The sequence below is a fragment of the Luteibacter pinisoli genome (genome assembly GCF_006385595.1).
In the GTDB taxonomy this organism is placed as follows: Bacteria; Pseudomonadota; Gammaproteobacteria; order Xanthomonadales; family Rhodanobacteraceae; genus Luteibacter; species Luteibacter pinisoli.
In genome coordinates this window covers 1311603-1367789 of record NZ_CP041046.1, presented here as the reverse complement: position 1 = coordinate 1367789, position 56187 = coordinate 1311603, and the positions used below count along the sequence as shown (strand labels likewise).

Here is a 56187-nt window from a genome sequence, read left to right as displayed (position 1 = left end):
GCAGGCCGGCGCGGATGCGCGGATCCGCCAGCACGTTCACCGGATGGAACACCGCACCCGCCGCTTCGAGCGCCTTGACGGCGCGATCGGAGAAGCCACAGGTGGGGAATTCGGGCGTGCCTTTCATGAAAAGCACGATCGGATGGGCCGCCACGATGGCCTTGATCTCGTCTACGACGTCCATAGGTCGGGTTTCATCATTAGAATGCTGGATGTTTCATAGTGTAGCAGCCACGCAGGCCGTGCCCTGCTCCAACCTCTTTCCCCCCAGCCACCGCTAAGGAGTCCAGACAATGGCGTTCGAACTTCCCCCGCTTCCGTATGAGAAGAATGCCCTGGAGCCGCACATCTCGGCCGAGACCCTCGAGTTCCACTACGGCAAGCACCACCAGACCTACGTCACCAACCTCAATAACCTGGTCAAGGGCACCGAGTTCGAGGGCAAGAGCCTCGAAGACATCGTGAAGTCCTCCTCGGGCGGCATCTTCAACAACGCCGCACAGGTGTGGAACCACACGTTCTACTGGCACTCGATGCGCCCGGCATCGCAGCAGGCCGAACCGCCGGCGAAGCTGGCCGATGCGCTGACCAAGGCCTTCGGTGGCGTCGACAAGTTCAAGGAAGAGTTCACCAAGCAGGCCACCGGCAACTTCGGCTCGGGCTGGACCTGGCTCGTGCAGCGCCCGGACGGTTCGCTGGCCATCGTGAACACCTCCAACGCCGCTACCCCGATCACCGGCAGCGACAAGCCGCTGTTCACGGCCGACGTGTGGGAGCACGCGTACTACATCGACTACCGCAACGCCCGCCCGAAGTACCTTGAGAACTTCTGGGCCATCGTGAACTGGGACTTCGCGGCCAAGAACCTGGCCTGAGTTTTCCACGACGCATGAAAAAAGGCCGGGCTTCGCAGCCCGGCCTTTTTTTGTGGTGCCAGCACGGGATCAGGCCAGCGTGTCGATCGCGGGCTGTACCTGCTCGTCGCGATGCAGGCCCTTGCCCACGGCGGCCAGCTTTTCGCGCAGGCTGCCGGCATCGGGGGCGCAGATCGTGGCGTGGCCCACCTTGCGGCCCGCGCGGGCTTCCTTCCCGTAATCGTGCCAGTGACCGTCGGCCGTGGTCAGCACCGGGGCCGGGTCGGGCATGTCGCCAATCCAGTTCAACATGGCGCTGGCACCGCGCACGCCCGTGTCGCCGAGCGGCAGGCCCAGCACGGCGCGTACGTGGTTCTCGAACTGGCTGGTGTGGGCCCCTTCGATGGTCCAGTGGCCGGAGTTATGCACGCGCGGGGCCATCTCGTTGCCGAGCAGCTTGCCGTTGCAGACGAACAGCTCAAGGGCGAACACGCCCACGTAGTCCAACGCTTCGGCCACCGTGCGCGCGTGCGCGTTGGCCGCCCGCTCCAGCTCGTCCGTCGCGCCCGGCGCCGGGGCCAGGCTCAGCGACAGCACGCCATCGACGTGCCAGTTGCGGGTGAGCGGCCAGCTGCGGAAGGTACCGTCGCGGCCACGCACGGCCACCACCGATACCTCGCGCTCGAACGGCACGAAGGCTTCGAGGATCAGGCCCACCTGCCCCGCGGCCTCACCCAGTGCGGCCCAGGCCGCATCGATGTCGTCCTGCGTCTTCAGGCGGAACTGGCCCTTGCCGTCGTAGCCCAGGCGGCGGGTCTTCAGCACGGCCGGCAGGCCAATCCGCTCCACCGCGCCTATCAGGTCCTCGCGCGTATCGACCGGGGCAAAGTCCGGCGTACCCAGCCCGCATTCGCGGAACAGGTTTTTCTCGGTGAGGCGGTCCTGGGCCATGGCCAGGGCGCGGGGGTTCGGGAACACCTCCACCCTGGCGGCCAGGCGCTCGGCCACGGCCGACGGGACGTTTTCGAAATCGAAGGTCACCACGTCCACGCGGTCGGCGAAGGCGTCCAGGGCGACCTCATCGGACCAGTCGGCCACGACCAGTTCGGTCACCTGGCCGGCGCAGGCGTCGGCGCTGCCATCCACCACCAGGGTGCGGATGCCCAGCGGGGAGGCTGCCAGGGCAAGCATGCGCGCCAGCTGCCCGCCACCAAGGATGCCGACGGTGGGGAGCTTGCGGGTCACGTGCGCGGGTCCGCGTTGTCGAGGACGGTGCGGGTCTGCTCGGCGCGGAAGGCGTCCAGCGCCTCGGCCACGGCCGGATCGTGCAGGGCCAGCACCGAGGCAGCCAGCAGGGCCGCATTGGTGGCACCGGCGCGACCGATGGCGAGTGTGCCCACGGGGATGCCCGCCGGCATCTGCGCGATGGAAAGCAGGGAATCCATGCCGTTCAGGGCCTTGGACTGCACCGGCACGCCAAACACCGGCAGCGCCGTCTTGGCGGCCAGCATGCCCGGCAGGTGGGCCGCGCCGCCAGCGCCGGCGATGATCACCTGGATACCGCGGCCACGGGCGCCATCGGCATAGTCGAAGAGCAGGTCCGGGGTGCGATGGGCGGAGACGACGCGCACCTCGTGCACGATGCCCAGGCGGGTCAGCGTGGTGGAGGCATGCTCCATCGTTTCCCAGTCCGAACGCGAACCCATTACCACGCCGATGCGCGGTGCGGAGGCTTCGCTACCCTTGTTGGAAGTCATGGCCGGAGCACCCAAAAGTCGTTATTGTACGGACATTCGTTTTAATAAGGTTGGCCCGCCAGGGCCGGTATCCATGGACAAGCGTCTCATCGACATCCTCTGCTGCCCGGTCAGCAAGCGCCCCCTGCGCCCCCTTACCGCCAGCGAACGCGACCAGCTTAATAGCGCCATCCGCGACGGCGCGATCGACACCGTCGCCGGCGAGAAAGTGACCGAAACCCTCTCCGAGGGCCTGGTCACCACGGACGGCCAGGTGGTCTACCGGGTGGAAGACGGCATCCCGGTCATGCTGCCCGAATCCGGCATCGGTACCACGCAGATGGCAGGGTTTGCGGCAGATACGAGTCGCGCGCACAATCCGTGACGCCAGTCACACTTTGAGACACTGGTTCCCGCACAATGGTTTCCTCAGGCGGGGGCCTCAGTTTTTCCAGGATGCGCGATGAGTAACGCGAGCGAACCGTCCAACGTGGTCGATCTTAGCCAGCGCCTGGACCCGCGCAGCGAGCGTGTGGGCGCCCTTCTGGCAACGGTTCGCGGCCTGGCCACCAAGCGCCTGCATGCGCTGGCCAGCAACATGTTCGAGAACATCGACGACGCCCTGTTCGACCTGGCCGAGAAGGCCGAGAACAACGCGGCGCAGACCCAGTTCTTCGATGGCATGCGCGAGGTGCGAAAAAAGCGCGCCATCGTCGAGCGCACCTTCCTCGGCCAGGTCGCCCGCGACCTGGCCGATTTTTCCGCGGGCCGCATGCGCGCCCCGGATACCGACACCCATACCCGCCCGCTCGCCAACATCGAGCTTAGCCTGGTCGGCGAGAACGAGCTGGAAGAGTCCCTGGCCGTCACCTCCATGGTCGGCAAGAACGAGCAGCGCCTCGCGCGCGCCCTCTTTGCCGTGAACCAGCGCCTGTCGGTGATCTGCGGCGGCAACAAGATGGACGATGCCAGCAACCCGGTCGGCCCGGCCTCGCTGGCGAACGCCTTCCGCCAGGCCCTGCGCGAGCTGCTGGTCGAGGTGCGTGTCAAGCTGATCATCTACAAGCTGTTCGACCGCTACGTGCTGGCGGGGATCGACGAGCTGTACGACGACATCAATAACGAACTGGCCGCCGCCGGCGTCCTGCCGCAGCTGCGCCACGAGATCGCGACCCGCCGTAGCGACGCGCCTGCGCCGACCGGCCCGGATTCCACGGCAACGCCGGTGGTGCACAACGCCGCCGCGCCGGTCACGGATGTGGCCGCCGCCGAGTTCATGCAGTCGCTGCACGCGCTGTTCTCGGCGCGCCGCGGCGCGATGCCCGTGGGTACGGCTGGCGAAGGACCCGTGCATGCGGGTGGCGTGCCGATGCCAACGGGCCCGTTGCCCAGCGCCGCTGAACTGCTTGGCGCACTGACCCTGCTGCAGAGCCAGATGTCGGTGCTGCCGGTGAGCGCCGCGCAGCTATCGAATCAGGCGGAAATCGCCCGTGACGTGGCCCAGCTGAAAGAACAGCTGCTGACCCAGATCGGCCAGCTGCGTGGGCAGCACACCGCGCACGTTTCCGGCGTGGATGAAGACACCATCGACCTGGTCGGCATGCTCTTCGAGTTCATCCTCGAAGACCGCAACCTCCCGGTTGAGATGCAGGTGCTGCTTGCGCGCCTGCAGATTCCCTACCTCAAGGTGGCCCTGCTCGACCGCCGGATGTTCGCGCACAAGACGCACCCGGCCCGTCAGCTGCTGGATGCCCTGGCGGACGCCGCGAAGGGCTGGTCGTCCGAGGGCGACCGCGATGGCCGCCTGTTCGAGAAGGTGAAGTCCATCGTCGAGCGCCTGCTCCATGAGTTCGACGACGACATCGCCATCTTCGACCGGCTCGCCGCCGAGCTGCAGGATTTCCTCGACGTGGTGCGCAAGCGCGCCGAGCTCGCCGAGCAGCGCGTCGCCGAGTCCACCCGTGGCCGCGAAAAACTCGAGCAGGCGCGTCGCCGCGCCGCGCAGGAAATCGTCAGCCGCGTGGGTGGCGCCAACCTGCCGCCTCTGATCTATGGCGTGCTGACCCGCGCCTGGGCCAACTACGTCGTGCTTACCCTGCTCCGCCAGGGTGAAGACTCCGCCGAGTTCACCGACTCGCTGCGCTTCATCGACCACTTCATTGCCAGCGCGTTGCCGGTGCACGACGTCAACAGCCGTCGCGACCTGCGCGCCCTGCTCCCGGGCATCGAGCGCTCGCTGCGCCGCGGCCTTACCTCCGTGGCGTTCCAGGAAGCCGATACCGAGCAGCTACTCGGCCAGTTGCACGCGTTCTATCGGCAGCAGCTCGGCGAAGTGGCGCCCGAGGGCGAAAGCGGCACGCTCGTGTCCAGCGTCATGCCTTTGCCGGAAGCCATCCAGGCCATCGAAGAGCCGGTGCTCGAGCCGGAGATCGACGAAGAGACCGAAGCCCTCGCCGACGAAGCCTTCGACGAACGCTACCTCTCGCAGGCGCGTGAGCTGAAGGTGGGCCAGTGGCTGGAGTTCACCGCCGACGATGGCACCACCGACCGCGCGAAGCTGTCGTGGGTCAGCCCGATCAGCGGCCGCTTCCTGTTCGTCAACCGCCGTGGCCTCAAGGTGGCCGACCATAGCCTCGCCGGCCTGGCCCAGGCGTTTGCGCAGGACACCGCGCGAGTGCTCGATTCCACGCTGCTGTTCGACCGCGCCATGGACGCCATCGTCGAGCGCCTGCGCACGCCGGAAAACCCCTGAGCCCCATGACCGACGCACACCTCGCCGACGCGTTGCCGCCGGCCAGCGAGATCCTTGCCGACATCGACCGCGCCTTCGCCGAAGACGTGGGCCCGGGCGATGCCACGGCCGACCTGCTCGACCCGGACGCCACCGCCACGGCGGTGCTCACCTGCCGCGAGGACGCCGTGCTCTGCGGTACCGCGTGGTTCGATGCCGCGTTCCGCAAGCTCGACCCGGCCGTGCAGATCGAGTGGCTGGCCAACGATGGCGACCGCATCCCGGCGGGTTCGGCCATCTGCCGCCTTGCCGGCAAGGCCCGCGCGCTCGTCACCGCGGAACGTTCCGCGCTGAATTTCCTGCAGCTGCTGTCCGCCACCGCGACGGTGACGGCGCGCTATGCCGACGCGATCGCCGATACGACGACCCGCGTGCTGGATACCCGCAAGACGATTCCCGGCCTGCGCCGTGCACAAAAATACGCGGTGCGTTGCGGCGGCGGCACCAACCATCGCATCGGCCTGTTCGACGCGATGATGCTGAAGGAAAACCACATCATCGCGGCCGGCGGGATCCCCGCCGCGGTACGCCAGGCCCGGGCCATCCACCCTTCCCTGCCGCTGATCGTGGAAGTGGAGACGCTGGACGAACTGGCCCAGGCGCTGGACGCTGGCGCGGATCGCGCGCTGCTGGATAACTTCACGCCGGCGATGCTTGCCGAGGCCGTCGCCTACACCGCCGGCCGCATGCCGCTGGAAGTGTCGGGCAACGTGGAAATCGACACGATCCGTGCCATCGCCGAGACCGGCGTGGACTTCATCTCCAGCGGCGCACTGACCAAGAACATCCGCGCGATCGACCTCTCGCTCCGTCTAAATCTGTAAACGGCAGAATCAAGGGACTTGTGGCCGCCGCCTGCCGGCCACACACTCAGCCCATGAACTCCTTTTCCGACCTTTTCTGGATGCTGGGCCTGGCGGCGCTGATCGCCAGCTGGTATCGGCTGACGCGCGCGCGTGAAGTGGCCGTACGCGCGGCCACGGCGCTGTCGCGCCGGCATGGGTTGCAGCTGCTTGACCAGTCGGTGGGGCTACGCGCCTTCCGCCTGCAGGGTGTCGATGGCGGGCGGCGCCTGGAGCGTTGCTACGCCTTTGAAGTCAGCGAAGACGGCCAGAGCCGCCAGCCGGCGAAAATCTGGATGGCCGGCGACGCCGTGGTGAGCTATGCCTTGCCGCATTCGGGCAATCCGGAACTGGAAACGGTAGTGGCCAGCGAAACCGACCTGCCCACGAATGTGATTTCACTATCGGACCGACGCCGGGCTCACTGACTGGCTGTAACGAAAAAGGCCGCCCGAGGGCGGCCTTTCTTATTTGACGACCCGCAGGTGCGGCGCACCGCGCTTGGGCCGGTCGTCATCACCGCCCGCAGCGGGCGCTTCCGACGTGGCGTCGTCCACGGCTTCCACCGGGGCGGCCATTTCGTCGTTTTCATCGGCCGGGAACATCATGCCCTGGCCGTTTTCCTGCGCGTAAAGCGCCAGCACGGCAGCGACGGGAATAACGATGTTCTGGCTGACGCCGGAGAAACGCGCCTGGAAGGCGATGCGATCGTTGCCGAGATCGAGGTTGGCGACGGCGCGCATGGCGAGGTTCAGCACCACCTGGCCGTTCTTCACGACGTGGGCAGGCACCTTCACGCCCGGCTGGCCGGCGTCCACCAGCACGTACGGGGTCAGGCCGTTATCGCTGATCCAGTCGTAGATGGCGCGCAGCAGGTAGGGGCGATTGGAAGTCATGCCCATGCTCTCGTTCGTATCCATAACAGCGTCCTCGTCGTACCCGCCGGTCGGTCGGGAATCACCAACGCCCCGGCAGGGCAAGGCCAGAAGAGAGTTTACGGGATACGGGCGCGGAGGGCTAACCGGCCGGGGCGAAGTCGAAATGGGGCCGCATGTCCCGCTCTTCCTGGGTGAGGCTGCGGGCGAAACCCTGGCTGTGGAACAGGCGTTCGCCGTAATCGACGATGGGCTTGCCCGCCGGGCCCAGGTCCACCCCGAGCGCGGGCAGGCGCCAGACGATGGGCGCCACGAGGCAGTCGATGAGACTCATCTCAGGGTTCAGGAAGAATCGCGAGGCCTTGAACAGCTCCACGGAGAACAGCAGGTGCTCGCGGAGCCGGCGCCGGGCCGCCGCGGCGCCCGAGCCACCCTCCTGGATCGCCTCGATTTCCGGCAGCCAGTCGTTCTCGATCCGCCACGTGGCCAGGCGCAGGCGCGCCCGGGAGAGCGGATCGATCGGCATCAGCGGGGGGTGCGGGTACCGCTCATCGAGGAATTCGACCACGATCAGCGTGTCGTAGACCGTCAGGTCGCGGTCTACCAGGGTCGGCAGGGTGCCGTAGGGATTGAGCTCGAGCAGGTCCGGCGTGGGCTGGTCCGCCCTCAGGATGATCCTGTCGTACGCCACGCCCTTGGCCGCCAGGACAAGGCGGGTGCGATGGCAATGGATGTCGTCAGCACTCGTATAGAGCGTGAGCGCCGTGCGCGAACGTGCGTTCTGGACCATGCTTTCGATCTCCCTCCCTGCTGCGCCGGAACGAAACGGGGCGACCCTGCGGCCGCCCCGGGGGACATCAATCAGTGATGCTCGTGGACGTCCTTCCAGTATTCATGCTTCAGAAGGTACAGCAGGAAGGTGAGACCGGCCAAGAACAGCAGCACCCAGATGCCCACGGACTGGCGTTCCAGCGCGGCCGGCTCGGCGGTGTACTCCAGGAAGGCGGTGAGGTCGCGGGTGGCGGCCTGGAACTGTTCCGGGGTCATCGAACCCGGGCTGTGCAGTTCAAGCTTCTCCACCGCGGCGTCCGCCCCGGCCTTGCCCTCGGCATGCACGGCCACCTGCAGGCCCTGCAACTCCCACAGGGGGTTGGGCATGGAGGCGTTCGGGAACACCGTGTTGTTCCAGCCCACCGGGCGGCTCGGGTCCAGGTAGAACGAGTTCAGGTAGTTGTAGATGAAGTCCGAACCCTTGGCCCGGGCTTCCAGGGTGAGATCCGGCGGCTCCTTGCCGAACCAGCCCTTGGCCTGCTCGGCCGGCATGTGCGAGATCACCGTTTCGCCGAACTTGGCGCCGGTGAAGTTGAGGTGGGTCATCACCTCTTCTTCGGACAGGCCCAGGTCGGTCGCCAGGCGCGAGTAGCGCACGTACTTCAGCGAGTGGCAGCCCACGCAATAGTTGAAGAACAGCTTGGCGCCGCGCTGCAGTGAGGCCTGGTCGTAGACGTTGGCGCCCGACGGCGGAAGGTCTTCACCTTCGGCCGCGAGGGCGGGCACGGCGACCACCGCAAGGCCCAGCGCGAGGGCGAGGGAGGAGAGATAGCGCTTAATCATGCGTCGTCACCCGTTCCGGAACCGGCTTGGTCTTCTCGAACCCAAAGTGCGTGTAGATAAAGAGGAACACGAAGAAGCCAAAGTAGCCCAGCACCATGAGGCGCCCGAACGCGTTCTCTACCGTGGTGACGTCCGCCCCCGGGAACCACACCGGGATGAGTTCGGCGGTAACACCGGCACCTACCAGGCCCAGGGCCAGGAAGGAGATGACCAGCACGGCCAGGCCAATGCGGAAGCCCAGGCCGCGGTAGCGCACCGAGCGCACTTCACCGCGATCGATCCACGGCAGCAGCCCCAGCAGCAGGATGGCGCCGAACATGCCAAGCACGCCCCACACCGCCGTGCCGAGGAAGGACGGGATCATGCGCAGGATCGCGTAGAACGGCGTGAAGTACCACGACGGCTTGATGTGCGTCGGGGTCACCAGGTTATTCGCCGGCGTGAAGTTGTCGTGCTCGAGGAACCATCCGCCAAACGTCGGGGCGAAGAAGATGATGAACGCCGCGATCATCAGGAAGAAGCCGACGCCGAACGAGTCCTTCACCGTGTAGTACGGGTGGAACGGAATCGCATCGGTGGGCTTGTCGGGCGACCAGCGGTTGCCCTTCGGGCCGTGCTTCACGTCCACGCCGTCGGGGTTGTTCGAACCCACCTCGTGCAGCGCCGCCAGGTGCAACACCACCAGCAACAGGAGCACCAGCGGCAGCGCGATGACATGCAGCGCGAAGAAGCGGTTGAGCGTGGAATCCGCCGGCAGGTAGTCACCCATGATCCACTGCACCAGCGTGTCGCCGATGAAGGGGATGGTGCCGAACAGCGAGATGATCACCTTCGCGCCCCAGAAGGACATGTTGCCCCAGGGCAGCACGTAGCCCATGAAGGCTTCCGCCATCAGCGCCAGGAAGATCAGCATGCCCAGCACCCACACCAGCTCGCGGGGCTTCTTGAACGAGCCGTACATGATGCCGCGGAACATGTGCAGGAACACCACGACGAAGAACAGCGAAGCGCCCGTGGAATGCATGTAGCGGATCAGCCAGCCCCACTCCACGTCACGCATGATGTACTCGACCGAGTTGAAGGCTTCCGCCGCACTCGTCTTGTAGTTCATGGTGAGGAAGATGCCGGTGATGATCTGGTTGACCAGCACCAACAGGGCGAGCGAGCCGAAGTAGTACCAAAGATTGAAGTTCTTCGGTGCGTAGTACTCGGTCATGTGCTTCCGGTACATCGGCATGAAGCCCGGGGCACGCTCGTTGAACCAGTTACCAAGACGCGACAGTGTGCTGGCCATCAGCTCTTCCCCTCCGGATCCACGCCGATCTGGATATGCGTGTCATCGATGAAGTGGTACGGCGGCACCGGAAGGTTCTTCGGGGCCGGCACGCCACTGAACACGCGACCGGAGAGGTCGTAGCGGGACTTGTGGCAAGGGCAGTAGAAGCCACCCTTCCAGTTCGCATCGAACGGCTCGGGCTTGATGTCCGGGACGAAATCGGGGACGCAGCCAAGGTGCGTGCACAGGCCGATGACGACCAGCCACTCGGGCTTGATGGAACGGGTTTCGTTCGTCGCGTACTTCGGCTGCTGGCCGGCGTCGGACGAGGTCGGGTCGAGCAGGCGCGGCGCGAGGCCCTTTAGCTGGGCCAGCTGGTCCGGCGTGCGGTTGACCACGAAAACGGGAAGGCTACGCCAGGCGAAGGTGACCTTCTGCCCTGCGTCGATAGCGCTGATGTCGACCGTGACCGGCGCCCCCGCCGCCTTGGCCCTCGCCGATGGTTCCCACGACTTGATGAAGGGCACGATCGCCGCGACCACTCCCACACCACCGACCACGACGGTCGTTGTGGTGAGAAAGCGACGGCGCCCGTGATCGACGACTTCTTCGTTCGCCATCAGGCTCTCCGGAACTTTGCCATTGAGAATTGCGGGCCCCATCGCCGCTTTCAGGAAATCGGCTTCCGCAAAATTACGTCAGTGTAACGTCAGCACTTGCCACGTACAATAAAGTGAACAAACGCCTGCCAGATGTAAAGCCATGGCAGCTAACTCCCCGCCAGGACGCGGAAAATTCGGCCACCCATGAACCAAGCTGCCCGCACGTTTGCCTTCGTCGCCCGCTTCGTGGTGCTTGGCCTTGCCCTTGCCTTCGTCATTGGCCTGCTCTGGCCAGGCAGTGGTGCACTCCTTCGGCAACGCCTGGCCGGGCATGCCGAAAGCCCCGCCGCGGCGGGCGCTTCGGCGTCGGAAGGCCCTGTGTCGTATGCCGATGCGGTGGCCAAGGCCGCGCCATCGGTCGTGAATATCTACGCCAACAAGCTGGTGACCGAGCAGCCGCGCCAGCTCTACTCCGACCCCGTACTGCAGCGCATCTTCAGCGTGCCGACCGGGCCGGTGCGTACCCGGCGCCAGCAAAACCTCGGTTCGGGCGTCATCGTCAGCGACGATGGTTATGTTTTGACCAACAACCACGTCATCGCCAATGCGGACGACATCCAGCTACTGCTGTACGACGGCCGCGTCGCCAGCGCCAAGGTCGTGGGCTCCGATGATGAAACCGACCTGGCCGTGCTCAAGGTGGACGCGGGCAACCTGCCGGCCATCAAGATGACCGATGCCGACACCCGACCCCGCGTGGGCGACGTGGTGCTGGCCATCGGCAACCCCTTCGGCATCGGGCAGACGGTGACCATGGGCATCGTCAGCGCCATCGGCCGCCAGCTCAACCTCTCCAGCCTGGAGAGCCTGATCCAGACCGACGCCGCCATCAACTTCGGCAACTCGGGCGGTGCGCTGGTCAATGCGCATGGCGAGCTGGTGGGCATCAATACCTCGCTCATCGGCCAGGCCGTGGGCGCCGAGGGCATTGGCTTCGCTATCCCCGTGCAGAGCGCGAAGGACGTGCTCGAGCAGATCATCAAGAGCGGGCACGTGGTCCGCGGCTGGATCGGTGCCGACTACGGCCCCGTGCCCGTGGCGGCCGAAAGCGGCCTTCCGTCGGCGGCGCGGGGCGTGGTGGTGAACGATGTCTCGCCGGGCGGCCCGGCCGCGCTGGCGGGCGTGGAGCAGCGCGACGTGCTGCTCAAGATCGGCAATGAGGACATTCTTGATGCCTCGGACCTGCGCCGGCACGAGGCCTCGTTGAAGCCCGGTACGGCGGTGACCCTGTCAGGCTTGCGTAACGGCCAGGCCTTCTCGCTGTCGATCGTCCCCGTGCAGCGGCCGCCCACCTCGCCGGTGCAGACGCAGAATCCCTGACCCGTCAGGAGCTCCCGTCAGGATCCACGCTCGGCCAGCGGCACGCCGGTGCCGGGCCGCTTCAGGCCCTCGGTGTAGCGCTTGCGCAGCACGCCCACGCGCTCGACGTACACGCGGGTTTCGTCATACGGCGGCACGCCATTGTAGCGTTGCACGGCCCCGGGGCCGGCGTTGTACGCCGCGGCCGCCAGGCGCTCGTTGCCGTTGAAGTTCTGCAGCAGCAGCGCGAGGTAGCGGGCGCCGCCACGGATGTTCTGCTCCGGGTTGAACACGTCCTGCACGCCCATGTCCCGCGCCGTGCTGGGAATGAGCTGCATCAGGCCCTGGGCGCCCGCGATCGAGAGGGCCCGCGGGTTGAACGCGCTCTCCGCATGGATCACGGCGCGCAGCAGCGCCTCGTCCACGTGGTACTCCAGGCTGGCTGAGCGGATCACGTCGCCAAACGAGGTGAGGTTCAGCGCCACGTTGTTGAAGTCGATCTTCGAATGCACGTCGCAGGCCACGCAGGTGGCGATATAGGTAAAGAGCATCTTCACGCTCCTGCCCTGCCCCTCGGCCTGCGGGATGTTGGTGTACTCCACGCCGCCATCGGCCCGGGTGATCCGGTAGACGGCGCCACGTAGCACGCGTGAGCCCTTGGGTGCTTCCGGTGCCGGGCCCGAGGCCACATCAGTGGAGGCCGATTCCTTGTAGTCCCATCTGCCCTTCGGCGCCGTGATCGGCGGCAAGGCGGCCTTGGCGGCTTCGGTCTTCGCCTCGGCCTCGGTGACGACGCCACCGGTGACGCCGACCAGCGAGGTCACGGGCTCATCCGCGCCGACGACACCGCCGGAAACGCCCTTGAACGACACCCGCGCCGGGGTCGCCACGGCGTCGGCCGGGACCGACGGCGTGGCCGAGGCCAGGGGCAGGTCCGAGCCTTTGGGGAGGGCCGCCGCCCGCGCCGGGCGTGCCGCCGGGGTGCTGCCGATGCGCTTGCAGTCCTTGTAACCCGAGGTGCTGCCGGAAAAAACGGTTTCGCCCGTGGTCCCGGTGCAGCGGTACAGGGCACCGGCAAAGGCCGGCCCGGCCAGCAGGCCGAGCAAAAGGACGCAGAGGGCCGCGGCCCTTTTCAGGGCCGTCCCCGGGATAAGGAAACGGCAGGCAGCATGGCCGGCGCTTTCCCCTGGCGTCGCGTCGAAAACCATGGGCGGGATTCTCCTCCACGCCACCCCCGCCAGCAAGCGCGAAATACGTGACGATCTTCACGCAAGTCATTGATCCACCGCCGCCATCTGGCGCCCGCCCCGGGCCCGGCGTAAACTGCGCGGTTCGGTAATAGGCCATGCGACACGGTACCCAAGCCCCATGAGCGGCAAGCTTTTCATCAAGACCCACGGTTGCCAGATGAACGAGTACGACTCGGCCAAGATGGCCGACGTGCTGCGCGCGTCCCACGGCCTGGAGCTGACCCTGGACGAGGCCGAGGCCGACGTCATCCTGGTCAACACCTGCTCCATCCGCGAAAAGGCCCAGGAAAAGGTCTTCAGCCAGCTCGGCAAGTGGAAGAAGCACAAGGACGGCAAGCCCGTGCTCATCGGCGTGGGCGGCTGCGTCGCCTCGCAGGAGGGCGATGCCATCCTCAAGCGCGCGCCCTACGTGGACCTGGTCTTCGGCCCACAGACCCTGCATCGCCTGCCCGAGATGATCGAAGCCAACCGCGCCAGCGGCAAGGCGCAGGTGGACATCAGCTTCCCGGAAATCGAGAAGTTCGACCGCCTGCCGGAGCCGCGCGCCGAGGGCCCCACCGCCTTCGTCTCCATCATGGAAGGCTGCTCGAAGTACTGCTCGTACTGCGTGGTCCCCTACACGCGTGGCGAAGAGATCAGCCGCCCGTTCGACGACGTCATCGTCGAAGTGGCGCAGCTTGCCGAACAGGGCGTGCGCGAGGTCAACCTGCTGGGCCAGAACGTCAACGCGTACCGTGGCCCGATGCACGATGGCACGGTGGCTGACCTTTCGGTGCTGATCCACGCCATCGCGCAGATCGACGGCATCGGCCGCATCCGCTTCACCACCTCGCATCCGCTGGAGTTCTCGGACTCGCTGATCGAGGCCTACGCCAACGTGCCGCAGCTGGCCAATTACCTGCACCTGCCCGTGCAGGCGGGTTCCGACCGGATCCTCTCGGCCATGAAGCGCGGCTACACCGCGCTGGAATTCAAGCAGAAGATCCGCAAGCTGCGCGCCGTGCGCCCGGACATCTGCGTCTCGTCGGATTTCATCGTCGGCTTCCCCGGCGAAACCGAAGACGATTTCCAGAAGACCATGAAGCTGATCGACGACATCGGCTTCGACCAGAGCTTCTCCTTCATCTTCTCCTCGCGCCCGGGCACCCCGGCCGCCAACCTCGCCGACGACACCAGCGCCGAGGAAAAGCACGCGCGCCTGATGCGCCTGCAGGCGGCCATCAACGAGAACGCGCGCAAGATCAACGAGGCCATGGTCGGCACCATGCAGCGCGTGCTCGTGGAAAAGCCCAGCCGCAAGAACCCCAACGAAATGACCGGCCGCACCGAAAACATGCGCTTCGTGAACTTCCCCGGCCATGCCCGCATGATCGGCCAGTTCGTCGATGTCGTGATCACGGAGGCCATGTCCAACTCCCTGCGCGGCCGCGTCCGCCTCGACGATGAGGTTGCCCTCGCTTCGTGAACACCATGAGCCAGCTGTCCCAGCGCGATTTCGTCCTCGACCCCGAAGACAACGCCCGCCTCGCCAACCTCTGCGGTCCGCTCGATGAGCACATCCGCCAGATTGAGCTGCGCCTGGGCATCGAGATCGACCACCGCGGCAACGTGTTCCGGGTGATTGGCGACGAGCCCTCGGCGAAAGCCGGCGAGCAGGTCATCCGCGCCCTCTACGACGCGACCGAGACCGAAGTGCTCAACGGCCAGGTGATCAACGTGCGCCTGGCCGAGTCCGGCGTGGACGCACTGAACGAGCAGGCTGCCGAGTCCGCCCAGGAAGTGGTCATCAAGGTGAAGCGCGGCGTGATCAAGGGTCGCGGCCCCAACCAGGCCCGCTACCTGCACGCGATCACCACCCACGACATCAACTTCGGCGTCGGCCCGGCCGGTACCGGCAAGACCTACCTCGCCGTGGCCAGCGCCGTGGAAGCCCTCGAGGCCAGCCGCGTGCAGCGCATCCTGCTGGTCCGCCCGGCGGTGGAAGCGGGCGAGAAGCTCGGCTTCCTGCCCGGCGACCTCAGCCAGAAGATCGACCCCTACCTGCGCCCGCTGTACGACGCGCTGTACGAGATGGTCGGCTTCGAGAAGGTGGCCAAGCTGATCGAGCGCAACGTCATCGAGATCGCCCCGCTCGCCTACATGCGCGGCCGCACGCTCAATGATTCCTACGTCATCCTTGACGAAGCCCAGAACACCACGGTCGAGCAGATGAAGATGTTCCTCACCCGCATCGGCTTCGGCTCGGTGGCGGTGATCACCGGCGATGTCTCCCAGGTGGACCTGCCCCGGCATATCCGCTCCGGCCTGCGCCACGCCGTGGAAGTGCTGCGCGGCGTGGATGGCATCAGCTTCACCTTCTTCACCTCGCGCGACGTGGTCCGCCATCCGCTGGTGGCGAAGATCGTGCGCGCCTACGAGGCCTTCGAGCACAAGCAGGACGAAGGCGAGTGAGCCAGGTCGATGTGGCGGTGGGCTATGCCACCGCGTCGCGTAAGGGTATTCCCGCATCGGCCAGCTTCCGTCGCTGGGTCGAGGCCGCCCTGAAGGGTGCCCGCCGCCGCAAGGCCACCGAGGTGTCCATCCGCATCGTCGATGCCGAGGAAGGCCAGGCCCTGAACCTGCAGTACCGGGGCCGCGACTATGCGACCAATGTGCTCTCGTTCCCGGTGGAACTCCCGCCCGGCGTGGTGTTGCCGCTGATCGGCGACCTGGTGATCTGCGCCCCCGTGGTGGCCCGCGAGGCCGCCGAACAGGGCAAGAAGCCGGCCGAGCACTGGGCCCACATGACCGTCCACGGCACCCTGCACCTGCTCGGCTACGACCACATCGTGGACGCCGAAGCCGAGGCGATGGAGGCCCTGGAGACCCGGATCCTGGCCGGCCTCGGGATCGCCGACCCCTACACCGTGCCCTGAACCGTCACGGAAATTCCAGTAGACTGACCCTTCCGCCCGGTCTGGGCTGCACATCAAAGAGTAATGAACGAGGACCCTGGTAGTACCAACGGCCCGGCTCACCGATCCTGGTGGGACCGACTGGGCCATCTGTTTTCCAGCGAACCGCGCAACCGCGGTGAACTGATCGAGGAGCTGCGCAACGCGCAGGTCAACGGCCTCCTCTCCAACGACACCCTGACCATGGTCGAGGGTGCGATCAAGGTGACCGAGCTCAGTGTCGACGATGTCATGGTGCCTCGCGCCCAGATTGTCAGCCTGCCGATCGACGCCCCCCTTCCCGATATCCTTGCCGCCGTCGTCGAGTCCGGCCATTCGCGCTTCCCGGTGCATGGCGAAGACAAGGACGAGGTGCTGGGCATCCTGCTCGCCAAGGATCTGCTGAAGTACTTCGGCAAGGCCGAGTGCAGCGATATCCGTGGCCTGCTCCGCCCCGCGGTGCTCATCCCTGAATCCATGCGCCTGAACGTGCTGCTGGCGGAGTTCCGCCTGACGCGCAACCACATGGCGCTGGTGGTCGATGAATACGGCGGCGTCGCCGGCCTCATCACCATCGAAGACGTCCTCGAGCAGATCGTCGGCGAAATCGACGACGAGCACGACGACGAGGAAGACCCGATCCTGATGCTGCCGCTGGACAACGGTGCCCTCACCGTCAGCGCGCTGGCACCCATCTCGGACTTCAACGACGAAACCGGCGCGCACTTCTCCGACGAGGAGTTCGACACCATCGGTGGCATGGTCACCTCCGAGTTCGGCCATCTGCCGACCGTGGGCGAAGAGATCACCGTGGGCGACTTCCTGTTCCGCGTGACCGAAGCGGACGACCGTCGCGTGCAGCAGTTCCACGTCAGCCGGGTGGGCTCCGAAGGCTGATGCGTTATCCGCTGCTTTTCCTGCTGGCCCTGTGCCTGTTCCCCGCGCTCGCCCGCGCGGGGATCGTGGATGCGCCGGCCTCGAACATCGAGATCTCGCTGCTGACCTACGGGCCGGGCGACATCTATTGGGAGCGCTTCGGTCACGACGCGCTCGAAGTGCGTGACACCGTCAGTGGCGAGGCCATCGCCTTCAATTACGGCGTGTTCGATTTCGACCAGGATGGTTTTATCCTGAATTTCGCGCGCGGCATCATGGCCTACCGCATGGACGCGGAGACCACCGCGTCCGACGTTGACTTCTACAAGGGCGAAGGGCGTTACGTGCACCGCCAGGTACTGGCGCTGGACGATGCGCAGAAGGAATCGCTGCGGCGGTTCCTGCTGTGGAACATCCGCCCCGAAAACGCCGGCTACAACTACGACTACTACGTGGACAACTGCACCACGCGCGTCCGCGATGCGCTGGATGCGGCGCTGGGCGGTGCCATCAGCCACCAGTGGGCCGAGGTGCCCGGTGGCATGACGTATCGCGAACAGACCGCGCGGCTGATGAGCAACCAGGCGTGGCTGATGCTGGGCATGGACCTCGGCCTGGGACCCTTCGCGGACCAGCCGATGAACCGCTGGCGCGAAGCCTTCCTGCCGATGGAGCTGGAAGACCTGCTCAACAAGACCCAGGTGGACGGCAAGCCGCTCGTGCTGAAGAACGAGGCCGTGGCCGACGCGACCCTCGTGCCGCCGCCGGACAAGGCGCCGGACCTGCGCTGGCCCCTGCTGATCGCCGGCCTGGTGCTGGCCGTGCCGCTGGCCCTGCCTGCGTTCACCCGTCACCGCGGTGCCCGCGGCGTGTTTGTCGCCGCGGGCACGCTCTACACCGTCTTCGTGGGCGTGGCCGGCCTGTTCATGCTCGGCCTGTGGACGCTGACCTTGCACCGCTCGGCCTGGGGTAACTTCAACCTCCTGGCCTACCAGCCGTTCGCGTTACTGGTCATCCCGGGCATCTGGCGGCTGCGTCGTGCCGGCCGCCCGATGAGCCGCCTGGCGTCACGCGTCACCGGCCTCTCCTTTGCCGCCTGCGTCATCGCCGTGCTCCTGCACCTGTGGCCGGATTTCCCGCAACGGAACATGCCGTGGCTGCTGTTCGCACTGCCCTGCTGGGCCGCGCTGTTCGCCAGCCTGTGCCGCCGGCACGACTGATCACACTTTCACGGGTTTGATCAGTTCGGCCACCAGCTTGTCCGTGCTGGTGAAGGTGTAGCCACCGTCGGCCAGGTATGTGGCGCCCCAGGCCTTGATCCTGTCGATGTAGGCCACGCCTGCATCGAAGGCCTTCTGGGTGATCACCTCGCCCTCGTTGCTGAACAGGCAAAGCATGCGCATCTTGTCGCCGCAGATGCCGCTGTTGAGGGTGAGCACCGGGATCACCGGCACGCGCATTGCCGTTTTGCGGTACCAGCGATTGAATGCGTACGGCTGGCGATGCAGCGAGCTGGGCTTGTCCTTCTGTGCCCACATGGCCTTCGCGTCGATCAGGAACAGGCGGATGCGGTAGAAGTCGTGCGCCTTCTGCGCAAAGGCGACGAGGGCCTCGATCGCCGAGAAGGCGATCCCCGCGATGGCGCCGGCAAGGCCCGCGGTCAGCCCTTCCAGGGTGAGCGCCGCACCGCTCTTCAGCACCTGGTACACCTCGCCCGCCAGACTGATGTCCATCGCACGCTTGATGCCATCGATGGTGCTGGTCGGAACACCAGGCACCAGCACCACGCCCTTGCCGCGCGCGTAGACCCTGAACCGGTCGCAGCCCGCGCTGAGGGCACTGACCAGGCCCGTCGCGGCCGCCACGCCATTGGCGAGGAAGGGCGACATCTGGTCCATCACCTTCTCGGCGATATGGTCGCAGACCATCTGCAGGCCGCCGGGAATCGCGTTCCAGATCGCCTCGGTCTTGCTGCCTTCGCCATCGTCTTCACCGGCGGCGAGCTGGGTAAACACCGCCTCGGTTACCGCGCCGGCAACGCCCTGCAAGGCCTTCGACACCCGGTTGCGGTGCGCGACGCGCTCCGGGTTCGATGCTGGCAGCGGCATGAGCAGCTGGGCTGCCTCGGTCGTGCGCTTCACCGCCTTGCCGATGGTGCCTGCGCCCTTGCCGTTGAGATCGAGCAGGCCGTTGGTAATGATCCGGTACTTACCCTCGTCGCACGCCAGGTTGCCGAAGAGGTACAGGATGCCAAGCCGGGCGTTGACCATGCCCTCGCTCATGAAGTCCGGGATGCCCTGCCCCTTGTCGGTATCGCCTTCGCCGCAGATAGCGCTGTAGAGCGCCGTCAGCGTGAGCTTCCTGTTGCGGTCGCTCTTCTTCCAGGCGCCGGCACCGCCGCTCTTGTCCTTGTGATTGGTCCAGTCGAGCAAGGCGTTGCGCAGGGTGGTGAGGGCGGCCTGCGTCGGTGCCTTGATATAGGCGTCGACGGCTTTATCGAGTACGGCGAATTTCGCCTTGCCGGTGGGGTCGGTGATGGAAATCGTGAGGTTGGTGTCCTTCTTCCAGACGGCGTAGGTGAAGGGCAGTTTCGGCAGCGCTGTAGTGGCCATGGGGTTCGCTCCTTGAAGTGGGGGTCCTTGGGCGAGGCTCGTGGGCGGCGCAAGAACTTGCCCGTCACGAAACCAACGCCCTGCTACGGTATAAAAATGGGCCAGGGGCCCACATCGGGCCACTCCCTAGCCATTTCGTGAGGCACCGCCCACGCTCATCAGGCCCTGCCTGAGCTGGCGTTGCCGCATGGACCTACCCACGGCATCATTCCCGACCATGGCTACCCTTCCCCTGATCCCCGAACCCACCACCGTCAGCTCGTCCGGCGGCATGATCGTCAACTGCGTCGCTTACCGGACGAATGGCAAGCGGATTGGCGATATCTCCATCGACGCCATCAGCGATGTGCTGAAGGAACCGGATACCTTCGTGTGGGTGGGCCTGCATGAGCCGGACGAGGCACTGCTGCTGAAGCTGCAGGAAGAGTTCGACCTGCACGACCTGGCCATCGAGGATGCGCAGCTGGCCCACCAGCGCACCAAGATCGAAACCTATGGCGACTCGCTGTTCATCGTGGCGCAGACGGCCCAGCTGGTCGGTGGCAATATCGCCTTCGGTGAAACGCAGATCTTCCTTGGCCGCCGCTACTTCATGACGGTGCGCCACGGCGCCTCGCTGTCGTATGCCCCGGCGCGCCGCAGCTGCGAGCAGACGCCCGAGCTGCTGGCGATGGGGCCAAGCTATGCGCTCTATGCCGTGCTCGATTTCATCGTCGACAACTTCCTGCCGATCGTTCGCGATTTCCGAACGGAACTGCACGAGCTCGAGAACGATATTTTCGCGGAAACCTACAACCGCCAGACCATCAAGCGGCTGTACGACATGCAGCGCGAACTGATGACGCTACGCCTGGCGGTGGCACCGCTGCAGGACATCGTCGCCCAGCTGGTGCGCCTGCACCCGCACCTCATCCACGACGAGCTTCGCGCTTATTTCCGCGACATTTATGACCACGTGTTCCGCGTCAACGAATCCATTTCCGCCATGCGCGAAATGCTCGGCGCGGCCATTGGCGTGAACCTCGCCCTCGTCACCTTCGGCCAGAACGAAGTGATGAAGAAGCTGGCGGGCTGGGCGGCCATGCTGGCGGCGCCTACCTTGATCACGAGCTGGTACGGCATGAACTTCGCACACATGCCGGAGCTGGATAAGCCCTGGGCGTACCCCGCGATCACCTGCCTCGTGGCCTGCATCGTCGGCGGCATCTTCATCATGCTGAAGAAGAACCGCTGGTTTTGAAATAACGCGTCGCTACGCAAAGGCTCCGGTACACCATGAAGAAGATCATCAACGATCCGCGCCATGTCGTCCGCGAGATGCTTGAAGGATCGGTATCCCGCTCGCCCGGACAGGCGCTGCTCTCGAACCAGAACGTGGTGGTACGCAAGGCGTACGACGGGAACGCCACCGTCGCCATCCTCTCGGGCGGTGGCAGCGGCCATGAACCCGCGCACGCGGGCTACGTCGGTGACGGCATGCTCGCAGCGGCGATCGCCGGCGACGTGTTTACCTCGCCGAGCGTCGACGCCGTGCTTGCAGCCATTCGCACCGTTGGCGGTACCGCGGGCGCCGTCCTTGTCGTGAAGAATTACACCGGCGACCGGCTCAATTTCGGGCTGGCCGCGGAGATGGCGCGTAGCGAAGGCATCCCCGTCGAGATCGTGACCGTGGCGGACGATGTAGCCCTGCGCGATACCGTCGCGGCGGACAAGCGGCGCGGCATCGCCGGTACCGTGCTTATCCATAAAGTGATCGGCGCCGCGGCTGCCGCCGGCCGATCCGTCACCGACGTGGCCGCCCTCGGCCGCCGTGCCGCGACAGGCCTGGGCTCGATGGGCGTGGCGCTCGGCGCCTGTACCGTCCCTGCCGCCGGCCGTCCGGGATTTAAGCTGGGCGATACAGAGATCGAATACGGACTCGGTATCCACGGCGAGCCCGGCGTGCGCAAGGGCCCCATCGCTCCCGCCGATGGCCTGGCCGAGACGGTGCTCTCCGCGATCATCGACGACCTCGCCCTCGCCCGTGGCCAGACCGTGGCCTTGCTGGTGAATGGGCTGGGCGCCACGCCGCCCATGGAACTGGACATCCTGCTCCGCGGCGCCCTGCACGTGCTCCACGGGCGAGGCATCAACGTGGCCCGCGCGTGGTGCGGCAACTTTCTCACCGCGCTGGATATGCCCGGCGCATCACTGTCCTTGCTGAAGGTGGACGACGAGCTGCTCGGCCTGCTGGACGCACCGGCCAGCGCACCGGCCTGGCCGGGCGGTGGCCAGCTCAACGACGCACCGATCCGCCAGGTGGCGGACGCGCCCGCCGAGGCGGCGGTGACCACCTCGTCCACACCGGCGGGTGAGGCCGTCCGCCGCGCAGCACACGCCGCCGCCCAGGCACTCCTCGCCGCCGAAGACGAGCTGACCGACCTCGATGCCAAAGCCGGCGATGGCGACCTCGGTGCCAGCCTGCGCCGCGGTGCCGAGGCCGTGCTCGCCCTGCCCGCCCACGCATGGCATTCCCCGGAATCGGCGCTGCGCCGCATGGCCGACGCGATGCGCCAGGCCATCGGCGGCAGCTCCGGGCCGTTCTACGCCACCGGCCTCATGCGCGCCGCCCGCGAACTCACCGGCGTGGCCGAGCCGACACCGCGCCAATGGCATGCGGCGCTGCAGGCGGCGGCGGATGCCATTGCCGATCTCGGCGGCGCGAAAGCCGGCGACCGGACCATGCTCGATGCGTTGTATCCGGCGGCCGACGCCTATAAGGCCGCCCTCGACGCGAACCTCGCGCCGTTCGAGGCGCTGGAGGCGCTGCACCTCGCCGCCACCCGCGGCGCCGAAGACACGGCCACCCTGCACGCCCGTGCCGGTCGCGCCGCGTACCTGGGCGACCGTGCCATGGGCATTGCCGATGGCGGTGCCGTGGCCGTGGCCATCTGGATGGGTGCCTTGCGCTAAGGGCGTTCGAATCCGAAACGAACCCTGCGATCCGGAAAGACCCCTGGCCCGCCCGCCCTGACCATAGCCCTGCCGGCATCTTCGGCCGGGGCTATCGTCAAGGGCACATCATGAAAGCAAACGTCTTCCTCGCCGGCGCGCTGTTCGGCGCGGTGGTCTCCGTCGGCTGCGCCGCTGTGGCGCAGGAGCGTCCGTTCGTCGATATCGGCGAGCGCCACGGCAACCTGCGCGACGCGCAGCAACACATCGTCGCGGCATGGCAGGCCATAAGCCGCGGCCAGCAGGCGAACAACGACGCACTGGGCGGCCATGCGGCCCGGGCGAAGGATCTGTTGAGCCAGGCGGATACCGAGATACGCCTCGCCGCGGACGTGGCCAACGAACACAACCGCAACTGGTGACATGGCGACGGCGGCGCATCACCGCTGGCGCGTGTGCCTGTGCATCGTGCTGGTCGCCTGTGCGGCCAGCGCGGTACGCGGTGCGCCCTCCGGTGACGAACTGCGCGAGCCGAAGCAATTCACCTATGGGGCCGACGGCGTCACCACGCTGACGCTGACGGCTGCGCAGACGAGGGTGATGGTTGGCGACACGCCGTACACCTCGCTCGTCTTCAACGGCGACTACGACGCCCCGCTGATCCGTACCCGCCCGGGCGGCACCATCCGGCTGACGCTGGATAACAAGATGGACGAACTGACCAACCTGCATTTCCACGGCATGCAGGTGTCGCCGCTGGACGATGGCGACAGCATATTTCGCGACACCGCCCCGCATACCACGGGCGAGTACGTACTGCGCTTGCCGGACGATCACTCGCCGGGCCCGTACTGGTACCACAGCCATTTTCATCGCGGCGCAGAGCGCCAGGTGTCGGGCGGCCTGTCTGGCCCGATCCTCGTTGACGGCCTCCTCGATCAGTTCCCGGAACTGCGCGCCGTGCGCGAACGCATCCTGGTGCTTCGCAATTTCCAGAAGACGTTCACCGGCCGCCTCGCCAGCGAAATCGTCACCGGATCCCCATCCATCCGAACCATCAACGGGCAGTTGCAACCGACCATTTCGATCAAGCCGGGCGAGACGCAGCTCTGGCACCTCTTCAACGTCGACGCCAACCAGTACTTTCGCATCCGTCTCGCTGGCCTGCGCGTCCAGGTGATCTCGCAGGATGCGGATACGGTGGTTAAAGACGTCACCACCGACGAGATGCTTATCGGCCCCTCCGCACGCATCAGCGTCCTGGTGACCGGCCCCGCAGCCGGCCGTTACGCCATGACGATGGGCTCCGCCAACACCGGCCCGGCGGGCGACACGTATCCCGCGCAGACGCTGGCCACCCTCGTCTCCGCCGGCGAGGCCGTGCCGACGGTACACATCACCAGCGCCTACCCAAGGATTCATGACCTGCGCCAGGATCCGATCGCCGCCAGCCGCCGCTTCGTCTTCCAGGATGCCGAGGATGATGGCAACACGTTCTACATCAATGGCCGTCGTTTCGATCCGGGCCGTGTGGATACCACGGTGAAGCTGGGCGATATCGAAGAGTGGACGCTGTTCAATCCCAGCCAGGAACTGCATCAGTTCCACATCCACCAGCTCGACTTCCAGGTGACGAAAATCAACGGCAAGCCGGTGGACTTCATCGGTTACCGCGACAACGTCTTCATCCCTGCACTCGGCTCGATCACGCTGCGGATTCCGTTCACGGATCCGGTGATTCTCGGCAAGTTCGTCTACCACTGTCACATCATGGAGCACGAAGACGGCGGCATGATGCAGGTGATCCAGGTGGTGCGCCCGGCGGACTATGCTGAAGCCGTGAAGCTGGAACCGCTTGGTGGCATCTACGGCGACAACCAGACCTGCGCCTACCTGCGTAACACGGGGCGCGACGCCATCGACAAGACGGCGCCGGCGAATGCGCGGCCGCTGGGCGGCGCGCCGTGAAGGCCCGCCACGCGCTGGCGGTGACCTGCGCACTCTGTGCGTGCGGGGTTGCGCAGGCCTCGTCCGGGCGCTACCCCGGCTTCGGCATCGATTACGGTACCGCCATACAGTACGACTTCAGCGGACTGAAAGCGCAGGACCAGTCCAACAAGGTCACGACGGACGGCTACTTCGACATCACCAACGACCTGCATTTCCGCTTCAACCCGAACAACGAGATCTGGCTGAGCACGGAAATCAGCCCGGTGACCTCTGCCCGCCCGGGCGAGCGGCGCTGGCTCGGCGGAAGTGGGCTTCAGGTCGCCGACCTCAACTGGTACCACCAGGATGAATTCGATACCTGGCGGCTGGGCAAGCTTGACCTGCCATTCGGGCGTGCGCAGAGTGCGGCGCCGGGCCTGTATACGGGCGATTTCGTCGCGCCCTATGCGCTGGGCGGGGTGATCGGAGCGAGCTACGCGCGGCGATTCTCCTCGTACACCCTGGGTACGCTGGCGCCGAGCATCAGCGTGTACGCGGCGGATACATCTGTCCTGAGCCGGGCGTATTTCCGTCCTTCCACGCAGGCGCGCCGTTCCGACGGTGGCGCGACGAATACCGGCAAGCCGAACAACGTGGCTGCCGTGCTCAACTGGCGTGCACCCGCGTCGCTACCCTACATCGAGGTGCAGCTGGGCTACATGGCCAACCACAAGGGCGATACCAACGCCGCGAATCCCATGGCGGCGAACGAACAATCGCGCACGGCGTCCGTGCGTTACCTGATTCCCTTCGAGCCCACGACGCAGCTTCTGCCGACGCTGGCCGCGCGCTACGTCGACATCGTGCCCTTCGTCGAATACGTCCGCACGCACAACGAGAACGGACAGCCGGGATTCGACACGACCTACCTCACCACCTCACTCACGCTGGATACCGGACGCCTCGCCTGGGGCCTGACCCACACCAACCGGCATATCTCACCGGCAGGCTCGCCGAGCAGCACGGAGTACCTCACCGAGGCGAGCGTGGTGTACCACCTCACCGGGCTTATCGATGTCGGTCTATCGGGTGGCCGGTCGAGGCAGGCGGGAGAAACATCCAACCTGCTTGTCGTGCAGGTCGTGCTGAACGGGGCCTTCTGATGACGCGCTGGCTCGTCTTCCTCGGCCTTCTCGCGGCGATGCCGGATACACCGGCGGCCACGCCGGATGTCGGCGGCCCGTTCCATCTGGTGGACCAGGACGGCCACGCTGTCAGCGACCGGACCTATCGCGGCAAGCCGCTGCTGATGTACTTCGGCTACACCTCATGCCCGGACATCTGCCCGGTGGACGTGGCCAAGGTCGTGCAGGTGGCGCGCAGCGTGCGCGAGGCCACGGGCGTGGACGTCACGCCCGTCTTCGTCACGATCGATCCCGAGCGTGATACCGCGGCGCGGATGAAGGCTTACGTCCGCGCGTTTGGCCCCGACGTCGTCGGCCTGACCGGATCGGCCGACCAGATCCGGCAGGTGACTGACGCCTACCACGTGTATTTCAACAAGGTGCCGGCGAACGGCAGTTACCTCATGGACCATTCCACCGTGCTTTACCTCGTCGGCCCCGAAGGCACCCTGCTCGACCACTTCGGCCGCAAGGTCCCCGAACAGGACGTCGCCGCGCGCGTCGCGGCCACCCTGAAGGCGCATCGCTAGCGCCATCCCTGGCCGGCTGCGCCGGCTGCCATCCATGCACAGGAGCCTCCCATGTCCATCTCACCGCGCCTCACCCTGCTCACCCTCGCGCTGGTCGGCGCCGCCTCGTTCAGCACGCTTGCGCTGGCTGACGGCGACAAGAGCTATCCGTCGTTCAAGTCCCTCGCCGGAAGCAGCAAGATGATTGATCGCGACATCATCACCCCTGCGCTCGAAAAGAAGTACCCGAAGCTGGAAGGCCTGAAGAGCCATTGGGACGAAGCCGACATGGACCACGATGGCAAGCTCAACCAGAAGGAGTACGACGACTACGTGTCGGTCACGCATTGACGCCTTGCCGCTGCGGCGCCACCGATGACATCGTCACGCCGGGCCCTGACGGCATTTCACCGGGCTGTCCTCGACGTACGCGCTCGCCGCGTGGCCGTCGAGGATTTCCAGCGCACGCTGTATGCCAGCGAAGGCCTGATCCTGATCAACGGCACGCACCCGACGGTGGCGACGCCCCTGGTGTCGACGGCGCGCGGGCCCTCCTGCCTGGTCGTCTTCTCCACCCAGGCCCTGGCCCGCAAGGACGCCGCCCAGCACCGGGGCTACTGGCCCTGGCAGACCGAGCTGTGGTGGCTGGTGGCCGGTTTACCCCGGGATTGGGGCCTGCTGATCAATCCGGGCGGCCCGACCATCCGCCTGGACGCCGCCTGCTGGCAGGGGTTGCGCTGGCCGGCCCCCTAATGCCAACGGAATATTGCGAATACGTCGAATCGGTGCCTAGTATTCAGGCAGTGCGCGGAGCGCCAAAGGGGGTCACCGGTTCTGCATCGGGAGAGCAGCCGTGTCGATTCGCATCATGGCGACAGGGGAACCAGGGAATCCCGTGGTACACCGGGAGCTGGCCTGGCGTGTGCCGCGCCTGCAGGCCGGGCGCAGCGAGCCGGTCGTGGCATCGCGATGGGTATCCCCGGCGATCGACGGCCTCAGCGCGATGACCCCACCCGATGCACATGTGGTGGCCATCTTTCTTCGCCCCACCCGCGGAGTTCTTCACGTGGATGGCGAGCCGCTCTACGCAGGCCCCCTTCCCGCCGGCACGGCCCTGGTGACCACGCCGAGGCAGGAAATCACCGCCGCGTTCCTGGAACCGGTCGACACCCTGCACCTGTCCATGCATAACGGATTCGTCGCGGCGCACGGGATCGCTCCCGGCGAGATCGCCACGGCACCGGCGCTGGCGGGTATGTATCGCGATGAGGCCATCGAAACGCTCGCGCGTGCCTTGCTTGCCACGCACGAAGCCGGCTGCATGGCGGGGTGCGCGGAGACCCTTGGCAAACCGATCGTCGCGCGCCTGCGCCACCTGTGCACGGAAGGCGCCCGATGGAGTGGCGCACAGCGACGCGTCAGCCTGCAGAACTGGCGGCTCGCCCGGGTGAGCCATTACGTCCACGCCAATCTCGACAAGCCGATCACCCTGGCGGATATCGCTCGCGCCGCGGGCCTGTCGCCCATGCACTTCGCCGCGAAGTTCCGCGCGGCCACGGGGCACAAGCCGCATGATTACCTGCAGCTATGCCGCATTGAGAGGGCGAAGGACCTGCTGGCCGAGGGAAACCGGTCGCTGATTGATATTGCGATGGAGGTGGGGTTCCGCACGCAGGCGCACTTCACGACGGTGTTCAAGCGGTTTGCGGGGAGGACGCCGCATTCTTGGCGGGTGGAGTTGCGGGATTAGGGTGACGTGACCCGCGCGAATGCGCGGCTCAGTCCGCGGCCAGCACTTCCATTGCTGCTATCGATTCATACCACTTTCTTGCGGAAGGTGACGCACTCAATTAGCCCAAGGATAGCCAGCGCCGAGAGAATGCCCGTGAGCGCAAAGATAATCCAGCCGAAGAGCAGAAGTGTTTGGAAGGAAGTCCCAAAGTGAAAAACGCGAATATCGCCGCCGCGTTCATTTGCCAGGAAAAGCAGGGACAGTCCCAGCAGGAACAATGACGCCAGGCCGGATTTGACGCGCCTGGCAGCCGTGAAGTCGGAACCGAACTTGTTAACAACAGGGAATCCGAACTTAAGACACACGGCCACGAACATCGCAATGAACGCGGGGCAGACGAAGAAATAGTAGATCTCGGAAAGCTCCTGATAGCTTGACTCACTTGCCCAGCGACGCGCAGGCACAAATGACATTGCACGCACCCAGGTAAGCAGCCTTTCGCAGAGTGCTCGGTCGTTGGATGCCATATAGGTAAGTGAGGCGGAGACAAGCGCCACGAGCACGAACAGTGCCATGCACCACTTTATGCAGGTGATTTTTGTGGTCAAGCTAACTGCCTGATGTGGTTGTATCCGTTCATTGGCGTCCATATTTCTCACAGTTAGCTGAGGGGCGCAAAAACGCGGCGCAGGCCGATAACGCCCATCCCCATCAGGCAACCACCGATGGCAAAGGGGATCCAGCCGAGCACGAGGAGCTGGGGTAACTGCGTGCCGACGGGCATGCCCAACACTTCTTCCCCGTCCATCGCCCACAGCGTGGCACCCCCAAAGGCGATCATGAAAAGGCTGCCGAAGCCCATCTTCACCTCGAAGTCGTCGGGACGGTGCGCGCGCGTATCGCCATCGTCCGGCCTCCAGAAGTGCGTCACGACCGCGGCTAGCGATGCCGGGAAAACAGGGGAGGCCCACAAGAAGTAGATCGCCGTGAGATCGGGAAAATCCGAGCCCGTGGCCCGGAAGCGTGCAGGGACGGGCACGGCGTTCACGAGTCCCGTCAGATTCGCCCACGCGCGTGCGTTTACCGAGGCGAGATACGTCATCACGGCCGCCAGGCCAATAGCCAACACAATGACGCCGATAAGCCAGCGATACGCCGAAATGCCCATATTCGTCATGCCACCCGTCACAGCCACTCCCCCCTGAGAGCCATACCCTTCATGCCCGACGCGTGAAACGCGGAGCGATTCGCAGATTTTAGCGAACCGGCGGTGACTGGTCTGTAGGACTTCGCCTACGCGACGCCCCCCATTTGGCTGGCGAACCAGAGGATCTCATGGAGCACCAAGAGCAGGCCTGGCACGTGCCGCGCTTGCCGTCCGGGAGCAGCGAGCCCGTGGTGGCGTCGCGTTGGGCATCCCCACCGATCGACGGCCCCAGCGCGACGACCCCAATCGATGCGCACGTGGTGGCCAGCCACTCTACGCAGGCCCGCTTCCCGCCGGCACGCCCCTGATACAGGGCACAAGCCGCATGATTACCTGCAGCTGTGTCGCATCGAGCGGGCGAAGGACCTGCTGGCCGAGGGAAACCGGTCGCTGATTGATATTGCGATGGAGGTGGGCTTTCGGACGCAGGCGCACTTTACGACGGTGTTCCAGCGGGTTGCGGGGAGGACGCCGCATTCGTGGCGGAGCGGCTTGCACGACTAAGCCGAACTCTCGCCGCCGACTACGGCGACCTTCGCGACGCTAGTACCACTCATCTTCGTAGTCTCGCAGTCGCTTTGCGAGATCATAGGGCGGCATCAGCACGCCTGCGTCCGTAGGCGTATAAAACACCCCTACAGCCATCCGCTGCTCGTTCAGATTCGGAATAAAGGTGTCCAGGAACAGGTCAAGAGGCATTGATGCGGGCACGCATCTCGCCCATTCGCCGACACAGCAAAGCTGGGCGTAATCGTCAAAGGGCCACACCTGAAAAACCTTCAGACCGGATGAATTCTCCGACAGTTTCCAGCCGTCTTCCTTTATGCCCCAGACCTCTTCATAACCCACGGCTCTCTTAATGAAGTAGTCAACGCGCTCATCCGCCGATAGCGAACAAACGGCAGCTACCTCTTGTTCTCGCAAAGCAGCCATCACTTCACCGGTCGTATATCGCAGTCTGTCACCGCGCGACCCCGGCCGGACAGCCCGTTGTCGTCGTCGTGTGTCCCGAAGTATCCGTGGCAACGACGCAAGCCATCTGCACGGCATCCCCAAGGCGAACATTCCAGATGCCCACCCCATCGCCATCACTCGAAACAATCTCCATACCTACATATCGCTTGCCCTCGAGTGCGAAGTGATAGTACTGATTGTCGGCCAGGGACGACAGAACAAACGGCCGTAGAGTCACCTGCCCGTCGCGCGTCCACGCACGCAGCTCTGCATTACCGGAAGGAATTAGGCCACCCCTTCCAAAGCCAACATCGATGCTGGAAAGCTCTGCTGGCTGTGCTGCTTGCTCCGCGCTTAACATGACCGCGAGCGATCCACCCTTGCTCAGCTGCGGTGTCAAGACGAGCGCGGGGCGAAGCGCGTCACCTGCTGGCATGTCTTGCGTGAGGTAGCGCGCCGCCAATGCCTGCGGGGTTACGAACGTAGCAATCAACAAGATGACGGCTGCGGCACCAATTGCAACTCGATTCAGTGCGCTGAAACGATCGGTTCTACCGGCGCCGATGGCAAAAGCCAGAGCAAGCGCGGGAATCGTGAAGTAGCGCCCCTGGACACCCCGGATAATCGGCGAATCACCCGCGGTCCACTGCACCAGCATGGCAAGGTAGGTCATGAGGACCATGCCAATGGCGCAAATAACGAGGAGGACGCGAGCAGTGCGCTGCTCGCGGTTGTCGTCCGGCGAGAACGAAAACGCTGCCGCAATCAGAAGAAGAACGCCGAAAATGGCGTAAGTCGAGGCCGAGAGTGAGGTATCCAGCCAGCCAAGCGTCCCGATAAATGAGGAAAAATAAAACCCGCGCATGTCGGGATTCGCAAGCGTTGCGTAAAGCTTTTCAAAGAATGAAAACGGATGAATCAGATAAGACGCGAGCCTCATCCCATGGTCAATACTGTGGGGCCCAGGCGGATAGACCGTCGTCCTGATGGTCAACAGCGTCCAGGTGACGACCAGCACGCTGAGCGCGACCGCCACTACCATGCTCCGTCGGTCACGCAGGAACCACCACACGGCGAAGGCGAGAAGGAGAAACGGCGCGGCGTTGGCACGGCAGGTGGCCAGCAGAAAGAGCGATGCGGCGAAGGTCCAAAACACCCATCGCGGAGCAGCACCCCGCTCGGTGGAAAGCCGCATGAATGTGGCCAGGCATAGAGCAGCCACCGAAGTCGCCATGCCGTCGAGCGTGGGCGATGCGACGAGGAACAGATTCATAGGAAGCGCGAGGATCGCCAGCATCGCCGCCGGCGGCGGGTAAATTCGGCACGCAAGTGACAGGAGCAGAATGCAGCTCACCAACGCGGCCAGCCGCGCCAGTTGGTACGAACTGCTGACCGACAAACCCAATCCCTTGCTTACCGATAGCGCGACGGCCTCCGGCGCGTACAAGGCGGGAAAGTAATACGCCGTCGGTGCGGGGGCCACGAACGTATCTTTGCCCGCCCAGCGGATTGCGCCCGCACGGGCCAGTTCAGTGGCAGAGATTTTCTGGTCCTTGTGATGGGGTAAAGCTCCAAATACGTCCATGAATTCGAGCATACCGGTGTCGACCGCACCACCGGAGGGCGAACCGTGCACGGAATGAAGCAAGAGTTGCCCCTGGCCAATCATGTAGGCGCGCTGGATGTGGTCGAATTCGTCGGGCGCGCTAAATGGCGGGGTTAGCGCGGCGATGACAGCCGAAATGACGAATAGTGCAAGCAACATTCCAGGCCAGATCCCGGCCGTTGGCCGTGAAACGGTGTTTGACGCCGTCATGCCGACCTCACTGCAATGACGATGCCCGAAATGATGAGCGCCACACCTACAAAATACTGAGGCTGAAAACGCTCACCGAAGACGAGATGACTACCCAAAGGCACGATGACGAAAGCCAGTGCCATCAGAGGATAAACCTTACCTAGGTCAGCCTTCTGCAAAACCCAGATCCATGCCACGGTCATCACACCATAGAGGGCGAAGGAGGCGAAAAGGACGACCATGGTGGACGGGTCAAACCAGCTGCCAGTTTTCTGAAGCGAAGCGGCGCTAAGCTTGAAGAGAATCTGACCGCAGGCGATCCCGACGACGCAAAAGAGAGCAATGAGGTAGGTCACGGCGGCAATGTCTTGATAAGTGCAGAACGACTAAGTTGTGCGTGGATTGGCCGCTTTGGCGTTGAGCTAACGTCAAAGCCAATGAAGGCAAGCACCAACTGAACACCAAGAATGATCGGCATGGCTGCAAGCATCACTGTACCGCTACTTGCAACAACACCCGTGGCTTCCGACAAAGACCACTGAATGGCTCCGTAAATGATGCCAAAGGCAATCGACAGCAAACCGAACGGAAGCTCAAATGAAGCCAGCGACATGTCACGCAGGTAGTAGTTGTAGAATATTCGCTTAACGAAATTGATCATATTCTTGCTCAAGAACTCGCTAAAAACGGCCGATATCTTGAGGTTACTTATTTCGTCGGCGTACTTCGCGTGCATCGGCACGTCCACGGCAACTGCACGCAGCGTTCCAAGGCGAAAAAGCATATCCGTCTCAAAAAAATAGCGCTTACTTATCTTCTCGAACGGCAGGTGCGAAGCGACATCGCGATGTATCGCCGTAAAGCCGTTGGTAGGATCGAACAGGTCCCAGTACCCCGACGAGATCTTTGTAAGAATCGACAGTCCGGCATTTCCAAAGAGGCGCGCCTTGGGCATGGCATGAATTTCCTCGAGGTCGAAGAATCGGTTCCCTTTGGTGTAATCGGCCTGCCCGGCAAGAATCGGCGCCACGAACCGCGGCACGAGTGACGGGTCCATCTGGCCGTCGCCGTCCACCTTCACAATTACCTCGACGTTGTCAGCAATGGCCGCGCGGTATCCAGTCAGCACCGCCCCGCCCACACCCTGATTCGAAGCGTGCCGAATCACCCTAACGCGCGGGTCATTGCACGACGCTTCAACGAGATCGCCGCTGTTTTCTGGGCAGCAATCGTCGACCACGTAAATCCGTTCGACCTCGGGACCGATGGCGGCGAGGACTCCGAGAATGTGTTTGCGAACCCTATAACTGGGTATGACTACCCCTACGCGCCTGTCCATTGAATCCTTCCGCCTCGCTTTGCCGCCGATCTCGCCCCCTGCCCCCGACCCCAGGGCCACCAAGCATAACGTGGCGGGGTGCGCAAATCTTAGCCACGGATGGCCCTAATGTCTCTAATGGCTCGCGCCCACATGCCTTCATTTGGCTATAGTGGCGCCTGCCCGCGCGACACACGGGAGCTACGAATGTCCGATCCAATGGATTCGGCCGCACGGGGCATCATCGCCCGACCACGGGGAGTACGGCATTGCCCTGGACCAAACGACAGATTCTCGCGGCGGCCGCCATCGCCCTTGTCGCGCTAATCGTACGAATCGCTTATGTGCATACCGCCGTGGTGGATCATCCACTGCGAGGTGACACATTGCAGTATTTCGCTTACGCGCTGAATCTCATAGATCATCACGTTTTCTCCCTGGTGCCGCCCGGCGCCGTACCCACGCCCGATAGCTTCAGGGACCCAGGCTATCCGGTGTTCCTCGCGCTGCTGATCAAGGGCTTCGGTCGCCATCAGGCCTTTTATTCCGCCACACTTGATGTCCAGGCTGGCCTCGCGGCGCTGACGGTCCTGATCTACATAGTTCTCGCCCGCCGCTGGCTCGGCATGGGCATCGCCCTTTTTGTCGGTATTGGGCTGGCGTTGTGGCCTCATGCCATCACGTTGGCAGGGTACGTGTTGAGCGAAACGCTTATGGGTTTCCTTGTCGCAGCGGGCCTCTTGCTGACACAGGCCGCGACAGACCGGCGGCGACCTGTCCTCTTCGCGATCGCCGGGATCGTGCTCGGCCTCGCCACGCTGACCAACGCGACATTCGCTCCGGTCGTGCTGCTCTTCGCGGGGGTCGCGATGTGGAAGGACCTGCCATCACGCCGCTCATGGGCGGTTCTTCTTGTCGCATCACTTCTACCGGTGGCGGCATGGGGCGTTCGCGGCGCCATGCTGCCACCAGGACAGTCGGCGGGCGATCGCATCGCCATCAACCTGATTCAAGGTTCATGGCCCGAGTATCACGATGCCTGGCGCTCGTCACTGGAGCGAGGCGACGCCAAGTCGATCTCCACGATCCAGCGCATGGATGCAGAGTATCAGCTCGTCAAGCGCGACCTTCCCCAGGGGCTGGACGCCTTGGCTCAACGGATGAGAAGTGAGCCGTGGCGCTATATGTCCTGGTACGCAGGTAAACCCGTCGAACTGTGGGGATGGAGCATCGGCGTTGGCATGGGCGACATCTATGTGTTCCCCACGTACAACTCGCCGTTGTCGGGTAACGGCATCCTGCGCGTCACCACGGACATCATGTTCTTCGCATCACCGTTAGTGCTTGGCCTTGCCACCGTGGGCTTGATCATCCTGCTGACGCGCCGCCGCGCATGGCCCCCCGCGCTGTGGCTGGGTGCGCTTGCCGTGTGCGTGATCACCGCCATCTTCACGGCCCTGCAATGCGATGCACGTTACGCGGTGCCCTACCGCGGCATCGAGTGGATGCTCGCTGGCGTGGCGCTGCACACGCTGGTGACGCTACGCAGGCGCGCTGTTACCCATCCCTGAAATGAGAACGGCGACCCTTTGGTCGCCGTTCTTTTTACAGCTTTGCTTACTTGGCGCTGGCCTCGGGAGCCGTCCACTCCTTCAACCACGCATTCACCGTTTCATGCCACTGCACGCTGTTCTGCGGCTTGAGCACCCAGTGGTTCTCATCCGGGAAGTGCAGGAACTTGCTCGGGATGCCGCGGCGCTGGAGCGCGGTGAAGGCACCCATGCCCTGGGTTTCCGGGATGCGGAAGTCCTTCCCGCCGTGGATGACCAGCATCGGCACGCGCCAGTCCTTCACGTGGTTGATCGGGTTGAACCGCTCGTAGTTCTGCGGGTTGTCGAACTGCGTGCCGCCGTTCTCCTTCTCTTCGAACCACAGCTCTTCGGTGTCGTAGTACATGGCGCGGGCGTCGAACACGCCGTCGTGGTCGACCAGGCACTTCCACGGCTGGTTCCAGTTACCGGCCATCCAGTAGACCATGTAGCCGCCGTAGCTGGCGCCGAGGGCGCAGGCACGGTTACCGTCGAGGAAGCTGTACTTCTGCAGGGCGGCGCTCCAGCCGGCCTTCAGGTCTTCCAGCGGCTTACCGCCCCAGTCACCGGAGATGGAATCGGTGAAGGCCTGGCCGTAGCCGGTGGACCCGTGGAAGTTGACCGTGACGACAGCGAAGCCCTGGCCGGCATACGTCTGGGCGTTCCAGCGGTAGCTCCAGCTGTTGGTCATGGCGCCCTGCGGGCCGCCGTGGATGATGAAGGCGACCGGATAGGTCTTGCCCTTCTTGTAGCCCACCGGCTTCACGACGTAGCCCTGCACCGTCTCGTTGTTCCAGCCCTTGAAGGTGAAGAACTCCGGCTCACCCACCTGGGCGGCCTTCATGCGCTTTGCGTTGTAGTGGGTGATCTGCTTGAGGCTCTTGCCCTTCAGGTCGGCCGTGTACAGATCGGCCGGGCGCTTCAGGTCGTCACGCGAAAGCAGGATCTTCTTGTCGCCCAGGGCGAAGGCGCCGACGTTGCCGTCGGTGACCAGGGTGGTGACCTTGCCGGTGGCGACGTCGATGGCGAACAGCGGGTGCTTGCCGTTGTCGTCGGTGGTGGTGTAGAGGGTCTTGCCGTCGGCGGAGATCTGCAGGGTGCCCGCGGAACGATCCCACGACGGATCGATCTCGCGCTTGCTGCCGCTGGCGAGGTCCAGGGCCCAGATGCCGAAACGGTCAGCTTCGGAACCCGGGTCCTTCATGGCGGTGTAGTACAGCGTCTTGCCATCCGGCGACACGAGCGGGTTGGCATCCCACGCCTTGTTGTCGGCCGTGAGGTTGGCCGGGTTGACCGAGCCGTCGGCGGGCACGCTGTAAAGGTCGAAGTTGGTGGACCAGGGCTCGGTGGTGCCGGCGATGCGGGCATCGAAGAACACGGTCTTGCCGTCAGGCGAGAAGGTGAACTCGTCTTCGCTGCCGAACGGCTTGCTCGGCACGTCGCCGTCGATGCCCTTGCTCAGCAGCACGGGCTGCGAGGGGGCGTTGGCATCGGCGATGAAAAGCTGGGCGCGGCGGCCGTCAGCCCAGGTGTCCCAGTGGCGCACGAAGAGCTTGTCGTACACCGTGCCGGTGGACTTGTCCTTCTCGCGGCCGTCCAGGCGCTCCTTGGTGCAGCTGAGGTCGGCGCAGTCGGTGAACACGTCGTAGCTAAGGAGCAGCTTCGAACCATCCGGGGAGAGCTTGTAGGCGTTGACGTCCAGGGGGCCGTCGGTGACGGCGTCGCCGGTGGCAACCGTCAGGGCCAGGCCCTTGCCGCCCTGGCCTGCATCGAAGGAGCGATGGAAAATCTGGGCGGTGCCGTCCTTGGGGGCCACGTAATAGATGGACTTGCCATCCGGGGCCCAGCGCGCTGAGGAGCCCTTCTCGACCACCTTGACCGCCTGGGGCGGCTTGTCGAGATCCATCACGTAGAGGGAGGTCACCCCCTTATTGGCGGCGTAATCGGTGGAACGCAGCGAAAACAGGGCGTAGTGGCCGTCCGGGGAGAGCTGGGGGTCGCCTACGCGGTCCATCATGACAAGGTCGCGGATGGAAAACGGGTGCGCGGCGGTGCTGTCGGCATCGGCGGCCAGGACGGGGCCGGAGGCCAGCGCGAGGGCCAGCGCGGCGAGTAACGGTTTCATGGGTGCTCCCTTGGGATTGTGCTTTGCGGGGACGGTACGGGGAGCGCCGGTCTAGCGCAAGCCACGGAAAGCGGCAGTCGGCCGGGTGTAAAATCTTTGCACCACCGCGCGGGAACAGGGATGGGCATGCCGTATGCTACGTCCCGCTCGGCGCCCAATGTGCCGTCCGCAGCTCAATCAGGGGAACGTATGCTCGAGCGTCACACACGCTCCGGATCGCCGGATGCTTGATGAAACCAATGTATCCAGGGATTGGGTACGTCACCACATGGCCTGGGTCATTGCCGTCGCTTCCGCCTTGCTAGCCATCGGCGCTCGCTGGTATTTCGTCACCCACGCGCAGGTATATCAACCGCTTGATCGCGCCGGTTATTGGGGCGATGCCCAGGAGTACTACTGGTACGCCTGGAATCTTGTCCACCACGGGGTATTTTCGCAGGATTTCGGCGGAGCCCTCCACCCGGTCATAGCCGATAGCTACCGAGATCCAGGGTATCCCGTCTTCCTGGCGCTTTTCATGGCGCTTACCGGCTCGTTCGAGGAATGGTATGCCAGCGTGCTTCTCTCGCACGTAGTTCTCGGCGGGATCACAGTTGCCTGCATCATCCTGGCACTGCGACGCACCCTGCCTTGGTGGATGCTCACGCTCGTCGGCGCAGGCCTGGCACTGTGGCCGCATTCCGTTAGCATCACTGCCTACGTTTTCACGGAAAACCTTTCGGCACCGCTCTGGGCCGCCGCCGTCCTGGCGATACGCGAGGCATCGGTACGCAATTCATTACCCTGGACGATCGCCGCGGCGCTGGCGCTGGCAGCGGCAGGCCTCACGAACTCCGTACTCGCGCCCCTGGTCCTCCCCCTGGCGGCGATGTTGGGGTGGAAGCGCCTGCTCCCCACCCGCCTGGTCGCGATCCTCGTTATTCTGGTCGTCATCACGATGGGAGCATGGGCGATACGGAACGCATCGGTCACGACCGGGCCCTCGTCGGCACACCGCATTGCCATGAACCTCGTGCAGGGCTCGTGGCCAACTTACCATATGGCCGCCCAGCTCGACGCACGCCACGTTGAAGCGGGAACGGCGACGATGCGCGCGATAGGGAATGAGATCACCGCATTTGACGCCTCGCCCGCCGCGGGATGGCAAATGATGTGGCAACGCATAAGCCGGTCGCCGGGTACGCATCTCGCATGGTATCTGAGCAAACCCGCCCTCCTGTGGGGCTGGCAGGTCGGACTGGGCGCCGGGGACATTTATGTCGCACCAACGAGGAATTCGCCCTACGTCACGCAACCGTTCTGGCGTGGAATGGAGGCAGTCGCATTCTCCCTAAACTATGTCATCGCACTGCTCGCGCTCGGAGGCGTGGGCGTCGCCCTATGGCAGAGAGGATGCGACCCATCCCTGCTGGTCCTGGCAGTCACCGTAACCTGGGTCACCCTGGTCTACGGGGCCCTCCAGTCGGATTCACGCTATTCCATACCATTCCGGGGAGCGGAGCTCGCATTGGCGGCCGGATTCGTCGTCAATGCCATACGGTACCGGCGACAGCGGCACGCGGCACTACACGCCAGACCAGAGAACGAAGTATGAAACTCTCGCAGGCCCGAACCATGCCGGATGAAAGCTCGTGCCAAACGACGCAGATGCACTGACGCCGGTAGCGCCGCCCGCGTCGGACGGAACCTCCAGCTCACGTGCCGCGTGGATAGTGGCGACGCTCAGCGCGATAGTGGCGATCGTGCTGCGCTGGTACTTCGTTACCCACGCGCAGGTACTCCAGCCCCTCGACAGCCCGGCCTCTCGCGGCGACGCGGTTGACTACTACCGTTATGCCTGGAATATGGTTCACCACGGCATTTTCTCTTCTGCCGTACCCGGCCCCACCGCTCCTGTTGCTGATAGCTTTCGCGATCCGGGCTATCCGTTATTTCTTGCCGCGTGGATGGCCGCGTTTCCAGTATACGAACACTGGTACACAGCCGTCTTGTTGAGCCAGGTGTTGTTGGGCGGCATCACGGTGGCCTGCCTGTGCCTGGCCTTTCGCAGCACGTTGCGCCCAGGGTTCCTAGCTGGACTTGCTCTGCTGGTTGCTGCATGGCCCCACGGCGTAAGCATCACAGCCTACGTGCTTTCGGAAAACCTGACTGCTGCGATCTGGGCCGCTACGTTGTTGGCGGTGAGCAGCGCCGCGAGGAAGCCATCGATCTCGCGCTGCATCCTTGCAGGGTTACTTTTTGCGTGCGCGGGTCTCACGAATGCCGTTTTGGTACCATTCGTTGTACTGGCCGTCATTACCCTTCGTTGGAAGCGCTGCATGCGAATCCGGCCTCTTGTCATCGTGCTGATAGCCGCGGTGGTTCCGCTGACCGCGTGGGGCGTGCGCAACACCACTCTCGCAACGGATGCCTCCTCGTCTTACCGCGCCACGCAAAACCTTGTGCAAGGTTCCTGGCCGATTTATCACGATGCCTACCGCCGCCTCGAAAGCGGCGATCCGGGCGCCGCGCAAGCGCTTGCTGCTATCAATGCAGAGATCGACCTTGTCCACGCCGACCCGTACGGCGGCTTGGCCGCCATCGGGTCACGCATCCGTCAACATCCGTGGCAGTTTTTGGGCTGGTATGCCTCGAAGCCGACTCTTCTGTGGGGCTGGGACATCCGCATCGGCCAAGGCGATATTTACGTCTACCCCACGCGCAGCTCACCGTACGAGACACAGCCGGCATTCAAGGTCATGAAGCTCATCGCGTACGTCCTCAACCCGGTCTTCGGGGCGCTATCCCTTGGGGGATTTGTGCTTGCAATCTCGCGACGCTCGGTTCCCGTAACCGTCGTATTCATTGCAGCAACGGTAGTTTGGGTCACATTAGTTTACGGCGTACTGCAGTCAGAGCCGCGCTACTCCATCCCTTTTCGCGGTGCAGAAATCGCACTCGCTGGATGGGCTATCGCTGAATGGGTAAGGCGACCTCGCCCACCGCCCCCTGACGATCGCGCGGAATGGCGTATCCTTCGCTCACTGTCCGGGGAGAGGGGATCGAATGGTCGTTGAAGCGGAGCCCACACGTTGGCAGCGGTCGCCATGGATAGGCCGCTGGAAAGACGCTCCCTGGATTCCTTTCCTTATCGCGGGTCTTGGCGCCATCCTCGCCATCTCCGTGCGCTGGTATTTCGCCGCGCATGCGCAGGTTTATCAGCCACTCCAGGAACACACCAGCTTCGGCGGCGCGGCCGAGTATTACCGGTACGCCTGGAACCTTCTCCATCATCACTTGTTTTCGTCCGGGTATATTGACGATCCGCATCCTGCGGCGGATACCTTCCGCGACCCGGGATACCCTTTTTACCTCGCCATGTTCATGGCCGTATCGGATTCATACGAGGGCTGGTACTCGGCGGTCGTTCTCAGCCACGCATTCCTCGGCGGCGTCACGGTGGCCTGCATCGTGTTGGCGATGCGCGGGGTCGTTCCGACGTGGTTATTATTCGCCGTCGCCACGGCCACAGCGTGGTGGCCTCACTCGGTGGTCATATCGGCGTGCATCCTTTCCGAAAATCTGACGGCGCCGATGTGGGCGCTCTTCGTCCTCCTCGTACGTGAATCGGTGGACCGAAAATCCATGCCCCTCGCCGCAGCCGCGGGCCTCGCGCTAGCAGCAGCGAGCCTGACGAATTCGGTTCTCACCCCACTCGTTTTCCCGTTGGCGCTGGTGCTGGCCTGGAAGCGTCTTATGTCGACGCGCCAACTGATCGTACTGTTCGCCGCATTGGCATTGCCCGTGGGGGCGTGGGCACTTCGTAACAGCCAGGTAACGGCGAGCCTCTCATCGCTATATCGCGTGGAAGTCAATCTCGTACAAGGCTCATGGCCTACGTATCACCTTGCCACCCAGCTCGAAGCCAGGCACGACCCACTTGGGATAAAGGCATCTCGGGCAATAAACGACGAAATCGGTGCCATGCAAGCAGATCCCCGCACCGGCATCGCCTTGCTGGCGGAGCGTATGGGAAGGGCGCCGGGCGCCTATGCTGCCTGGTACGCCAGCAAGCCGGCCCTGTTATGGGGCTGGGAAGTGGGTCTTGGGGCGGGCGGTATATACATCTATCCCACCCACGGCTCGCCTTTCATCACGAGCCCGGCATGGCGGGGTGTCGAGGCGGTCGCTTTCGTCCTCAACGATGCTTTGGCAGTCCTGGCGCTCGCCGGCCTGGTACTTTCCCTGTTAGTGGCGCGCCCTCCGATAAGCATCGTGGTGCTGGCTCTTACCGTAGCCTGGATCACTGTCGTCTACGGGGTGCTGCAATCCGACCCCCGATACTCGATCCCCTTTCGGAGCGCAGAGATCACCTTAGCCTGCTTCGCTCTCTGGAAGGCCGGGGCACTGGGACGACAATGGCTCGCACGGGGTCGAGACCCGACATTAGAGTGACGTCGCTCACATAAAATGGCGACACCAATCTGGGCGGGACGGCGCTGGCATGAACTGTGCCTTGTCCATGGCGTGTCTATCAGGGGATCCAACTTCATGCGCTCGCCTCATCGGCGTGGTACCGCCGGTTTCACCCTTATTGAATTGATGATTGTCGTTGCGATCATCGCAATCCTGGCTGCTATTGCGATTCCGCAATACAAGGATTACCTGATTCGATCGCAGGCAAGCGAGGGCCTGATGACCGCCGAAGGCGCCAAGGCAGCCATCTGGGAGTTTCGCCACAATACGGGCTACTTTCCTAAGTCCAACCAGTCCGCCGGGTTGCCGGGAGGGGCGTCCATCTCGGGAAAATACGTTTCTTCAGTGGCCATTCAAGGGAACGGTACCGTGTTGATCGCGTACGACAACGCCGACGCCAACGCCATCCTTCGGCCAAAGACACTCACACTGTCTCCCATCGACGGCGCCGGGAGCATCGGGTGGACGTGCAGCTCAACCCTGGACAACCGCTACCTTCCGACCGTCTGCCGGAAGTGACGCTGAGCGTCAGAACTTGTCAAAATACGTCACACTAAAATGTGTCGCAATCCACTGAATCCGCGAAATTTTCTGGTTGATTCGCAAGCGTGACAGGCTGCACAATCCCGGCACCGGCAAATATGAGGGAATATGTCGGTCGCGAAGGCATGGCACGGTAGATGCAAGTCTTGCGGCGAGCTTCCTGGTCGTTCCTGACCAAAGCAAGTGAGGGAGCATTCCTGCCTCTTGCTCGGCAAGGGGGAGGTGCTAGGGCTCAGGGGGCATCACTTTTTTCGGTTAGCTGTACCCATAAACGAGGAATTTCCATGAAGAACGTCCAGAAGGGCTTCACGCTCATCGAACTGATGATCGTGGTCGCCATCATCGCGATCCTGGCTGCTATCGCCATCCCGCAGTACCAGAACTACATCATCCGCACCCAGGTGTCGGAAGGCATGAACCTGGCTGACGGCGCCAAGACGGCCGTGGCTGAGTACTACAACAACAAGGGTGGCTGGCCGTCCACGAACGCCTCGGCAGGCCTCGCTGCAGGCACCGGCTCGATCTCCGGCAAGTACGTGACGGGCGTCACGACGACCGGCGGCAAGATCACGGCCGTATTCGGCAACGAATCCAACACGAAGATCTCCAGCGACGTGCTCGTGCTGTCGGCCTACGACAAGGGCGGCTCGATCGCGTGGAGCTGCAAGAACGGCACGACGATCTCGCCGGCCTTCCTGCCGACCTCCTGCCGCTAATAAGCGACTTGCACGTGTAATATTGAAAAGGGCCGACTTCGGCCCTTTTCTTTTTTCAGGATGTCGATGGCAGCCCCTCTTCGCATAGCGTCACGTCACGCGTGGACGTGGTCCCTGCTCATCGTTCTGACGCTAGTCACCTGGATGGCTTACAAGCCGGGCCTGCACGGCCCGTTCGTGTTCGATGACTTTGGCAACCTACCGGCGCTCGGTACGGGCGGACCCGTTCATGACCTGGCCTCCGCACTGCGTTATGTGACGTCAGGAAAGGCAGATCCCACAGGCCGCCCCCTCGCCACCGCAAGCTTCCTGATCGACGCCAAAGACTGGCCGGCTTCGCCCTACCCGTTCAAGCGCACCAATCTGATCATTCACCTGATCAACGGCGGGCTACTTGCGTGGTTCCTTGCCAGACTGGGGGTGGCCCTGGCCCTTCCCGATGGCCGGGCACGCCTCGCTGCCATCATCGCCAGCGCCCTTTGGATGCTCAGCCCCCTCCTCGTCTCCACCGTGCTCTATGTGGTGCAAAGGGAGGCCATGCTACCTGCGACGTTCATGTTGCTTGCGGGTTTAACCTGGCTGCACGCGCGATCGCGCTTCGCGCTTAGCCCTGCCCACGCAACCGTCTGGCTGTTCGTGGGTACTGGTGGCTGCACGCTGCTGGCCCTACTGTGCAAGGCGAACGGCGCGGTCATTCCGTTGCTGATACTCGTCTGTGAATGGATGCTGCCCGCGCCAGACGATTCCCGCTTTCGTCGACGTGTTGTGGCGATGTGTGCGCCACCGTCCATCGCGCTTCTTGCGGGCCTCGCATGGCTGGCGGTGTCATCGTCGGGGCACGGCACCCTGGTCGTTCGTGGTTGGACCATTGGCCAACGCCTCATGACAGAGCCCACGATTCTCGTGCGCTACCTCGCCCAGCTAGGGCTATTGGTCCCTACCGACACAAGCGTGCTTCATGACGGCGAGCGCGCGGCAACAGGCCTCATCAGTCCCTGGTACACCGTGGCAGCGATCACTGGTTGCCTCGCACTGGTCGGCTCCGCCTTACTCTTGCGGCATCGCTTGCCAGCACTCGCCTTGGCGATCCTGTTCTTCTTCGCCGGCCACGTGATGGAATCGACGTCCATTCCGCTCGAACTGTATTTTGATCACCGCAACTACCTCCCGGCCCTTCTGCTTTTCTGGCCCCTTGGCCTGGCGATAACCCGGATCGGTCGCCCCCTCTACGTGACGGGCTCCGCCGTTGCCGTTGTTGCCATCAGCGCCGCACTGACCCAGCACAACGCCACCCTGTGGGGTGATGTGTATCGACAGTCGTTGGTGTGGGCCGCCGCCAACCCGCAATCCCCACGATCCCAGGCATACGCGGCACAAGTGGCCGAAGCAAACGGGCAACGCGCTGTCGCTAGTCAGATCATGTCGGCGGCTACACGGCGGTTTCGCGCCGAACCTCAGGTGGCCCTGGTTAATATCGACGTACAGTGCCTGAATGGCGGACTCACTGCCGAGGGACTTGCCTATGCTAAAGATGCCCTGGCGACCACCACGACCGATCCCGGCGGGATGCTCCTGAACTGGTTCGAGAGCGCAATTCCTGCTGCGCACTCTGAGCGGTGTACGCGACTGACGCCCGCCGTCCTTAGTAGCATGGTGGATATCGCGATGGCCAATCCTGCGATAAGCGGCGTTGCTGGCAGACGCCAGGACCTTAACCACGTGCGAGGCCAACTCGCGCTCGCTGATGGCGACGTCAAGGGAGCTGCTCGATGGTTCGATGAGGCTCTCGCAGACCAACCGTCTCCGGCCGCAGCCCTAAGCCAGGCCGCTGCGCTCGGCGCCGCAGGACGACCTGATCTCGGGGTCGCTCATCTGGATTTTTTTGCAAAGCTGCCCAAATTGCCCGCGCCGCGCTGGCAAGACGGTATGGCATGGGTACACGCGGGAGTGCTCGACCGACAGGGTTATTGGCCAAGCGAGCTGAGCCACCTTCGACAAGCTCTCGAAGCGGCCGCCCGTGCTGCATCTCCCCAAGGTGAACTACGCTAGCGGCAGCTAATCTGGAACACCCCCTTCAATGCGTACGGATCAGGCGCCACACCCCATGAACTTAGCGTGGTCTCCCAACACCAGGGCGTGGTTGCTTTTTACAGGCATGGCCCTCCTCGCCACAGCGATCTACGCCATGGGTCTGCGGGGTGGGTACATCTTCGATGACTTCCCGAACATCGTGGACAATGAGGGCCTCAAGCCCGCCGATGCCACGGTCGCAAGCCTGGTCAGAAGCGCACTTTCTTCGCCGTCCAGTGAATTCAAGCGGCCGCTCGCTTCACTGACGTTTGCGCTGAACTACCTGGTTTCTGGTGACGATCCAGCGGCCATGAAGGCCACGAACCTATTCATCCATATCCTGAATGGACTGGCGACATTCGTTCTCGCAAAAAAGCTACTACGACTGGCCGCGCCTGCGGGCAACGATGATCGACGCGAACTCATAGCAGCTCTCATCGCTGGCACCTGGCTCCTGCTCCCCATCAATCTCACCAGCGTGCTGTACGTCGTGCAACGAATGGAGAGTATCGCCAACCTGTTCGTCTTACTGGGCCTTATCGCCTACGTGCATGCGCGCGAGCGCATGCAGTCTTCCGCACTTCGGCGATGGCCTTTGTATGCCGTTTCGAGCGTCGTCGTGTGCACGGCGTTCGGTGCTCTCGCAAAGGAAACCGCGGTGATGCTGCCGATGTATGCCTTTGTCATCGAGTTGACGGTGTTCCGTTTTCGATCCGTGAAGCCCCGATCAGGATTAGCCGAGCGAGACACAAAGATCGTTGCCGCATACGGGCTATTGCTGTTCCTTCCGATCGTCGCCGGCTTGTGCTGGCTTCTGCCGGGCTTACTCATGCCAACCGGGTGGGCGACCCGCGACTTTACCCTGAGCACGAGGCTGCTCTCTGAGCTTCGGGCCGTGCCCGCCTACGCGCTCTGGACCTTGTTTCCGACACCAGACGCACTTTCGTTCTATCACGATAACTGGACGATATCGACTAGCCTCGTCTCTCCCTGGACGACGCTCGCAGGTGCCATTGGGCTTGTCGCAAGCGGAACCGTTGCGTGGCTAGCAAGACGCAAGCTCCCGCTAGTGACACTAGGGCTGCTGTTATACATTAGTGCGCATTTGCTGACCGGCACCATTCTCCCATTGGAACTGGTGTACGAGCACCGCAACTACTTTGCAAGCATGGGCCTGCTGATCGCCGTCGTACCCATTCTCGTTGCCCGCGACAGCGCAATACCCGGCGGCCTTGCAAGAAAGACTTTGTTGGCCCTTCTCCTCGTTCAGTCCACGGCCGTCCTTTACATTACGGCGCGAGCGTGGGATAGCCCGTTGACTCTTGCACAGGAACTCGCCGAGCGAGCCCCTGATTCGCCGCGCGCCCAGTACGAACTCGGCCGCACTTACATCATCCTTTCGGGATACGATCCCGCTTCGCCGTTCACAGACAAAGCGTATGCCCCGCTTGAGAAGGCAATGGCACTGCGGGGATCGTCGATTCTTCCCGAACAGGCACTCATGTTTCTCAATGCTCGCATGCATCGTCCCGTGGAGAACGGCTGGTGGGACTCCATGACCCGAAAGCTTGCGACGCGGAAGGTTACTATTCAGGACGAGAGCGCTCTGGGTGCATTGACGAGCTGCATGTCCAAAGGTCTGTGCGACCTCCCCACCGGCCGCATGACCGAGGCTTTTCTGGCCGCAGTGTCGCATCCCGCACCGAGCGCTCGCCTTCTGGCCATGTATGGCGACTTCGCCTGGAACAACCTTGGCGACCATGACCTTGGCCTTCGAATGAGTATTGAAGCCATGCACGGTAAGCCGAGCGAGCCCGCCTACCGAATTACCGTCATCCGCATGCTAGCCGTGCAAGGGCGCATGAGTGATGCTCGCGCTGAACTCGCAAAGCTCAAGCTCATGAACATCGGCGGGTCACTGGATGGCACGCTGAGCGAACTCAACAAACTAACGTCGCCCTAGTCCCATGCCCGACGGCCTCGCCCGAAGCAGCTTTAGAACCACCGCAATGCTGGCCCTGCGCCTGCTGACGCAGGCCGTCACGCTCGTCGCCATCACGCGGTGGCTTGGACCGGGCCGCTATGGCGAGTACATCGCCGTCGCATCCCTCGCGATTGTCCTCTCGCTTATCCCGAACCTCGGCTCCGCTTACGTGCTCATGGCGCGCGAGGCACGAATGCCAGGCGAAGGCATCGATGTCATGCGGTACGGTTGGGTCCTCAGCCTGGTCTTCGGAACGCTGTTAACCGCGTCGTTCCCGTCCGTGGCCCAGCTCACGACGCATAGTCGGTTCACCTGGGTCGATCTGTGGCTTATCGGCGCAACCGAACTGATGGCCACGCCCCTCATCCTGCTGCTCAGCGGCGCATTGCAGGCACGGCACAAGGTAGCGACAGGGCAAGGAATCCAGTGGATTCCCCTTGCGCTGAGGGGCTGCCTTGCGGGTACGTGCCTGGTAGCCGGTGATGCGATTACTTTCCATGCGTTCGTTTGTTGGCAGGCAGTTCTCGCCGTGGCCGGACTGTTCGCCGCGATTCTTATCACGTCACGGCACATTCCTCTTCGTTGGTCACCTCGGCAACCAACCCGCGACGAATGGAAGGATGGCGCATCGTACGCCGCCATGCACATCGTCTCCGCCAACCCTACCGAGTTGGATAAGATCCTCTCGAACCGTCTCCTGGGCGAGCATACGGCAGGCATCTATGCCGCGACATCGCGCATCCTGAATGCCGTGGTCATCCCGGTCATTGGCATGCTGCTGGCCGCGCAGCAACGCCTCTTCATCCACGGGTCGGATCCGGGCGCCGGAGGGCGCCGGCTGATACGGACGTTGTTCGTGCTAGCTGGTGCGTGGGGCATCGTCAGCGCCGCCGGCACGACCCTGTGTGCACCGCTGCTCCCCTGGATCCTAGGCGCCGCTTACGCCGACGCTGCGTCTATCATGCCCTGGGTCGCGCTCGCCGCTCCATTCGTTTCCCTCCGACTATCCGCCGGTACCGTCCTCGTCGCGCTCGGTCACCCGCTTCATCGCATGCTATTCGAGTTGCTTGGCGCGGTCCTGATGGCGGTGTTGCTCGTGGCTGGAGCACATTATGCGCAAGCGCGCGGCATGGCGCTCGGCCTGGCGTGCGCGGAACTTTGCATGGCAGCGGCAGGATGGTGGATGGTCATCGCGGCGGAGCGCCAACTCCGGCCGAACCAGGCGCAGCGCTCAGGCCCGGGGACCGCTGGGCGGCGTTAGCGAGCGGACGCGACCTGACGCAACGTCCGCTGTGGCCATCAACAAGGCTCGCCAGGCAGTCAACGAACGGAAGCGCATCATCCGAACGCAGGCACGGAGAGGCAAAAGGACCGCCCGCCCGGCGTACATGGCCCATCGACATGCTCGCCCTTGGTCGAGCCGTTGCACGAGAAGAAGGTGCGCCCGGGTCATGTGATACTCGTAGAACAGCGAGCCGTTGCCACTGGCTGCCGATCCCTGGTGGCGCACCACACCCTCCGGCACATCCCGAAGCACGCCGCCCTGACGGACGACGCGATGACCGAATTCGATATCGTCTCCGTAAAAGAAGAAGGTTTCATCGAAAAGCGGAAGCCGAAGCAGCCGGCGACTGATCAACAGGCATGCGCCACCCAATAGCGCATGACCATGCATGCCAGGACCGACTGGATTGATCATCGCGGAAAAATGGCGATAGTAAGTACGGGCTGGCACGAGACCGGTCGGTCCATCGATCAGCGGCGCTGCCACCACGGCTTCGTCGTCCGCCACACTGTCTGCGAGCCGACGAAGCGTGCCCGGAGCCAGGGTCGCGTCGCTGTTGATAAGCAATACATGGGCGGACCCAAGGGACGCGCCAAGAGATGCAAGTGCCGCGTTGATCCCGGCCGCGTAACCAAGATTCCTGCCCGGCTCGACGAATGTGAGGCGCATGGAGCTGTCGACGAGCCGAGCTCGCAGATCGGCAAGTGATGCCCCGCCGTCTTCCGAGTTGTCTACGACGATCGCGTCGCCCAACCCTTCCTGCGCAAGGGACCGGATGCACGCCTCGGTCAGCTCGCTAGCGCGGAAATGCAGGACCACTCCGATACAGTCAGTCACGCTCACACCTCCGCTCCGGCGCAAAGGCCACCATAACGAGTTCTTCTCCAGCACCCGATGAGAGCGTCGCAGCCATATCCGCAGCCCAGGCCACCACGCCGCCGAGGTGGCGGCGCACCCTATTGAGCCAGCCAGGTCGATGCTCGGCTATCCGGGCGCTCTCACGGGCGATGCTGCGTGCGTGGTGGCCGCGCCGGATGAGGCGCGGCGCCTCAAAGCCCAGGCCAAGCAACAACCCACGCATGGCCTCAGCGCTGGGAATGCAAAGGTGCCGCGGCGCTTCGAGCCCTCGCCACGCGGAGCGAAAGATTCGCGCCCCCACGCCTTGAGGGTTCGGCCACGCCAACCAGAGCATACCGCCCGGCCGCAGGTGCCCGAGACAATGGCGAAGATCGTCTCCCGGATGGGCCACGTGCTCGATGCTATGTCGCATCGTCACGACATCGAAGGCACCGCCCAGCTCGGGCGAGCGGCAATCGGCGAAGCCGACGCAAACGACAAGACCTTGCGCTCGCGACGCGCCGACCGCGGCTGGGTCAGGGTCGATTCCGCGCGCATCCCAACCCATGGCACGCGCCCGGAGGAGGAAATCACCATTGCCGGAGCCTACATCGAGCACACGTCCAGGCGTCCGCTGTGCAAGGAACAGATGTCTCCCGTGATAATCGAGCTTCAATCGCAGCGGCTCGATCATCGAGAACACGAGGTGACCTATCGGCATCGCGTTTGGAAGCGTTGAGCCGAACCGAGCATTCAGATACCCGTCCACGCAGCGTGACAGCACCGATACGGTGCCATTCGATCCAGGCAAGCCACCGGCATGCTGGGGATGGTGGGTGTAATAGTCCGAGTACGCGGCGCCAATGGAATCCATCGATGGCCGAGGGTCCGGATAGAGGCTTGCGCAAGCGTCGCACTTCCAGAAGGTCCACAGATCATCGTCGGCGGGCCGCAAATGATCGAATACCGCACCCGCGTGTGGAGAACGTTCAACGGCGCCGCATGCCGGACACGACCGCACGGCCTCGGCCGCTCCTCCCCGCCACGTCGACGTGACCAGAGCGCTCATGATGCCTCGCCGGTGCCGAGCGTCGCGATGACTACCAACTCATCGCCGCCACGCCCGCTCACGGTGGCGAGCAGGTCGGTTACGAGCGCCTGCAGCCGATTTGTCCATGCCATCCGGCGGTGAAATGTGACGCCCGATTCGCTTTCTATTTCGGCACTTCGGCGGTACAACCGGCCAGAGTGTGCCCCGCGACGTGCAAAGCGCACATCGGCGAACCCTGCACCACGACATGCACTCTCCATGGCATCCGCGGACGGCAGGCACAGATGCCTTGGCGCATCGTGGCTTTCCCAGGCTGCGCCGAACAACCGTGCGCCCCGGGATTGCGGGTTGGGTATTCCGATCCATGCTCGCCCGCCCGGAACCAGCAGCTCGGCTACCTCATGCAGCAGGACGCGTGGCCGGGGCGCATGCTCAAGGCTATGGCTCAATGTGATCGCATCCCAGCCAGCTCGGCGCCGATCCGCACTGATATCGCCAATGAAGCCCTGGGTTACCTTTAATCCCTTGTTGAGACACACGCGTACCGCTGCCGGATCGGGGTCAACGCCCTCTGCATCCCAGCCCATCTGACGCGCAACGTCGAGGAAAGCACCGTTGCCGCAGCCGACGTCGAGCAACGTCCTTCCGCGCCCCGCGCCAAGATGCCGCGCGTAGTAGTCGAGTTTCAGCCGCAGCGGAGGGACGCAACCCAAGAGCCAGCCCGCAGGAACGCTGGCGGGCAAACCGTCGAATCCATGGCGTCGCTTCAGGTAACCCTGGATCGCGGCCAGCAGAAGGCCACCGCGTACCGGAGCGGACACGTCCCGGTGCGTGACATAGTCGAAATCGTAGGCAAACGGGAGGGACGCGTCGTCCGGGCGTGGATCCAGCCATTCGCTGCGACAGGAATCGCAAGACCAGAGCCGCCATGGATCCGTCCGGCCCGTCATCGCATCGCGGGTTTCCGTGATGAACGTGCGCTGCGATGAGTCGCACATGGGACACGCCGGCACCTCGACGAGACCACCGCGCGACCAGGTACTGGTCATCTCGCCACTCATGCCCGTCGCTCCTGCACCGCCTCGCGAATGCCCTTCCACATCATGCCCAGCTGCGAGCCCCGGCGAGCATCGGTCAAGCCAACGACGACCACTGACACTGCCATCTTTCCAACCGCCCAGACCTTCCACACGCTCGGAACATGCTGTCGGCCGAGCAACCTCACCGTATTGCGAAAAAGGAAATAGTGCCGCAACGGGCTACGCTCGGGCCAAACACGCCATCCAAGCAGCCAGATTCTGCGCCCCCGCTCCCCCATCCGATGGTCGAACGCCACGCTAGGGAGCCCGAACAGGCCGAATCCTCCGTGGAGCACACGAAACGACCAATCCGTGTCGACGTGATCGATGAATAGGGAAGCGTCCAGAGGGCCCAGTACCCTGAACAGGTCGATGGGCATGGTTGTGCCGCTTCCATTGAGGTTTGCAACGGCGATGGGAGCAGCGGACGAAGGGGGAAATGCACGAGCCCAACGCCAGCCGTTGGCGACATAGTGAAAACCGTGGTTCATCCCGGTCTCGGGGTCCAGCAGCACTGGACCAGCGCAGCACAAGCGCCCGGTATCCTGTTGAACGCGATTAAGCCCGTCGAGCAATCGAGTGGGGGCAGAGGGCTCAAACAGCGAGTCCTGGTCGAGCAGGAGGACGGAACGCGCGCCACGAGCGGCAGCGCATTCGATGCCGGCATTCAGCGCTGCCGCGAGACCCTCGTTTCCGCCTAGCTCGAGGACCTCGACATGATCGTTGCCGGCAGCCAGACCGCGAAGTGCCTTTAGTGCCTCTTGGCCTGATCCGTTATCGACAAAAATTACGTGGGCGAGGTCGTCAAGCAGCGATACCTGGCGCGTAATCGTGACGATGTCAGGATGAAACGTAACGATGACCGCGGCATGTTCCTGGAGCCGTAGCATAGTGGGCTTAGGCATCACGTTGCCGCCCCGATACCCAGTGCCCGACGCACCCGAATAGCGAAGATTGACCAGTCGAACTGCATGGCAAACGCTCGACAGCGGCTGTTCCAGACGTGGCGCCCGGCGTCAATTACGTCACGGATGGCATCTGCCATCGCCACGGCGTCGCCTTCGTCGACCAGCCGGCCGGAAATGCCGTCAGCTACCGCATCAGGCACGCCACCGACGGCGTAAGCCACCGTTGGCAACCCATGCGCCGCAGCCTCCATCGCTACCATGCCAAATCCCTCCACGTCACCCTGCATGGCCCGCACGGGGAAAATGGCTAGGTCGGCGGCACCGTACGCCCTGGCTAGTTCAGCGTCATCGACTTCGCCCAGGAACATGACATGGCCTTGTAGGCCGAGAGCGAGCACACGGGCCTCGACCGCCTCACGCACACTATGCGCGCTCCGCCGGAGCGCATCCGGTGCGTCGTTACCTATGACCACGAGCATACTCTGCGGATGTGTCCGGACGAGAACAGGCAAGACGTCGTTGACGAAGGGTAATAGGCCCTTCCGTTCCGTGAGTCTGCCTACGCTCAACAAGACGACACGCCCCTCCAGCGCGTGGGCACTGCGGAAAGCTGCAGCGTCTTCGGCGTGAAGGACATCGCATGCTGCATCGACGCCAGGATGAACGATTTGGATTCGCTGGGCCTCGATTCCCGCACGGATAGCGAGCGCCGATGTATTCGCACTGTTGGTGAGACATACGTCGCAGCGACGTATGAAAGGAAGCCAGGCGCGGCGATAGATGAAGCTGTCGGCAATGATGTCCAGCCCGTGCAGGTACACGGCACACCGTGCCCCCGTTGCCCGCGCCGCCAGCCACGCGAACGGTGCACAAAGTCCACTTCCCGCCAGTACCATGCGTGGCCGATGCCGGAAGGCGCCACGCAAGGACGCAACGAGCGCCCTGGCGAAAAATCCCGCCAGTGGCTGCAAAGGCAACGCCGTGATTGGAACGCCGTGCGGTAACTCAGCCTCGCAACCTCGCGGGCCGACCACGGCGAGTCCATCCCCTTGCAGGGCTCGCGCCAACTCAAGGTTGAGACGCTCCATGCCACCTCGAAGAGGCGGCAGGTTACGCGTCACCAGCAGAGTGGACCGCTCGACGGCCTCAGTCGGCCTGGCGGCGGACATAGTGATAAACCTGATACTGCCACTGGAGCGGCCACACGGCCAGAAGGACAGCCTGTAGCGCACGGACAGGCCATGTGTACCAGCGATCATGCGTGATCCAACGAACGCTCAGAGGATGCAGGTCACGTCGGCGACGGATGACGGAGAGTCCCACTGATGTGAAGAGCTTCTCCCACGCTGCAAGCGAAAGGACATCTTCCTTCACCTTCACCTGATGCGTGCCGCCATAGGCGCCCAGCCGGCGAGTAAGGAATCCCGCGTTGGGCACCAACAGGAGAAACTCCGCTTCTGGACGGGCAACCCGCATCATCTCGCGTAAGGCGCCAGGCTTGTCGACAAAGTGTTCAAGCGACCCCATGCATGTCACCACGTCAAAGCTGCCACTTTCATATGGCAAGACTTCGGCAGCACCGACGCGAAAGTCGCCGCCCGGATAAACGCGCCGAGCCGCATCGATAGCCTTCGCGGACAGGTCGATACCGCTGATACCTCGTGCGCCCATCCGACGAAAATGCCCCAACCACGCTCCGGTCCCACACGCGACATCCAGCACGTCGCCCCCGTTTACCCGAGACAGGGCAGCTGCGGCCAAGCGGCAATGCCACGGCAGGCGAGCACTACTCGTGTCGGTTCCGTAGTATTCCTGGTCATAGAAGGACCGGATGACTTCCAGATCCCGCTCCTCTTCCGGTGTGAAGTTGGTCATTTCCGCATTTCGCTCGATTCGACCGGCCGGTACGTCAGCGCCGTGATCTGCTCGGAGACGAGGCCGATAAGGAAAATGATCACGGCGGCGCTCCACATCAGGGCGCTACCATTGGTAAGGCGTCCCTCGATAAGGAAGGTGCGCGCATAGTTCACGCACCCCAGTGCGAAAAACAGCGCACTTGCCGGAAAAAACAACTTCAATGGCGAATACAGCGTCGCGATCTTGAAAATGATCAGCAGGAAGCGCACGCCATCCTTCAGGGGCTTGATGTGGCTTTTACCTACCCGTTGCCCCGCCTTGATCGGCTCATAGGCCACGCCATAGGCACTGCGGAAAAACGCCATCGTGCTGGTCGTCGGGTACGAGAAACCGTTCGGCAGCAGGTGCAGGAACTCGCGAAAGCGGGCGGCACGGGTCACCCGGAATCCCGAGGTGAGGTCCGCCACCACCTGCCCCGTCATCCGGCTGGCCAGCCAGTTGTAGACGGTATTGGCGACGCCACGCCCGACGCCGGCCTGGCTTTCCCAGTCGCGCGCGCCCACGACCATGTCGTAGCCCTGGTCCAGCCGGGCCAGCAGCCGGGCGACATCCGCCGGGTCGTGCTGACCGTCTCCGTCCATGAACACCAGAATCTCACCGCTGGCCGCACGGGCGCCACGCTTGATAGCCGCTCCGTTGCCCATGGAATACGGCGACGACAGGCACTGGACCCCCGCCGCCAGGCAAACGGCCCGGGTGTCGTCGGTGGACCCATCGTCGACCACGATGATCTCGGCACCCGGCTGGGCGGCGGTCAGGCGTGGCAGGAGGTCTTTAAGGGCGGCCGCCTCGTTCTTGGCGGGCAGGATAATGCTGATACGACTCAAGGTATGTCCCCGTTGGCCGACGCATAATAAGACATCGTTCACGCGTCGTGGACGGGCCAGTGCCCGAATCCGCAGATTTCACGAATTCGACGTGACCAAGACCACATTCTAGAGTAGATTCAGGGCCATACTCGGGGATCGGACTGACCATGGCGACACAGATGCACCAGCCCACGCTCGCGGGCCTGACCGGCATGGCCAGGCGTCTTGTGACCGAAGGCGTCCTTGGCGAGGCGGAAGTCCGCAAGGCCGTGCAGGATTCCGCCGAGAAGCGCGTGTCGCTGTCGGCATGGCTGGTGGACCACCATCTGGTTGATAGCCCCCGCCTCTCCCAGGTGGCGTCGGCCGAGTTCGGCATGCCCCTGATGGACATCGGCAACATGTTGCCCGCCAACATGCCGCTGGACCTGGTCACCGAAGCCCTCATCACCAAGCATCAGGCGCTGCCCCTGTTCAAGCGTGGCAAGCGCCTGTTCGTCGGCATCGCCGACCCGATGCAGTCGCACGCCCTGGACGAGATCAAGTTCCACTCCAACCACATGGTGGAGCCGGTGCTGGTCGAGCGCGGGCAGCTTCGTCGCATCATTGATTCGGCGCTCGCCGCCGCCAACAACAACGTGCCCGCGTTCGACGGTGGAGGCCTCGACGACCTTGTCCTCGATGCGGGCCCCGACGAGGGCGACGGCACCACCGGCATCGACGCGAACGCCAACGACGACGCGCCTATCGTCAAGTTCGTCAACAAGATCCTGGTCGACGCGATCAAGCGCGGCGCCTCGGATATCCATTTCGAGCCCTTTGAAACCGTCTACCGCGTCCGCCTGCGCATGGACGGCATCCTGCGCATCGTCGCCTCGGCACCGATCAAGCTGGGCACCCGCATCGCCTCGCGCCTGAAGGTGATGAGCGGCCTGGATATCGCCGAGCGCCGCGTGCCGCAGGATGGCCGCATCAAGCTCAACCTGACCAAGACCCGCGCCATCGACTTCCGCGTCAGCACCCTGCCCACCCTTTTCGGTGAAAAGATCGTGCTGCGCGTGCTGGATGGCTCCTCGGCCAAGCTGGGCATCGACAAGCTCGGCTACGAAGAGATCCAGAAGCAGCTCTACCTCGACGCCATCGAGAAGCCCTATGGCATGGTGCTGGTCACCGGCCCCACCGGCTCGGGTAAGACGGTGTCGCTGTATACGGCCCTGAACATCCTGAATACCGAGGGGCGCAACATCTCCACGGTGGAAGACCCGGTCGAAATCCGCGTCGAGGGCATCAACCAGGTCCAGCAGAACGTCAAGCGCGGCATGACCTTCGCCGCCGCCCTGCGCTCCTTCCTGCGCCAGGATCCGGACGTGATCATGGTCGGCGAAATCCGCGACCTGGAAACGGCCGAAATCGCGGTCAAGGCGGCGCAGACGGGCCATATGGTCCTGTCCACCCTGCATACCAACGACGCCCCGCAGACCATCGCCCGACTGATGAACATGGGCATCGCGCCCTACAACATCATTTCCTCGGTCACCCTGATCATCGCCCAGCGCCTGGCCCGCCGCCTGCACGACTGCAAGCGCGAGATCAGCCTGCCGCCGGCCGCCCTGCTCGCCGAGGGCTTCACCCAGGAAGAG

At 63.9% G+C, this 56187-nt stretch carries 55 protein-coding genes (2 of these 55 running past the window's edge); 31 read left to right on the top strand and 24 right to left on the bottom strand.

Going from position 1 to position 56187, the window contains the following annotated elements; all coding sequences use genetic code 11:
* Positions 1 to 184, bottom strand: partial view of a Grx4 family monothiol glutaredoxin gene (gene grxD, locus FIV34_RS06265; protein WP_139980737.1) — the 5' portion only. 140 nt of this gene lie to the left of the window's left edge; only the first 184 of its 324 coding nucleotides appear in the window; the start codon lies at positions 182 to 184; its stop codon lies off the left edge, out of view.
* 109 nt (positions 185 to 293) lie between these two features.
* Between grxD and FIV34_RS06260 the strand changes: the two genes are divergently transcribed.
* The gene (locus tag FIV34_RS06260) at positions 294 to 875 is read left to right on the top strand and encodes a Fe-Mn family superoxide dismutase (RefSeq protein WP_139980735.1); all 582 of its coding nucleotides are present in this window, start codon (positions 294 to 296) and stop codon (positions 873 to 875) included.
* Positions 876 to 944: 69 nt separating this feature from the next.
* Here FIV34_RS06260 and FIV34_RS06255 read toward each other — a convergent pair whose 3' ends face one another.
* Positions 945 to 2045 carry a 5-(carboxyamino)imidazole ribonucleotide synthase gene (locus FIV34_RS06255; RefSeq protein ID WP_139985743.1) on the bottom strand — a complete coding sequence of 367 codons (1101 nt, stop codon included), beginning with the start codon at positions 2043 to 2045 and terminating at the stop codon, positions 945 to 947.
* Between the two features lie 50 nt (positions 2046 to 2095).
* The gene (gene purE / locus FIV34_RS06250) at positions 2096 to 2611 is read right to left on the bottom strand and encodes a 5-(carboxyamino)imidazole ribonucleotide mutase (protein WP_139980733.1); all 516 of its coding nucleotides are present in this window, start codon (positions 2609 to 2611) and stop codon (positions 2096 to 2098) included.
* 73 nt (positions 2612 to 2684) lie between these two features.
* Between purE and FIV34_RS06245 the strand changes: the two genes are divergently transcribed.
* From FIV34_RS06245 to FIV34_RS06230, 4 genes are all read left to right on the top strand, one after another.
* On the top strand, positions 2685 to 2975 hold the full coding sequence (locus FIV34_RS06245) for a Trm112 family protein (RefSeq protein ID WP_139980731.1): 291 nt from the start codon (positions 2685 to 2687) through the stop codon (positions 2973 to 2975).
* A gap of 78 nt (positions 2976 to 3053) precedes the next feature.
* The gene (locus FIV34_RS06240; RefSeq protein WP_139980729.1) at positions 3054 to 5342 is read left to right on the top strand and encodes a DUF1631 domain-containing protein; all 2289 of its coding nucleotides are present in this window, start codon (positions 3054 to 3056) and stop codon (positions 5340 to 5342) included.
* Between the two features lie 5 nt (positions 5343 to 5347).
* Complete coding sequence (gene nadC / locus FIV34_RS06235; protein ID WP_139980727.1) at positions 5348 to 6205, top strand: carboxylating nicotinate-nucleotide diphosphorylase; 858 nt, start codon at positions 5348 to 5350, stop codon at positions 6203 to 6205.
* 53 nt (positions 6206 to 6258) lie between these two features.
* On the top strand, positions 6259 to 6651 hold the full coding sequence (locus tag FIV34_RS06230) for a DUF3301 domain-containing protein (protein ID WP_139980725.1): 393 nt from the start codon (positions 6259 to 6261) through the stop codon (positions 6649 to 6651).
* A gap of 39 nt (positions 6652 to 6690) precedes the next feature.
* Here FIV34_RS06230 and FIV34_RS06225 read toward each other — a convergent pair whose 3' ends face one another.
* The 5 genes from FIV34_RS06225 to petA form a co-directional block, all read right to left on the bottom strand.
* Positions 6691 to 7119, bottom strand: a complete 429-nt coding sequence (locus FIV34_RS06225; protein WP_139980723.1) for a ClpXP protease specificity-enhancing factor — start codon at positions 7117 to 7119, stop codon at positions 6691 to 6693.
* 121 nt (positions 7120 to 7240) lie between these two features.
* Positions 7241 to 7888 carry a glutathione S-transferase N-terminal domain-containing protein gene (locus tag FIV34_RS06220; RefSeq protein WP_139980721.1) on the bottom strand — a complete coding sequence of 216 codons (648 nt, stop codon included), beginning with the start codon at positions 7886 to 7888 and terminating at the stop codon, positions 7241 to 7243.
* 71 nt (positions 7889 to 7959) lie between these two features.
* The gene (locus tag FIV34_RS06215) at positions 7960 to 8712 is read right to left on the bottom strand and encodes a cytochrome c1 (RefSeq protein WP_211352718.1); all 753 of its coding nucleotides are present in this window, start codon (positions 8710 to 8712) and stop codon (positions 7960 to 7962) included.
* Positions 8705 to 10006: a cytochrome b gene (locus FIV34_RS06210; RefSeq protein WP_139980719.1), complete on the bottom strand. Its 1302-nt coding sequence runs from the start codon at positions 10004 to 10006 to the stop codon at positions 8705 to 8707. Before FIV34_RS06210 ends, FIV34_RS06215 begins: the two co-directional genes overlap by 8 nt.
* Positions 10006 to 10608: a ubiquinol-cytochrome c reductase iron-sulfur subunit gene (gene petA / locus FIV34_RS06205; RefSeq protein ID WP_139980717.1), complete on the bottom strand. Its 603-nt coding sequence runs from the start codon at positions 10606 to 10608 to the stop codon at positions 10006 to 10008. Before petA ends, FIV34_RS06210 begins: the two co-directional genes overlap by 1 nt.
* A gap of 186 nt (positions 10609 to 10794) precedes the next feature.
* On the opposite strand from petA, the gene FIV34_RS06200 reads away from it, so the two are divergent.
* The gene (locus FIV34_RS06200; RefSeq protein ID WP_139980715.1) at positions 10795 to 11970 is read left to right on the top strand and encodes a S1C family serine protease; all 1176 of its coding nucleotides are present in this window, start codon (positions 10795 to 10797) and stop codon (positions 11968 to 11970) included.
* Positions 11971 to 11987: 17 nt separating this feature from the next.
* Here the strand turns inward: FIV34_RS06200 and FIV34_RS06195 are convergent, their stop codons facing one another.
* A complete protein-coding gene (locus FIV34_RS06195) occupies positions 11988 to 13157 on the bottom strand; it encodes a lytic transglycosylase domain-containing protein (RefSeq protein WP_139980712.1) in 1170 nt (389 codons plus the stop codon).
* 160 nt (positions 13158 to 13317) lie between these two features.
* Here FIV34_RS06195 and miaB point away from each other — a divergent pair, with 160 nt between their 5' ends.
* From miaB to FIV34_RS06170, 5 genes are all read left to right on the top strand, one after another.
* The gene (gene miaB, locus FIV34_RS06190; protein ID WP_139980710.1) at positions 13318 to 14664 is read left to right on the top strand and encodes a tRNA (N6-isopentenyl adenosine(37)-C2)-methylthiotransferase MiaB; all 1347 of its coding nucleotides are present in this window, start codon (positions 13318 to 13320) and stop codon (positions 14662 to 14664) included.
* Positions 14665 to 14669: 5 nt separating this feature from the next.
* A complete protein-coding gene (locus tag FIV34_RS06185) occupies positions 14670 to 15650 on the top strand; it encodes a PhoH family protein (RefSeq protein ID WP_139980708.1) in 981 nt (326 codons plus the stop codon).
* Positions 15647 to 16114 (top strand): rRNA maturation RNase YbeY, encoded by a 468-nt coding sequence (gene ybeY / locus FIV34_RS06180; RefSeq protein WP_139980706.1) that lies wholly within the window; start codon positions 15647 to 15649, stop codon positions 16112 to 16114. Before FIV34_RS06185 ends, ybeY begins: the two co-directional genes overlap by 4 nt.
* A gap of 63 nt (positions 16115 to 16177) precedes the next feature.
* Positions 16178 to 17029: a CorC family transporter gene (locus FIV34_RS06175; RefSeq protein WP_139980704.1), complete on the top strand. Its 852-nt coding sequence runs from the start codon at positions 16178 to 16180 to the stop codon at positions 17027 to 17029.
* Complete coding sequence (locus FIV34_RS06170) at positions 17029 to 18228, top strand: lipoprotein N-acyltransferase Lnb domain-containing protein (protein ID WP_139980702.1); 1200 nt, start codon at positions 17029 to 17031, stop codon at positions 18226 to 18228. Before FIV34_RS06175 ends, FIV34_RS06170 begins: the two co-directional genes overlap by 1 nt.
* On the opposite strand, the gene FIV34_RS06165 is transcribed toward FIV34_RS06170, so the two are convergent.
* Positions 18229 to 19620 carry a hypothetical protein gene (locus FIV34_RS06165; protein ID WP_139980700.1) on the bottom strand — a complete coding sequence of 464 codons (1392 nt, stop codon included), beginning with the start codon at positions 19618 to 19620 and terminating at the stop codon, positions 18229 to 18231.
* Between the two features lie 217 nt (positions 19621 to 19837).
* Between FIV34_RS06165 and FIV34_RS06160 the strand changes: the two genes are divergently transcribed.
* The 9 genes from FIV34_RS06160 to FIV34_RS06120 all read left to right on the top strand — a co-directional run bounded on the left by FIV34_RS06160 (position 19838) and on the right by FIV34_RS06120 (position 27923).
* Positions 19838 to 20860 (top strand): magnesium and cobalt transport protein CorA, encoded by a 1023-nt coding sequence (locus tag FIV34_RS06160; protein WP_246058763.1) that lies wholly within the window; start codon positions 19838 to 19840, stop codon positions 20858 to 20860.
* A gap of 35 nt (positions 20861 to 20895) precedes the next feature.
* Positions 20896 to 22572, top strand: coding sequence for a dihydroxyacetone kinase family protein (locus FIV34_RS06155; RefSeq protein WP_139980698.1), 1677 nt, complete (start codon positions 20896 to 20898; stop codon positions 22570 to 22572).
* A gap of 110 nt (positions 22573 to 22682) precedes the next feature.
* Positions 22683 to 22973, top strand: a complete 291-nt coding sequence (locus tag FIV34_RS06150; protein ID WP_139980696.1) for a hypothetical protein — start codon at positions 22683 to 22685, stop codon at positions 22971 to 22973.
* 1 nt (position 22974) lies between these two features.
* Positions 22975 to 24519 carry a multicopper oxidase family protein gene (locus FIV34_RS06145; RefSeq protein WP_139980694.1) on the top strand — a complete coding sequence of 515 codons (1545 nt, stop codon included), beginning with the start codon at positions 22975 to 22977 and terminating at the stop codon, positions 24517 to 24519.
* The gene (locus tag FIV34_RS06140; protein WP_139980692.1) at positions 24516 to 25643 is read left to right on the top strand and encodes a hypothetical protein; all 1128 of its coding nucleotides are present in this window, start codon (positions 24516 to 24518) and stop codon (positions 25641 to 25643) included. Before FIV34_RS06145 ends, FIV34_RS06140 begins: the two co-directional genes overlap by 4 nt.
* Positions 25643 to 26194: an SCO family protein gene (locus FIV34_RS06135; RefSeq protein WP_139980690.1), complete on the top strand. Its 552-nt coding sequence runs from the start codon at positions 25643 to 25645 to the stop codon at positions 26192 to 26194. The genes FIV34_RS06140 and FIV34_RS06135 overlap by 1 nt, the downstream gene beginning before the upstream one ends.
* Before the next feature lie 51 nt (positions 26195 to 26245).
* On the top strand, positions 26246 to 26524 hold the full coding sequence (locus FIV34_RS06130) for an EF-hand domain-containing protein (RefSeq protein WP_139980688.1): 279 nt from the start codon (positions 26246 to 26248) through the stop codon (positions 26522 to 26524).
* A 24-nt stretch (positions 26525 to 26548) separates the two neighbouring features.
* Positions 26549 to 26926 (top strand): hypothetical protein, encoded by a 378-nt coding sequence (locus tag FIV34_RS06125; RefSeq protein ID WP_139980686.1) that lies wholly within the window; start codon positions 26549 to 26551, stop codon positions 26924 to 26926.
* 100 nt (positions 26927 to 27026) lie between these two features.
* Positions 27027 to 27923 carry a helix-turn-helix transcriptional regulator gene (locus FIV34_RS06120; protein ID WP_139980684.1) on the top strand — a complete coding sequence of 299 codons (897 nt, stop codon included), beginning with the start codon at positions 27027 to 27029 and terminating at the stop codon, positions 27921 to 27923.
* 65 nt (positions 27924 to 27988) lie between these two features.
* On the opposite strand, the gene FIV34_RS06115 is transcribed toward FIV34_RS06120, so the two are convergent.
* The gene (locus FIV34_RS06115) at positions 27989 to 28480 is read right to left on the bottom strand and encodes a hypothetical protein (RefSeq protein WP_139980682.1); all 492 of its coding nucleotides are present in this window, start codon (positions 28478 to 28480) and stop codon (positions 27989 to 27991) included.
* Between the two features lie 86 nt (positions 28481 to 28566).
* Positions 28567 to 29082: a hypothetical protein gene (locus FIV34_RS06110; RefSeq protein WP_139980680.1), complete on the bottom strand. Its 516-nt coding sequence runs from the start codon at positions 29080 to 29082 to the stop codon at positions 28567 to 28569.
* Positions 29083 to 29361: 279 nt separating this feature from the next.
* Here FIV34_RS06110 and FIV34_RS21475 point away from each other — a divergent pair, with 279 nt between their 5' ends.
* Positions 29362 to 29616, top strand: a complete 255-nt coding sequence (locus FIV34_RS21475) for a helix-turn-helix transcriptional regulator (protein WP_139980678.1) — start codon at positions 29362 to 29364, stop codon at positions 29614 to 29616.
* Between the two features lie 39 nt (positions 29617 to 29655).
* Here the strand turns inward: FIV34_RS21475 and FIV34_RS06100 are convergent, their stop codons facing one another.
* The 4 genes from FIV34_RS06100 to FIV34_RS06085 are packed head-to-tail and all read right to left on the bottom strand — an operon-like array spanning position 29656 to position 33203.
* Entirely contained in the window at positions 29656 to 30045 is a 390-nt protein-coding gene (locus FIV34_RS06100; RefSeq protein WP_170207525.1) for a DUF2750 domain-containing protein, read from the bottom strand.
* A gap of 28 nt (positions 30046 to 30073) precedes the next feature.
* Positions 30074 to 31831: a DUF2142 domain-containing protein gene (locus FIV34_RS06095; RefSeq protein WP_170207524.1), complete on the bottom strand. Its 1758-nt coding sequence runs from the start codon at positions 31829 to 31831 to the stop codon at positions 30074 to 30076.
* Between the two features lie 47 nt (positions 31832 to 31878).
* Positions 31879 to 32220 (bottom strand): EamA family transporter, encoded by a 342-nt coding sequence (locus FIV34_RS06090; protein WP_139980672.1) that lies wholly within the window; start codon positions 32218 to 32220, stop codon positions 31879 to 31881.
* Positions 32217 to 33203: a glycosyltransferase family 2 protein gene (locus FIV34_RS06085; RefSeq protein ID WP_139980670.1), complete on the bottom strand. Its 987-nt coding sequence runs from the start codon at positions 33201 to 33203 to the stop codon at positions 32217 to 32219. Before FIV34_RS06085 ends, FIV34_RS06090 begins: the two co-directional genes overlap by 4 nt.
* A 248-nt stretch (positions 33204 to 33451) precedes the next feature.
* Here FIV34_RS06085 and FIV34_RS06080 point away from each other — a divergent pair, with 248 nt between their 5' ends.
* On the top strand, positions 33452 to 34753 hold the full coding sequence (locus FIV34_RS06080) for an ArnT family glycosyltransferase (protein ID WP_139980667.1): 1302 nt from the start codon (positions 33452 to 33454) through the stop codon (positions 34751 to 34753).
* A 46-nt stretch (positions 34754 to 34799) separates the two neighbouring features.
* Here the strand turns inward: FIV34_RS06080 and FIV34_RS06075 are convergent, their stop codons facing one another.
* Positions 34800 to 36896 (bottom strand): S9 family peptidase, encoded by a 2097-nt coding sequence (locus FIV34_RS06075; protein WP_139980665.1) that lies wholly within the window; start codon positions 36894 to 36896, stop codon positions 34800 to 34802.
* A 223-nt stretch (positions 36897 to 37119) separates the two neighbouring features.
* Here FIV34_RS06075 and FIV34_RS06070 point away from each other — a divergent pair, with 223 nt between their 5' ends.
* The 8 genes from FIV34_RS06070 (at position 37120) to FIV34_RS06035 (ending at position 47925) form a co-directional block, all read left to right on the top strand.
* Positions 37120 to 38490, top strand: coding sequence for a hypothetical protein (locus tag FIV34_RS06070; protein WP_139980663.1), 1371 nt, complete (start codon positions 37120 to 37122; stop codon positions 38488 to 38490).
* Between the two features lie 37 nt (positions 38491 to 38527).
* Positions 38528 to 39952 carry a glycosyltransferase family protein gene (locus FIV34_RS06065; protein ID WP_139980662.1) on the top strand — a complete coding sequence of 475 codons (1425 nt, stop codon included), beginning with the start codon at positions 38528 to 38530 and terminating at the stop codon, positions 39950 to 39952.
* Positions 39942 to 41330 carry a hypothetical protein gene (locus tag FIV34_RS06060; RefSeq protein ID WP_139980661.1) on the top strand — a complete coding sequence of 463 codons (1389 nt, stop codon included), beginning with the start codon at positions 39942 to 39944 and terminating at the stop codon, positions 41328 to 41330. The genes FIV34_RS06065 and FIV34_RS06060 overlap by 11 nt, the downstream gene beginning before the upstream one ends.
* 96 nt (positions 41331 to 41426) lie before the next feature.
* Entirely contained in the window at positions 41427 to 41870 is a 444-nt protein-coding gene (locus FIV34_RS06055; RefSeq protein ID WP_139980658.1) for a pilin, read from the top strand.
* 308 nt (positions 41871 to 42178) lie between these two features.
* Complete coding sequence (locus FIV34_RS06050; protein WP_139980656.1) at positions 42179 to 42610, top strand: pilin; 432 nt, start codon at positions 42179 to 42181, stop codon at positions 42608 to 42610.
* Positions 42611 to 42754: 144 nt separating this feature from the next.
* Complete coding sequence (locus tag FIV34_RS06045) at positions 42755 to 44659, top strand: tetratricopeptide repeat protein (RefSeq protein WP_139980654.1); 1905 nt, start codon at positions 42755 to 42757, stop codon at positions 44657 to 44659.
* Positions 44660 to 44765: 106 nt separating this feature from the next.
* Entirely contained in the window at positions 44766 to 46643 is a 1878-nt protein-coding gene (locus FIV34_RS06040; RefSeq protein WP_139985736.1) for a hypothetical protein, read from the top strand.
* Positions 46644 to 46647: 4 nt separating this feature from the next.
* A complete protein-coding gene (locus tag FIV34_RS06035) occupies positions 46648 to 47925 on the top strand; it encodes a lipopolysaccharide biosynthesis protein (RefSeq protein WP_139980652.1) in 1278 nt (425 codons plus the stop codon).
* Here FIV34_RS06035 and FIV34_RS06030 read toward each other — a convergent pair.
* Genes FIV34_RS06030 through FIV34_RS06000 form a run of 7 tightly spaced genes read right to left on the bottom strand, consistent with a single transcriptional unit; the run spans position 47896 to position 54568 of the window.
* On the bottom strand, positions 47896 to 48786 hold the full coding sequence (locus tag FIV34_RS06030) for a glycosyltransferase family 2 protein (RefSeq protein ID WP_170207523.1): 891 nt from the start codon (positions 48784 to 48786) through the stop codon (positions 47896 to 47898). The two genes, FIV34_RS06035 and FIV34_RS06030, sit on opposite strands and share 30 nt — an antisense overlap.
* Entirely contained in the window at positions 48779 to 49855 is a 1077-nt protein-coding gene (locus tag FIV34_RS06025) for a class I SAM-dependent methyltransferase (protein WP_139980648.1), read from the bottom strand. The genes FIV34_RS06030 and FIV34_RS06025 overlap by 8 nt, the downstream gene beginning before the upstream one ends.
* On the bottom strand, positions 49852 to 50898 hold the full coding sequence (locus FIV34_RS06020) for a class I SAM-dependent methyltransferase (RefSeq protein ID WP_139980646.1): 1047 nt from the start codon (positions 50896 to 50898) through the stop codon (positions 49852 to 49854). The genes FIV34_RS06025 and FIV34_RS06020 overlap by 4 nt, the downstream gene beginning before the upstream one ends.
* A complete protein-coding gene (locus tag FIV34_RS06015; protein ID WP_139980644.1) occupies positions 50895 to 51821 on the bottom strand; it encodes a glycosyltransferase in 927 nt (308 codons plus the stop codon). Before FIV34_RS06015 ends, FIV34_RS06020 begins: the two co-directional genes overlap by 4 nt.
* A complete protein-coding gene (locus tag FIV34_RS06010) occupies positions 51821 to 52912 on the bottom strand; it encodes a glycosyltransferase family 4 protein (protein ID WP_170207522.1) in 1092 nt (363 codons plus the stop codon). Before FIV34_RS06010 ends, FIV34_RS06015 begins: the two co-directional genes overlap by 1 nt.
* 58 nt (positions 52913 to 52970) lie before the next feature.
* On the bottom strand, positions 52971 to 53699 hold the full coding sequence (locus FIV34_RS06005) for a class I SAM-dependent methyltransferase (protein WP_139980640.1): 729 nt from the start codon (positions 53697 to 53699) through the stop codon (positions 52971 to 52973).
* Positions 53696 to 54568 carry a glycosyltransferase family 2 protein gene (locus tag FIV34_RS06000; RefSeq protein WP_139985734.1) on the bottom strand — a complete coding sequence of 291 codons (873 nt, stop codon included), beginning with the start codon at positions 54566 to 54568 and terminating at the stop codon, positions 53696 to 53698. Before FIV34_RS06000 ends, FIV34_RS06005 begins: the two co-directional genes overlap by 4 nt.
* A 149-nt stretch (positions 54569 to 54717) precedes the next feature.
* Between FIV34_RS06000 and pilB the strand changes: the two genes are divergently transcribed.
* Positions 54718 to 56187: the 5' portion of a type IV-A pilus assembly ATPase PilB gene (gene pilB, locus FIV34_RS05995; RefSeq protein WP_139980638.1), read on the top strand. It continues 258 nt past the right edge of the window; 1470 of the gene's 1728 nt are visible here — the first part of the coding sequence; its start codon is at positions 54718 to 54720; its stop codon lies beyond the right edge, outside the window.

What these genes read in the sequence shown, in the direction of transcription:
- FIV34_RS06135 (WP_139980690.1), top strand. Translation starts at nt 25,643, where the DNA reads ATGACGCGCTGGCTCGTCTTCCTCGGCCTTCTCGCGGCGATGCCGGAT.
- FIV34_RS06160 (WP_246058763.1), top strand. Translation starts at nt 19,838, where the DNA reads ATGGCTACCCTTCCCCTGATCCCCGAACCCACCACCGTCAGCTCGTCC.
- FIV34_RS06130 (WP_139980688.1), top strand. Translation starts at nt 26,246, where the DNA reads ATGTCCATCTCACCGCGCCTCACCCTGCTCACCCTCGCGCTGGTCGGC.
- nadC (WP_139980727.1), top strand. Translation starts at nt 5,348, where the DNA reads ATGACCGACGCACACCTCGCCGACGCGTTGCCGCCGGCCAGCGAGATC.
- FIV34_RS06200 (WP_139980715.1), top strand. Translation starts at nt 10,795, where the DNA reads ATGAACCAAGCTGCCCGCACGTTTGCCTTCGTCGCCCGCTTCGTGGTG.
- FIV34_RS06070 (WP_139980663.1), top strand. Translation starts at nt 37,120, where the DNA reads ATGCTTGATGAAACCAATGTATCCAGGGATTGGGTACGTCACCACATG.
- FIV34_RS06255 (WP_139985743.1), bottom strand. Translation starts at nt 2,045, where the DNA reads ATGCTTGCCCTGGCAGCCTCCCCGCTGGGCATCCGCACCCTGGTGGTG.
- FIV34_RS06145 (WP_139980694.1), top strand. Translation starts at nt 22,975, where the DNA reads ATGGCGACGGCGGCGCATCACCGCTGGCGCGTGTGCCTGTGCATCGTG.
- FIV34_RS06005 (WP_139980640.1), bottom strand. Translation starts at nt 53,699, where the DNA reads ATGACCAACTTCACACCGGAAGAGGAGCGGGATCTGGAAGTCATCCGG.
- FIV34_RS06175 (WP_139980704.1), top strand. Translation starts at nt 16,178, where the DNA reads ATGAACGAGGACCCTGGTAGTACCAACGGCCCGGCTCACCGATCCTGG.
- purE (WP_139980733.1), bottom strand. Translation starts at nt 2,611, where the DNA reads ATGACTTCCAACAAGGGTAGCGAAGCCTCCGCACCGCGCATCGGCGTG.
- FIV34_RS06170 (WP_139980702.1), top strand. Translation starts at nt 17,029, where the DNA reads ATGCGTTATCCGCTGCTTTTCCTGCTGGCCCTGTGCCTGTTCCCCGCG.
- petA (WP_139980717.1), bottom strand. Translation starts at nt 10,608, where the DNA reads ATGGCGAACGAAGAAGTCGTCGATCACGGGCGCCGTCGCTTTCTCACC.
- FIV34_RS06095 (WP_170207524.1), bottom strand. Translation starts at nt 31,831, where the DNA reads ATGTTGCTTGCACTATTCGTCATTTCGGCTGTCATCGCCGCGCTAACC.
- FIV34_RS06055 (WP_139980658.1), top strand. Translation starts at nt 41,427, where the DNA reads ATGCGCTCGCCTCATCGGCGTGGTACCGCCGGTTTCACCCTTATTGAA.
- FIV34_RS06245 (WP_139980731.1), top strand. Translation starts at nt 2,685, where the DNA reads ATGGACAAGCGTCTCATCGACATCCTCTGCTGCCCGGTCAGCAAGCGC.
- FIV34_RS06185 (WP_139980708.1), top strand. Translation starts at nt 14,670, where the DNA reads ATGAGCCAGCTGTCCCAGCGCGATTTCGTCCTCGACCCCGAAGACAAC.
- FIV34_RS06085 (WP_139980670.1), bottom strand. Translation starts at nt 33,203, where the DNA reads ATGGACAGGCGCGTAGGGGTAGTCATACCCAGTTATAGGGTTCGCAAA.
- FIV34_RS06195 (WP_139980712.1), bottom strand. Translation starts at nt 13,157, where the DNA reads ATGGTTTTCGACGCGACGCCAGGGGAAAGCGCCGGCCATGCTGCCTGC.
- FIV34_RS06050 (WP_139980656.1), top strand. Translation starts at nt 42,179, where the DNA reads ATGAAGAACGTCCAGAAGGGCTTCACGCTCATCGAACTGATGATCGTG.
- FIV34_RS06230 (WP_139980725.1), top strand. Translation starts at nt 6,259, where the DNA reads ATGAACTCCTTTTCCGACCTTTTCTGGATGCTGGGCCTGGCGGCGCTG.
- miaB (WP_139980710.1), top strand. Translation starts at nt 13,318, where the DNA reads ATGAGCGGCAAGCTTTTCATCAAGACCCACGGTTGCCAGATGAACGAG.
- FIV34_RS06040 (WP_139985736.1), top strand. Translation starts at nt 44,766, where the DNA reads ATGGCCCTCCTCGCCACAGCGATCTACGCCATGGGTCTGCGGGGTGGG.
- FIV34_RS06035 (WP_139980652.1), top strand. Translation starts at nt 46,648, where the DNA reads ATGCCCGACGGCCTCGCCCGAAGCAGCTTTAGAACCACCGCAATGCTG.
- FIV34_RS21475 (WP_139980678.1), top strand. Translation starts at nt 29,362, where the DNA reads ATGCGCACGTGGTGGCCAGCCACTCTACGCAGGCCCGCTTCCCGCCGG.
- FIV34_RS06075 (WP_139980665.1), bottom strand. Translation starts at nt 36,896, where the DNA reads ATGAAACCGTTACTCGCCGCGCTGGCCCTCGCGCTGGCCTCCGGCCCC.
- FIV34_RS06220 (WP_139980721.1), bottom strand. Translation starts at nt 7,888, where the DNA reads ATGGTCCAGAACGCACGTTCGCGCACGGCGCTCACGCTCTATACGAGT.
- FIV34_RS06150 (WP_139980696.1), top strand. Translation starts at nt 22,683, where the DNA reads ATGAAAGCAAACGTCTTCCTCGCCGGCGCGCTGTTCGGCGCGGTGGTC.
- FIV34_RS06010 (WP_170207522.1), bottom strand. Translation starts at nt 52,912, where the DNA reads ATGGAGCGTCTCAACCTTGAGTTGGCGCGAGCCCTGCAAGGGGATGGA.
- FIV34_RS06125 (WP_139980686.1), top strand. Translation starts at nt 26,549, where the DNA reads ATGACATCGTCACGCCGGGCCCTGACGGCATTTCACCGGGCTGTCCTC.
- FIV34_RS06155 (WP_139980698.1), top strand. Translation starts at nt 20,896, where the DNA reads ATGAAGAAGATCATCAACGATCCGCGCCATGTCGTCCGCGAGATGCTT.
- FIV34_RS06260 (WP_139980735.1), top strand. Translation starts at nt 294, where the DNA reads ATGGCGTTCGAACTTCCCCCGCTTCCGTATGAGAAGAATGCCCTGGAG.
- FIV34_RS06025 (WP_139980648.1), bottom strand. Translation starts at nt 49,855, where the DNA reads ATGAGCGCTCTGGTCACGTCGACGTGGCGGGGAGGAGCGGCCGAGGCC.
- FIV34_RS06240 (WP_139980729.1), top strand. Translation starts at nt 3,054, where the DNA reads ATGAGTAACGCGAGCGAACCGTCCAACGTGGTCGATCTTAGCCAGCGC.
- FIV34_RS06225 (WP_139980723.1), bottom strand. Translation starts at nt 7,119, where the DNA reads ATGACTTCCAATCGCCCCTACCTGCTGCGCGCCATCTACGACTGGATC.
- FIV34_RS06210 (WP_139980719.1), bottom strand. Translation starts at nt 10,006, where the DNA reads ATGGCCAGCACACTGTCGCGTCTTGGTAACTGGTTCAACGAGCGTGCC.
- FIV34_RS06100 (WP_170207525.1), bottom strand. Translation starts at nt 30,045, where the DNA reads ATGGCTGCTTTGCGAGAACAAGAGGTAGCTGCCGTTTGTTCGCTATCG.
- FIV34_RS06045 (WP_139980654.1), top strand. Translation starts at nt 42,755, where the DNA reads ATGGCTTACAAGCCGGGCCTGCACGGCCCGTTCGTGTTCGATGACTTT.
- FIV34_RS06020 (WP_139980646.1), bottom strand. Translation starts at nt 50,898, where the DNA reads ATGAGTGGCGAGATGACCAGTACCTGGTCGCGCGGTGGTCTCGTCGAG.
- FIV34_RS06165 (WP_139980700.1), bottom strand. Translation starts at nt 19,620, where the DNA reads ATGGCCACTACAGCGCTGCCGAAACTGCCCTTCACCTACGCCGTCTGG.
- FIV34_RS06215 (WP_211352718.1), bottom strand. Translation starts at nt 8,712, where the DNA reads ATGATTAAGCGCTATCTCTCCTCCCTCGCCCTCGCGCTGGGCCTTGCG.
- FIV34_RS06015 (WP_139980644.1), bottom strand. Translation starts at nt 51,821, where the DNA reads ATGCCTAAGCCCACTATGCTACGGCTCCAGGAACATGCCGCGGTCATC.
- FIV34_RS06060 (WP_139980661.1), top strand. Translation starts at nt 39,942, where the DNA reads ATGGTCGTTGAAGCGGAGCCCACACGTTGGCAGCGGTCGCCATGGATA.
- FIV34_RS06110 (WP_139980680.1), bottom strand. Translation starts at nt 29,082, where the DNA reads ATGACGAATATGGGCATTTCGGCGTATCGCTGGCTTATCGGCGTCATT.
- FIV34_RS06115 (WP_139980682.1), bottom strand. Translation starts at nt 28,480, where the DNA reads ATGGCACTGTTCGTGCTCGTGGCGCTTGTCTCCGCCTCACTTACCTAT.